Here is a 55,832-nt window from a genome sequence, read left to right as displayed (position 1 = left end):
CCAACGTGCCCACAGCCTATCGACAGACCGGCACCGCTCGCCGCGCCCCGCGAACCCGAACCCGCCCGTGTGGCGGGGCGTGCGGAGCCTGGAGCGCTCTAGGCATCCCGAGATCGCGGACCCATCAGTGTCGACGCGAACCTTTCAGTACGGCGCGGGCCGGGTGGAGTGCGGGGCGGCTCTGCGCACCGCTAGAGCAGGACCCGTCAGTGTGGCGCGGGTGGTGTGTGGGGCGGCGCTACGCATCGCGAGGGCGCCGCCCGTCAGTGCGGCGCGGGCCGGGGGAGCCTGGAGCGGCCCTGCGCACCGCTAGAGCGCGGCCCGTCAGTGTGGCGCGGGTCGGGGAAAGTCTGGAGCGCTCTACCATGGGCGGGTGCCTGTGGGAGAGTCCGGTATGAACCTGTCCCGGCGTGCCCTTCTGGGTGCCGGGGCCGGCCTGGTGCTGGTGGGTTGCGCGAAGGGTCAGGAGGCCGCGTCACCGGCGGCTTCGCCCTCCCCCGATCCACATGCGGCGCTGCTGGCCGGGCTCATCGGCGGCAAGGAGAAGCTGGTCGCGCTCTACCAGCAGGCCGCCCTGTCCGACGCGAAGCTGGCGCCCGTGCTGCAGCCGTTCCAGCAGCGCCATCTGGCCCACCTGGCGGCCCTTCGCAGGCATCTGACCGAACCCGGTTCCCCCGCCGCGACCCCGACCCCCGTGGTCAACCCGGAGGTGACCGTGGAAGCGCTGAAAGAGGCCGAGCGTGCCGCAGCGGCCGCGCGGCCCGAGCAGGCGGCCGCAGCCAAGCCCGTCGTGGCCCAGCTGGTGGCCAGCATGGGGGCCTGTGAGGCCGTCCACGCGCAGGCTCTCGGGCGGCTGAAGTGAGCGCCTCCGTCGCGCTCTCGAAGGCGCTGGCCGCCGAGCACGCCGCCGTATACGCCTACGGCGTCATCGGCGCCAAGACGACCGGCGCGCTCAGGGTCCGCGCCACGACCGGGTTCGACGCCCACCGGGCCCGCCGCGACCAGCTGCGCACCCTGATGCGGCGCCGGGGCGAGACCCCGGCCGAGCCGGGCACCTACCAGCTGCCCTTCGAGGTGGCCACGGCCGCCCAGGCCGCCCGGCTGGCGGCCTATATCGAGGAACGGGTCTGCGCGGCCTACGTGGAGCTGTCGGCCGACACCGATCCGGGGCTGCGGCGGCTGGCGGTGCTGGCGACGCAGGAGGCCGCGGTACGCGGCTTCGGCTGGCAGCCGCAGATCTCCGCCTTCCCGGGCATGCCGGGCCTGGACCACGCCGTCTCCACCCCCGCCGTGACCCAGCCGACGCCCATGCGGCCGAACTCGGGTGAGCCCGTCGTGCCGCAGCAGCCCCAGGAGCCGGCCACGCTCCCGGCCCCCGAAGCGGGCCCGACGCCCTAGGCCTGCGCCGGGCCACAGCCCCTACCACAGCGGCGAAACGGGCACCGCCGGAGCACCCAGATTCGGGACGGTTCCCGTTTATTCCCGATTTCTCGGGTAGTTCAGGACGTCATGAGTTGGGGCTTCCGAAAAACGATCAAGATCGGTCCGTTCAGGATCAACTTCTCGCGCGGCGGAGTCGGCCACAGCGTCGGCAAGGGTGGCGTGCGTTACACGAAGCGCGCCGACGGTGGAAAGCAGGTCAGCGTCGACCTGCCCGGTGGATTCTCCTGGCGGCGGTCGCTGAGACGCCGCTAGATCGGATAGCTCCCCCTCCGCTCAGGCGGAGGGGGCGTGAGCGGGCGGTTCGTCACACTCCCCCCATAGTGACGAGCCGCCCCTCGCTGTGTCTGACGGCCGCGCCTCCGGCGCGGCGGGCGTGGCCGCCCTCAGTCCGCGCCTTCCCTCGTCACTCCGGCTCGCTCCGCTCACCTGCGCTCCTCAGTCCAGGCACGGACGCGGCCACGCCGATCAACGGCCGCGCCGCTAGGCGCAGGCTTCGAGGACCTTCTGGACGGCCTCGGCGAGGGGGATCTCGGATCGGTCGCCCGAGGCGCGGTCGCGGAGTTCGACGACGCCGTTCGCGATGCCCCGGCCGACGATCAGGACGGTCGGGAGGCCGAGCAGTTCGCTGTCCTTGAACTTGACGCCCGGGGAGACCTGGGCGCGGTCGTCGAGGAGGACGCGCAGGCCCTTGGCCTCGAGTTCTTCGGCGATCTGGGTGGCGATCTCGATCTGGTTCTCCTTGCCGGTGCCGACGATGTGGACGTCGGCGGGCGCGACCTCGCGGGGCCAGGCCAGGCCGAGGGCGTCGTGGCGCTGTTCGGCCATCACGGCCACGGCGCGGGAGACGCCGACGCCGTAGGAGCCCATGGTGATCCGGATCGGCTTGCCGTCGGGGCCGAGGGCGTCGAGACCGGCGGCGTCGGCGTACTTGCGGCCGAGCTGGAAGATGTGGCCGATCTCGATGCCGCGGTCGATCGACAGGTCGCTGCCGCAGACCGGGCAGGCGTCGCCGGCGCGGATCTCGGCCGCCTCGATGGTGCCGTCGGCGACGAAGTCGCGGCCCGCGACCACGTGGGCGGCGTGCTTGCCGGGCTCGTTGGCGCCGGTCACCCACTCGCTGCCGTCGACCACGCGGGGGTCGACGAGGTAGCGGATGCCGAGCTCCTTGAGGACCTGCGGGCCGATGTAGCCGCGCACCAGGCCGGGGTGCCTGGCGAAGTCGCCCGCCTCGAAGATGGCCGGCTCGCCGGGGGCCAGCGCGGCCTCCAGGCGCTTGAAGTCGACCTCGCGGTCGCCGGGCACGCCGATGACCAGGGTCTCGGGCTCCTTCACGCCGGGCGTGACGACCTTGACGACCACGTTCTTGAGGGTGTCGGCCCCGGTGATGTTCAGGCCGTGGTGCTCGTTCATGTAGGCGACGAGCGTGTCGATCGTGGGGGTGTCGGGGGTGTCGAGAACCTTCAGGGCCTCGCGTTCACCGGTGAACGCCGCGGGGGCCGGGGTCGTCACGGCCTCGGCGTTGGCGGCATAGCCGCAGGTGCGGCAGGCCACGAAGGTGTCTTCGCCGGTGGGGGCGGGGGCGAGGAACTCCTCGGAGGCCGAGCCGCCCATGGCGCCGGAGGTCGCGAAGCAGATCTTCACGTCGATGCCGAGGCGCTCGAAGATCCGGATGTACGCCGCCCGGTGGTTCTCGTAGCTGCGCTTGAGGCCCTCGTCGTCGAGGTCGAAGGAGTAGGAGTCCTTCATCACGAACTCGCGGCCGCGCAGGATGCCGGCGCGGGGACGGGCCTCGTCGCGGTATTTGGTCTGGATCTGGTAGAGCGTGACCGGATAGTCCTTGTAGGAGGAGTATTCGCCCTTCACCATGTCGGTGAACATCTCCTCGTGGGTGGGCCCGAGGAGGTAGTCGTTGCCCTTGCGGTCCTTCAGCCGGAACAGCGTGTCGCCGTATTCGGTCCAGCGGCCGGTGGCCTCGTAGAAGTCGCGGGGCAGCAGGGCGGGGAAGAGCACCTCCTGGCCGCCCATGGCGTTCATCTCCTCGCGCACGACCTTGGCGACGTTCTCCAGGACGATCTTGCCCAGGGGCAGCCAGGAGTAGATGCCGGGGGCGACGCGGCGGACGTAACCGGCCCTGACCAGGAGCTTGTGGCTCGGGACTTCGGCGTCCGCCGGATCCTCACGCAGGGTGCGCAGGAACAGGGTCGACATCCGCAGAAGCACGGCTACTCCTCGATAGGGCTGCTGTAGTCGTCAAAGGCTACCGAGAATCACAGCGATTGAAGCACCAACCCGTACCCGACGGTGTAAGCGAGTCCGAGCACGGCGCCCAGGAGGCGGTCGGCGAGGCGGCGGCGGAACAGCAGCAGGAAGCCCATTCCGAGGATGGCCGACGCGGCCAGGGCGTAGGGCCACTCCTCCGTCAGGGCCAGCATCTCCTCGGCGGCCACCGACAGCAGCAGGCCCGAGGCGAGGCCGTAGCAGACGCCGCCGACCCGGTCGCACCGGGTCGCGCCGTAGCTCAGCGGGCCCAGCATGGTGATGATGGTCAGGCCCGCGACCAGGCCGCCGGGCGCGGAGCCGAGGCCGGCGAAGGGGGCGTCGTGGAGGATCGCCGAGCCGGCCGTGATCTGGCCGACCAGCGCCCCGAACGCGGCCATCGAGCTGTTGAGCAGCGCCCAGCCGAACCCGGCCGCGCCGGCTCCGACGATCACGGCCAGTGCCATGATCACGTACGGGTCGTAGACGGCCATGAACCAGTAGGGGGCGCGGCCCGAGAGCCCGGCCCCGACGAAACCCACCACCGCCCCGCCGAGCAGCGCCGCCAGCAGATACCACTGGCTGCGCCGATCCCGCCGGTCAAGTGCGATGAATTCCAATTCAGGGCCCAGCGGGCCGTGTCTGCTCCTACTGAAAGCCCAGACCATCGATTCCCCCGAGCGATGTCCGCGTACAGCACTTTCAGTCTATAAGCGGACAAAAAGGATCACCCGCCCAGGAGTTCCTCCCACGGCTGGCGCGATCCCGTGCGCCGGGCCGGGTCGAGGGCCTCCGACAGGCGCCACACGCCGGGGCGGGCCCGCATCCGGTCGAGGCCGAGCGGGTCGATGGCCCGCAGGTCGAAGCTGACGCCCATCACGTCGAGGCGGGCGCACAGCGGGGTCACGGGGGCGAGCGGGCCGACCAGCGGGCCGGGGAAGCCGGGCTCGCGGACCCGCTCGATGAGCAGGTCGGCGACCTCGGTGGCGAAGGGGCCCTCGCGCCACTCGATCTCCCAGCCGTCGGTCCCGGGCCACCAGCCCAGGTCGCGGCAGGTCTCCATCATCTCGGGCTCGGTGGCGAAGGCCGCCATCACGCGGCCGAACGCCTCGTAGCGCCGCGCGCCGATCTCGTCGCGGTGGAATCTCATGTCGGGGAGCGTTTCATCTCCCGTGCCATCCGCACCCGGATTTACGCCGGTGCGCCGTCGCCGTTTCCCCGCTCCGCCCACGAGGTCCAACTGTGATCGCGGAACAGATGTGGCGCAACCCCCAATATCGCACTGGCTAGCGGGCCCCGGATGGGTAAAGAATCCGGAGAGCGGCTTCTTTGCAAGGAGGCATCCCCGTGGCGCTGCGTGTCGCTGTGGTGGGCTCCGGCCCGGCCGGGATCTACACCGCCGAAGCTCTGACCAAGCAGTCCCCCGGCCCCGTCGAGGTCGACGTCCTGGAGCGCCTGCCCACGCCCTACGGGCTGGTCCGATACGGGGTGGCGCCCGACCACACCTCGATCAAGTCGATCGCGACCTACCTGCGCCGGGTCCTGGAGGCCCCGGGGGTGCGGTTCCTCGGCGGCGTCGAACTCGGCCTCGACCTCTCCGTCGACGACCTGCTGACCTGCTACGACGCGGTGGTCTACTGCACCGGGGCGATGGTCGACCGCAGGATGGGCGTACCAGGGGAGGATCTGCCCGGGAGCGTGGCGGCCACCGACTTCGTGAACTGGTACTGCGGCCACCCCGACGCCCCCGACTTCACCCTCGACGCCGAAGACGTGGTGGTGATCGGGGTCGGCAACGTCGCGGTCGACGTGGTCCGGATCCTGGCCAAGACCGCCGACGAGCTGCGCTCCACCGACGTGCCCCACAACGTGCTGACCGCGCTGGCCGAGTCGAAGGTCAAGCGGGTCCACATGGTGGGCCGGCGGGGCGCCCAGCACGCCAAGTTCACCCTCAAGGAGCTGCGCGAGCTCGGCGACCTGCTGAACGCCGACATCCTGACCTTCCCCGACGAGGTGGCCTGCGCCGACCTGACCGAGCTGACCCGCCAGATCAGGGGCAACGTCGACGTGCTCCAGTCGTGGTCGTCGCGGGTGCCGGAGAACCGGCCGCGCCGCCTGGAGGTCCGCTTCTGGCTGCGGCCCGTCGAGATCCTCGGCGTCTCCCACGTCGAGGGGGTACGCCTGGAGCGCACCCGCCTCGACGGCAGGCGCGTCGTGGGGACGGGCGAGTTCGAGACGATCCCCGCCGACATGGTGCTGCGCTCGGTCGGCTATCAGAGCGTGGCCCTGCCGAGCGTGCCGTTCTCCGAGGAGACCATGACGGTGCCCAACGTGGCCGGGAAGGTCCGCGACCGCGAGTTCGTGGCGGGCTGGCTGAAGCGGGGGCCGACCGGGGTGATCGGCACCAACAAGTCCGACGCGGCCGAGACCGTCCGCACCCTGCTGGCCGCGGTGACCGAGAGCCCCCGGGAGGTCCGGGTCGACGACCTGCTGCGGGAGCGCGGCGTACGGCCGGTCACCTATCCCGACTGGCTGGCGATCGAGCAGGCCGAAGAGAAGCTGGCCCGCACCCTCGACCGGGGCGAACGGGTCAAGCTCGTGGGGCGGGCGGCCATGCTGGAGGCGATCGGCCGGGGTTAGGGTCGGTTCGTGGAGATCAACGTCGCGGGCTTCGACAACGTCCACCGGACCCAGCAGGCGCGTTTCCCCGTGCGGGAGATCGCCTGGCAGCCGGTCCACACCGTCTACGTACCGGCCAATCTGCTGACCGCCTCGACGGTCTCCGACTGGGGCGCCGAGGCGGCCGGCCTGCTCGGGCTGACCACCCCCGCCGAGTTCGCCGGCCTGTTCGGCGGCGACGTCCACGACCGGGTGGCGCGGACGCTGGCCCGTGAGCCGATCCAGGACCTGCGGATCGACTTCGAAGACGGCTACACCGGCGCCGACGAGGACGCCGACATGATCCGGGCCGCCGAGGCGGTGGCCGCCATGCCGGTTCTCCCCCGGCGGTGGGGCCTGCGGGTGAAGTCGTTCGCCGACGGCGACCCCGGGCGGTCGCTGCGCACCCTGCGCGGGTTCCTGGAGCGGGTCGTCGAGCTCAAGGGCGGTCTCCCGGACGGCTTCGTGATCACCTTCCCCAAGGTGCTGATGGAGTCCTACCTCGGGATGTTCGCCCGCTCGCTGGCCGAGCTCGAACACGACCTGAACCTGCCGACGCTCGGCTTCGAGATGCAGGTCGAGGCGCCGCAGACGATCCTGTTCCTCCAGCGCTCCCCCGACCTGGTGGCCAATCTGCGCGGGCGGCTGAAGGCGGCCCACTTCGGCGTCTTCGACTACACCGCCGCCTGCGGCCTGCCGCCCCACGAGCAGCGACTCGACCACCCGGCCTGCGACCACGCCCGCCACGTCATGCAGACGGTGCTCCACCCCGAGGGCGTCGAGCTCTCCGACGGCTCGCTGGCCGCCGCGCCCGCCTCCGCGTCGAAGGCCGACGTGCTGGCCCTGTGGCGGCGGCACGCCGAGACGGTCCGCCACTCGCTGGCCCACGGCTACTACCAGGGCTGGGACATGCACCCGTCGCACCTGGTCAGCCGCTTCGCCGTGGTCTACGCCCACCACCTGGCGACCTACGACGCCTACCGGGCCAGGGTCGAGGCCTGGCAGGCCAGCCGCCAGGAGGGCGGGGTGCTCGACGAGCCCGCCACGATCAAGACCCTCGTCGCCGCCCTGCGCCGGGCCGATCTCGCATTGGGACTTGACAGCCGGTCGACAGGAAACCTATAACTCTAGTTGTAGGTTCTCTCTCTGACAGGAGACAGGTTGACGGGGGCCAGTGTGGTCTCCCGGATCTTCGGAGGTGATGCGCGATGTTGCTGACGTCGATCGACCCGTTCGTGCAGGAGTTCGAGCGGCAGTTCAATCAGCTGACCCGGCAGTTCACGAAGGACGAGACCAGCGCCGTCATGCCGATGGACGGCATCCGCCGCGCCGACGACGTGGTCCTCCGCTTCGACCTTCCCGGCATCGACCCGGGCTCGGTCGAGGTCACCGTCGACCGGGGCGTGCTGACCGTCTCGGCCCGCCGCTCGGAGGAGTACGCCGAGGGTGAGCGCGTGTTCGTGCGGGAACGGGTCATGGGAACCTTCACCCGGCGGGTCTACCTGTCGGAACACCTCGACGCGGAGGCCATCGAGGCCGCCTACGACAACGGCGTCCTCGCCGTCCGCATCCCGGTCCTGGAGAAGGCCAAGCCGCGCAGGATCGTCATCCAGACCGGCGGCGACGGCCACCGGGCCATCGACGGCTGAACAGGAAAGGGGGCGGATGAGCGCCGAACTGCCGGGGGCCTACCCGGTCGGCCTTTCGGCCATGGACGACGAGTTCGCCCCCATGTTCAGCGTGGGCCAGGTCGCCTCGATGCTGGAGGTGCAGCAGGCGTTCCTGCGCCGCATCGACCAGCAGCAGGTGGTCTCGCCCCAGCGCTCGGCCGGCGGCCAGCGCCGCTACAGCCGTCACGACATCGGTCAGATCCGGCAGGTGGTCGTCCTGATGGGCGAGGGCATGACCCTGGCGGCCATCCGCCGGATCATCGAACTCGAATTCGAGGTCATCCGGCTCCGTCGCGAGCGCGACGAGCTCCGGGCCCGCCTGCGCCGGTTAGGCGTCGAGTAGCGCGCGCCAGCGGGCCACCCGCCGGGGGTCGACCGACGACAGCCACGACTCGCGGGCCGCGCTGCCGATGTGGAAGGCCTTGATCCCGTAGTCGAGCAGCACCGGCACGTGGTCGAACGACAGCCCTCCCCCGGCCATGATCAGCGCCGCGTCGCCGGCCTCGGCCCGCGTGCGCAGCACCGGCAGCCCCTCGCCCACCCCGCGCGGGGAGCCGGACGTCAGGATCGTGGCCAGGTTGGGCAACAGCCGCACGGCCCGCCAGCTCGCCTGGACGTCGGCCGCGTGGTCGACCGCACGGTGGAAGGTCCACGGCAGCGGCGCGGCCGCGTGGATCAGCGCCTCGGTGGCCGCCAGGTCGACGGCCCCCTCGGCGGTGAGAAAGCCGAAGACGAAACCGGCGGCGCCGGCCTCGGCCATCTCACGCACCTGGGTGCGCAGCCGGGCCAGTTCCTCGTCGCCCGCCGTGAAACCGGCGTCGAGCCGTACCATCACCATCTGCGGCAACGTGCACTTCTCGGCGATCGCGGCGACCGTCTCCGCCGGCGGGGTGAGCCCGCCGGCGGACATGTCGGCCACGACCTCCAGGCGATCCGCGCCGCCCTCTTCTGCGGCCACGGCGTCGCGCACGTCGAGCGCGATGACTTCAAGCAACGGTCCGGTCATGGGGGAACAGTAGCGGGTCCCATCGCGCCTCTTCAGTGGGTCAGCAGGACCTTTCCGGCCGCGGTGAGGTCGCGCACCTTGACCTCGGTCCGGCCCCCGCGCAGTCCCGCCGGCCGCTCGAACAACGCCCCCGACGCGCGGTGCGGGAGGTCGACCGTGCGGACGTGCCGGAAGCGCTGCCCCAGGTAGTAGCCCTGCAGGCGGTCGTTCTCCTTGGAGCAGTCGAGCCGTACGTGCCGCCGCCCCGCCGCCAGGGCCCGCAGTCCGGCCCAGTCGAGCAGCACCTCTCCGAGACCCCGGCCCGAGTGGGCCCGGTGCACCGCGAGCTTGTGGACGTAGAACGCCGTTTCCGGACGGTCGGCCGGTGTCCAGAACTCGGCGTCGGCGTGGTCGTCCAGGGCCATCACGGCGGCCGTTTCGTCACCGACGGTCAGGACGTAGAGAACTCCCTCCTCGACGAGCGGGGCGATGCGCGCGGCCGGGAATCCGCCGCTCGGCCACTGGCGGACGCCCAGCCCGTTGAGCCACCGCGCCGCGTCCGCGAGAAGAGTGAGCACGTCGGGGAGGTCGGTGGCGTCCGCCCGGCGGAGCACAAGTTCTGCGGAGAGGTTGAGGGTGTCGATGCGCATGGGGGATCCCTTCGTTGCTACGGGTTTACGTGTGATTACTGAGAGTGACCAATTAGGTGCGCACGGCGTCCGTCGCCCCTAAAGCACGACCTGATTGGACGAAATGGGGAGCTGACAGCCCGCGCGTCTATCAGGCAGATTCACGACGCGGGCCACGGCCGGCCTCCGGCCGTCCGCGTCTCGCTAACGGCCTCGCGCGAGAAGGCAGGCCTGATACCTGCGGTGGCGGCGTTTGACGCACAGGCTGGCGCCACCCCGAGCGCGGCCCGGGGGGCGCTCGCGGCGCGACCACAGGTGAGGCGGTCCTAGAGGGACGGCCTGAGTTCGGTCAATGACGTTCCAGCTCGTACCTGATCAGATGCTTGTCGGCGGGGAGCACCGACACGGCGACCCGGACCGGTGCTTCGTCAGGGTCGTACCCAACACGGACATAGACGACAACTGGTGTACCGGGTTCTAGCTGTAGACGTGTCGATTCATCCGGAGTTGGCATACGTGCCGAAATATCGTCGACAAAGCGCACCTGAGGGTGCCCCAGCTCCTCGAGAACCCGGTTGGCCCCGCGGGTGATGTTGCCGGGGCGCACGATCTCGGAGTCGGCGACCAGCTTGAGCGGGTAGTAGGAGTCGTTCGTGTTGTACGGCTGGCCGTCCACGTAGCGCAGCCGCCGGCGCACCACCGTGAGGGCGTCGTCCTCGACGAGTTCGAGGCGGGTGGCGACGTCGTGGGGCGGCTGCACGATCTGCACTTCTATGTTCTGCTCGGCCACCCGCCCCTCGGAGGTGACGGCGTGCACGAAGGCGTCGAAGCGCGGCAGGTCACCGCCGAGGGGTAACAGCTCGTCCTGCGGGCGCATCAGCAGAGGCCGGCGTTCCCGGACGAAGGTGCCGCGCCGGCGCATGCGGAGGATGAGGCCCTCGTTCTCCAGCTCACCCAGGGCCAGGCGGACCGTGTTGCGGCTGACCTGATGGCCGTCCATGAGCTCGGTCTCGGTGGGGATCTGATCACCCGGGCGGAACTCACCCGAGTAGATGGCCTTCCGGAGTTCGGCGGCCACCTGCTGGTAGAGCGACGATCGTGCCATCTTTCCTCAATCCACCCTTTTGTGCCAACAAATCTAGACGATCTCGGTCTAACTTGGAACAACCACTTGACCCCACGGCGTGAGCGCCGCATTATCCAAACGTTGGTACAAATCCATCCAATGGGGGTGGGCCGGTGTTGGCGGTCCGTTCGGGTAGGCCTTACCTGCCCTGGCGCGATCCCTGTGAGGCGACGCGACTCCTGAGGTACGCGCTGCATCGTCAGGGCTTCACCCACACCTACCAGAGCAACGGAAATGGGATGTCCGTTCTGTCGGTATCGGCCGATCTAACCGTTTGGTGCAAGCACGGGTCGTTCGTCTGGAATGAGGATGGTCGCGAGATGACGCATCCGTCCGACGACCCGGTGGGCGCGGCCCGGTTGATCCAGCGCCACTACCGCGCACCGCTCGAAGAAGACGACGGTGCCCCAGTGACTCCGCGCGATTAGCGGCGCCTACGACCCCATCCCTCGCCGGGGTCGTCGGCATCCTCGCCGCGCCGCGCGGAGCGGTGCGTGTCCTGGCGGGTCCCCCACGCCCGCCAGGACACGCCACCGTTAATCCCCCGTTGACCGCCCCGACCGGCGAAGGTCCCTCCTGACCTGCCGGGACCGTTCCAAGACGGTATTTCGGCCGACGCGACATTGTCATTCGGCTGTGTCAGAAGTTCACATACTTAACTTCTCTACAGAAGTTCTCGCTAGCTATAGTTCACGCTGCGATAACGCCACCCTTCCGCGCATGTCATGAAACTTCATGACGCTTGGCACGTACCAATCCGCGATCACCAGGCACAAGCCGTGGGGGACGAGTGGCGATTGTTCCGGATTATCACTTACGTGTGGTGCGATTTCTCCTGGTGGGTGGTTTCTGCTTCGGAGTCCAGTACCTCGCGATGACCGCAATGGCATCGGCCGGCGTCCCGTGGACCCCCGCCGATGCCATCGGTTTTCTGCTGTCAGCCCAGCTCAACTTCGTGTTGAGCTCGAAGTTCACCTGGGGGGACCGCCGTTTCCCGCTGACCGTCAAGAGGTGGTCGAGCTACAACGGCACCGCACTCCTGTCGCTCGCCGTCAACACGGGCGTTTTCGCCCTCATACACCCATATCTGCCGACTCTCATTTCAGCTGCGATCGGTGTCCTCATCGGCACGATTGTCACCTATCTCATATGTGACAAGTTCGTATTCGCCACCCGTGAGAAGGCCCGAGAGAAGGCCGAGGCCCTCGCGTGACCCTCGAGATACCCAGCGCGCCGCCCCGAGCCGCGCGTTTATACACCGAAGGCGTGACCGTCGTCATGCCGGCGTTCAACGAAGAGGAGAACCTGGCGGCAACGGTTGAGGACTTCCTCACCACGCTGGCCGGCATGGAGCACCGGATCGTCGTCGTCAACGACGGCTCCCCCGACGGGACCGGGCGGGTGCTCGACGATCTCGCCGAGCGTCACCCCGGCCGGGTCATCGCGGTGCACCACCAGGTCAACCAGGGGTACGGCGGTGCGGTCCGCACCGGCATCGCGGCCGCCCTCGACCAGACCGACATGCGGCGCATCCTCCTCACCGACTCCGACGGCCAGTTCAGGGCCGAAGACCTGCTGACCTTCCTCCAGGTGCAGCGCGACGAGCGCGCCGACGGAGTGATCGGCTACCGCAAGCACCGCGCCGACCCGTTCATGCGCAAGGTCAACGCGTGGATCTGGACCCAGCTGAACCGGGTGCTGCTGCGCACCCGCAGCCGTGACGTCGACTGCGCCTACAAGCTGCTCGACCGCAAGCTCCTGGACGACCTGACGCTGACCGGCGAAGCCGCCGCGATCTCGCCGGAGCTGCTCGCCAAGATCGGCGCGGGCTACACGCGCATCGTCGAACACCCGGTCAGCCACTACCCGCGCCAGCACGGCCACCAGACCGGCGCGTCGATCAGGGTCATCCTGCGTTCGCTCACCAGCCTCGCCGGCGTCTACCGCGACCTGGTCAGGGACGGCCTCAAGTGGCGCCGCACCCGCCGGGCCCTCACCCCCGACGACCCACTGCTCGCGGTGGTGACCGGCCTGGCCGCCGTCCTCTCCGTCGTGGCGGCGATCTATTACTTCAACCAGGGCGTCGTCCTCAGCTATAAGGACGCGGTCTCGCACGTCCTGATCGCGGCGCGCGTGGTCGACAGCCCGACCGCCGGCGTCGCCCAGCTCGGCGGGGTGTGGCTGCCGTTGCCGCACGTCCTGGCGGTGCCGTTCGTGTGGATCGAGTGGTTCTACACGACCGGCATGGCCTCCAGCATCGTCTCGATGGTCTCGTTCGTCATCACCGTGCGGTACCTGTACAAGATCGCCGACGGCATGGCGGGCACCCGCTGGGCCGGCGTCGCGGCGGCCGCGGTGTTCGCGCTGAACACCAACGCGCTCTACCTGCAGGCCACTCCGATGACCGAGTCGCTGCTGTTCGCCTGCATCGCGGGCGCGGTCTACCACCTGCAGGAGTGGTGCCGGACCGGTCGCTACGGCCAGATCGCCCTCTCCTCGATGTGGACCGTTCTCGCGACGCTGACCAGGTACGAGGGCTGGGTCCTCTGCCTCGCGGTCACCTGCGTCGTGGGCTACACCGCGCTGCGCCGGTGGCGCGGCTACACCCACATCGAGGCGAACCTGATCTTCTTCTCGGTGATCGCCTACAGCGGCATCGCGGCCTGGTGCGGCTGGAACTGGATCATCTTCGGCAACCCGCTCTACTGGCAGGTCGGCGAGTACGCCAAGCCGTCTCTGTGGGTCACCGACGGCGACCAGACCGTCGGCGACATCGTCGTCTCGGCCCAGACCTACCTGATCGCGATGGCCGACGACATCGGCTACGTGACGCTGGGCCTCGCGGCGCTGGGCGTGATCCTCTACTTCGCCCGTCACCGCATCCACGCGGCCACGCTGGCGCCGTACGCCCTGCTCGGGTTCCTGCCGTTCTACATCTTCACCCTGTACGCCGGGCAGCGCCCGCTGCACGTCACCGAGATCCACGGCGACCTCTACAACGTGCGGTTCGGCATGGTGATGGCGCTGGGCGCGGCGGTGTTCGCCGGGTTCCTGGTGGCGTACGTCAAGCAGGCGCGGCCGTTCGTGGCGGTCGCGGTGGCCGCCACGGTGCTGGCGGTGCCGGGCACCAAGACCCTGGAAGAGCCGGTGGCCTACCTCGACTCCCCCGGCGGCCGGATCGACGTCGGCTCGGCCACCTGGCTGAAGGAGAACTACGACGGCGGCCGGGTGCTCATGCAGAACTTCGGCAACGAGCTCGTCACCTTCCAGTCGCAGCTGCCCCTCGGGGAGATCATCTACGAGGGCTCGTTCCGGATGTGGGAACCGGCGCTCGAAGACCCCCTCAAGAGCAAGGTCCGCTGGATCTACATGCGCTCGTCGCAGGGCGCGGAGGACGGCGTCTACAAGTCGCTGCACAACACCCCGGTCCTCAACGAGAACTACCAGCTCCTCTACCAGGACGCCGACCGACTGATCTACCGCGCCATCCGAACGGAGACCGTGCGATGAGTACCACCGCCGTCATTCCCGACGAACTGAGCGCGCGCCGGCTGCTCAGCCGGGGCCAGGCGGTCACCGGCACGCTGGTGCTCGCCCTGCTGGTCGGGGCGCTGACGCTGCACGTCTTCACCGGCTGGGGCCCCGGTCCCATCTGGTACGGCCAGGCCGCCGTCGCGATCGTCACCGCGATCTACGTCGCCGTCATCGCCTTCAAGCTGGCCATGGTGTTCGGCGCGTGGGGCTCGCCGGTGCTCCGCTTCGAGCCCTCCGACATCGACACCATCCCCCGCGAGATGCTGCCCCTCTACACCGTCCTGGTGCCGCTGCACCGGGAGGCGGAGGTGCTGCCGTTCCTGCTCAAGCGGCTGTCCCAGATGGACTACCCGCCGGAGAAGCTGCAGATCCTGCTGCTGATCGAGGAGGACGACGACGCCACCCGGGGCGCCCTGGCCACCATCGACCTGCTGCCGCAGTTCGAGGTCGTGATCATCCCCCACTCCAACCCGAAGACGAAGCCGAAGGCGTGCAACGTCGGGCTGGAGAAGGCGCGCGGCGAGTTCTGCGTCATCTACGACGCCGAAGACCGGCCCGACCCCGACCAGCTCCGCAAGTCGGTGCTGGCGTTCCGGCTGCTGGCCGACCGCGTGGTGTGCGTCCAGGCCGAACTGCAGTACTGGAACCCGTGGACGAACTGGCTCACCCAGTGCTTCGCGGCCGAGTACGCCACCAACTTCTCGCTGTCGCTGCGCGGCCTCGACCGGCACCGCCTGGCCATCCCCCTGGGCGGCACCTCCAACCACTTCCGCACCGACGCGCTGCGCGCGCTGGGCGGCTGGGACGCCTACAACGTCACCGAGGACGCCGACCTCGGCATCCGCATCGCCCGGCGCGGCTGGGACGTGCGCATGATGGTGTCGGTCACCGAGGAGGAGGCCAACAGCCACCTGGGCAACTGGGTGCGGCAGCGGTCGCGGTGGATCAAGGGCTACATCCAGACGTGGCTGGTGCACACCCGCCACCCGGTCAAGCTCTGGCGTGAGCTCGGCACCCGCCGCTTCATCGCCTTCCACCTGACGCTCGGGTTCTCCACGTTCACCACCCTGGTCAACCCGTTCTTCTGGGTGATGACGCTCATCTACGTCTTCACCGGCACGCAGTACATCGAGGCGCTGTTCCCGGCCGTGGTGCTCTACCTCGGCGTCCTGACGATGATCCTCGGCAACTTCCTGATGATGTACTGCCTGATGACCGGCTGCATGGAGCGGGGGCTCCACCGCGCCGTCCGGGCGATGCTCACCGTGCCTCTCTACTGGGGCCTGATGAGCGTCGCGGCCTACAAGGCCTTCTTCCAGCTCCTGCGCCCCTCTCGGCGGCACTACTGGGAGCTCACCGAGCACGGTCTGGTCGACCACGCCTCGGCCCACGAGGAAGAGACCGCCGAGCGGCCCGCCACGGCGCCCTTACCTGCCCTCACCGACTAGGTACCACATGCGCACCCTCACCGCCTTACTCGTCCTGGCCGCCGTCATCCTGTTCCCCGCCCCGGCCGCGTACGCCGCCCCGCCGGTGGAGTTCGACAAGACCCTCATCGCCGAGGGCCTCGACATGCCGACCGCCTTCCGGTTCACGCCGGACGGCCGGATCGTCATCGGCGAGAAGAACGGCGCCATCCGCCTCATCAAGAACGGCGCGCTGCAGACCGCGCCGATGATCACCCTGCCGACGGCCAACGCCGACGAGCGCGGCCTGCTCGGGCTCGAACTCGACCCCGACTTCGCCACGAACGGCTACCTCTACGTGGCCTACACCCGCAGCGACAACTTCAACCGGATGAGCCGGTTCACCGTGGTCGGAGACACCATCTCCCCGGCCTCCGAGCTGGTGCTCGTCCAGTCGAACCAGCAGTCGAACGTGTTCCACCACGGCGGCGAGCTGCGGTTCGGCGCAGACGGCAAGCTCTACTGGTCGCTGGGGATGAACACCTACAACCCCAACTCGCAGAACCTCGGCACCCCGCACGGCAAGATCCTGCGCGTCAACAAGGACGGCTCGATCCCGCCGGACAACCCGTTCGCCACCACACCGGGCGCCGAGCGGGCCATCTGGGCGTACGGCCTGCGCAACCCCTTCCGGTGGGACTTCGTGCCCGGCGGCCCCAACGCCGGGAAGATCCTCACCGGCGACGTGGGCGGCTCGGAGTGGGAGGAGATCAACCTCGTCGAGAAGGGCGCCAACTACGGCTGGCCCCTCGCGGAGGGCTTCTGCGCCGGATGCGGCTACGCCAACCCGGTCTACACCTACCCGCACACCGCTCCCCCGGCCGCGGCCGGGTCGGTGACCTCGCTGGAGATCTACACCGGCGGCACGTTCCCGGACGAGTACGACAACGCGGTCTTCTTCGGCGACTACACGCTCGGGTTCATCAAGTACCTGAAGATGGACGAGGAGTTCAAGAGCGTCATCTCGGTCAACGACTTCGACCTGAACGCCGGCACGCCGGTGCAGATCTCGACCGGTCCCGACGGGAACCTCTACCAGCTCAACATCTACCCGGGCGCGTTCTACAAGATCGCCCCCTCGGGCGGCAACCGCGCGCCGGTGGCCGAGGCGGCGGCCACGCCCTCCGACGGCCTCGGGCCGCTGGAGGTGCACTTCTCGTCTCTCGGGTCGGGCGACCCCGACGAGGGCGACGACGTGACGTACCTGTGGGACTTCAAGGACGGCACGACCTCGACCGAGGCGAGCCCGACGCACACGTACACGACCAACGGCACCTACGACGTCACGCTGACCGTGAGCGACGGCGCGAAGTCCACGCAGGCGGCGGTGCAGGTCACCGTCGGCAACCGCAGGCCGACGGGCACGATCACGGCGCCGATCTCCCTGGCGACGTACGACGCCGGCGACACCATCACCTATTCGGCCACCGGCACCGACCCCGAGGACGGCGCCCTGCCGGCCTCGGCGTTCTCGTGGTCGGTGATCTTCCACCACGCCGACCACGTGCACCCGTTCCTCGGGCCGGTCAACGGCGTGCGCGGCGGCACGTTCACGATCCCGCGCGTCGCCGACAACGTGGCCACGACGTGGTATCGCGTGCAGCTCACGGTGACCGACGCGGGCGGGCTGCGGCACACGTCGTTCGTCGACGTGAAACCCAACCTGGTCGAGCTGACCTTCACCTCCGATCCCCTCGGGCCGACGTACACGGTCGACGGCGTGCCGTTCACCGGGACCAAGGTGGAGCAGGCGGTCGTGGGGGTCGAGCGGGTGCTGAGCGCCCCGGCGACCCAATTCTGGAACGGCAAGCAGTACGCCTGGCAGGGCTGGTCGGACGAGGGCGAGCTCACCCACACGATCGTCACCCCCGGCGAGGACGCCACCTACGCGGCCGACTTCCTGGAGCTGACCCAGCCCCCGGCCCCGTGGGCCAGCGCCGACATCGGCCCGCGCACCGTCGCCGGGACGACCTACTACGACGCCGGATCGTTCACGATCAAGGGCGGCGGCAACGACGTCTGGGACCAGACCGACGAGTTCCGGTACGTCTTCCAGCCGCTCCAGGGCGACGGCACCGTCATCGCCAAGCTCACCGAGCAGACCAGCACCCACCCGTGGGCCAAGGCCGGCGTCATGATCAAGGAGTCGGCCACCCCGATGGCGAAGTACGCCGCCGTGGCGCTGACCCCCGAGAACGGGATGCACTTCCAGTACGACTTCCAGGGCGACGGCGGCGGCTATCCGTCGCTGGGCGGCTGGATGAAGCTGACCCGGACCGGCGACGTCTTCACCGCCTACCGCTCCGCGGACGGCGTCGTGTGGACGGCCATCGGCACCACCACGCTCCCCATGGCCGCCCAGGCGACCATCGGCCTGTGGGTCAGCTCCCACGACATGACCGCCCTGAGCGAGGCGGTCTTCGAGAACGTCCAGGTCACGCAGGGCTCCACGGTGGGCCCGGTGCCCGCGCCGTGGAACCGGGCCGACGTCGACGGGGCGACCCCGGCGGGCTCGGCCACCTACGACACGGCGACCGGGACGTACACGGTCAACGGCGGCGGCACCGACGTGTGGGCCGACACCGAGGAGCACTCGTTCCTTAACCGCCCGCTGACCGGCGACGGCTCGATCACCGCGCGCGTCACCTCGCAGTCGGAGACCGCGCCGTGGGCCAAGGCGGGCCTCATGATCAAGGGCCCGGCGTCGTACGCGGACCTGTTCGTCACCCCCGAGAACGGCATGCACTTCCAGACCTCCGACCCGTCGTCGGTGGTCGGCGGCCCGTTCACCTTCCCCGACGCGTGGGCCCGCCTCACCCGCGAGGGCGACGTGATCAAGGCCTTCCGCTCGCCCGACGGGGAGAACTGGACCCTGGTCGGCCAGCACACCCTGCCCGGCCTGCCGGAAACGGTGTCGGCGGGCATGTTCGTCACCGCCCACCGCGACGGCACCGTCCTCGGCACGGCGACGTTCGACCACGTGACGTTCGAGTCGGCCGACGACAACGGCCTCCCGGCGCTGTGGACGGGCGGCGACGTGGGCGACCCGGTGCTGCCGGGGTCGTCGGGCGAACTCGGCGGCCTGTTCAGCATCACGGCCGGCGGGGACGACGTGTGGGGCACGACCGACCAGATGCACTTCGTCCGCCGCTCGCTCACCGGCGACGGCACCATCGTCGCCCGGCTGAACTCCCTGACCCGGGCCGAGGCGTGGACGAAGGCCGGCGTCATGTTCAAGGAGACCTCCGTCTCCGGCTCCCCGTACGCCGCCCTGCTGCTGAGCGCCGACCACGGCGTCCACCTGCAGACGACCGGGGAACACGACGTGACCGGGTCGGACCTGGAGACGCCCGACGTGTGGCTGAAGCTGGTCCGCGCCGGCAACACCTTCACCGCCTTCGACTCCGACGACGGCGTGACGTGGACCCGCATCGGCGCCCGCACGGTGACGATGGCGGCCGCGGCCCAGGTCGGCCTGTTCGCCGTCTCCCACGACGGCAGCCAGACGACCACGGCGACGTTCTCGGACGTGACCGTCACCCCGGCCAACACGACGGGCCTGCCGAGCGGCTGGAACTCGGTCGACGTCGGCGCCCCCGCCCTGGCCGGCACCGCCAGCGTCAACGGCCGGACCTTCACGATCTCCGGCGCGGGCGGCGACGTGTGGGGCACGGCCGACCAGATGCACTACGTCTACCGCGACCTCCCGGCGAACGGCACGATCGTGGCCCGCGTGATCAGCCAGGAGAACACCGACGAATGGGCGAAGTCGGGCCTGATGATCAAATCCGCGGCGACGGCGCTGTCGCCGTACTCGGGGGTGTTCCTGACCCCGGCGAACGGCATCCACCAACAGGCGAACTTCAACTCCGACGTGGACGGAGGAGCCGCCACGGCACCCGTGTGGCTGCGGGTGTCCCGGGTGGGGTCGACGGTGACCACCTACCGGTCGGCGAACGGCGAAGACTGGACGGCGATCGGCACGGCGACCATCGCCGGGGCGGCGACGATCGGGCTCTTCGTCTGCTCCCATGAGGCGGGACAGCTCAACACGACGGTCTTCGACCAGGTACTGGTGAGCTGAACCGCTTGTCATATAACCGGGCGTCTCCCCTCGCGGGGAGGCGCCCGGTTCCTTTCCACGCCGGGTCGGCGGCGCGGGAACACGGCGCTGACCTGCGGGAGGCGGGGGTGCCGCGGCTGGTGCAGGCCGGGTCGGTGGGCGTGTACGGCGAGGGCCGCTACTCCTGCCCGTCCCACGGCGTGGTCCACCCCGGGCCCCGCGACGTCGCCGACCTGGCGGCGGGCCGGTTCGAGCCGCGCTGTCCGTGGTGCGGGGACGAGGTGCGGGCCGGACTGACCGGGAGGACTCCCCCACCCGGCCGCTGGGCGTGTACGCCGCCACGAAGCTGACCCGGGAGCACCTGGCCACCTCGTGGGCCCGCGCCACCGGCGGAACCGCGATCACGCTGCGCTACCACGACGTTTACGGGCCGGGCATGCGGCCCGACCGCCTTTCCCGGGTGCCGGAGGACGGCCGTCAGCGGCGCGACTTCGTGCACGTGCGGGATGTGGCGGCGGCCAACCTGCGGGCGCTGGACGCCATCGCGGGCCGGCCCGGGAGGGGCCATTCGACGTACAACACCGGAAGCGGTGAACCCCGGACGGTGGGCGAGATGGCGACCGCGCCGGCGAACGCGTCCGGCGGGCCGACGCCGGTCGTGACCGGCGAATACCGGCTGGGTGACGTGCGGCACCTCACGGCCGACTCGGCCCGGTTGCGGCGGGAGCTCGGCTGGGCGCGCTGTGCACCCGCGTTCCTCCTGGATCATCCGGCCTTCGGCTTCGTGCGGGTGTGACAGAACTCTTACGGCCCGGCGCGGGAACCTTCGCGGGCGCACGATCTTCCGTAGCGTCCCTGACATGCGAGTTCTCGTCACAGGAGGAGCCGGGTTCATCGGCTCGCACATCGTCGCCGCACTCACCGCCGCCGGTCACGAGCCGGTCGTATACGACGCCCTGCTGCCCGCCGCCCATCCCCGTGAGCCCGAACTCCCGGACGCCGAGTTCGTCCGGGGCGACGTCCGCGATGCCGAAGCGCTCGAAAGCGCCCTGCGCGGGGCCGGGGCCGTCTGCCACCAGGCGGCGATGGTCGGCCTCGGGTCGGACTTCGGCGACGCGCCCGACTACGTGTCGTGCAACGACCACGGCACCGCGGTGCTTCTGTCGGCCATGGCCCGGCGGGGTGTGTCGTTCCTGGTCCAGGCCGGGTCGATGGTCGTGTACGGCGAGGGCCGCTACATCTGCCCGGGCCACGGCGTCGTGCGGCCCGGCCCCCGGGACGTCGCCGACCTCGACGCGGGCCGCTTCGAGCCGCGCTGCCGGCTCTGCGGCGCCGAGATGGCCCCGGGCCTGGTCACCGAGGACGCCCCCGTCGACCCGCGCAACGTCTACGCCACCACCAAACTCGCGCAGGAGCACCTCGCCGCCTCATGGGCCCGGGCGACCGGCGGGCGCGCGATCTCGCTGCGCTACCACAACGTCTACGGGCCCGGCATGCCGCGCGACACCCCTTACGCGGGGGTGGCGTCCTTCTTCCGGTCGGCGCTGGAGCGCGGGGAGGCGCCCCGGGTGTTCGAAGACGGCCGGCAGCGCCGTGACTTCGTGCACGTCAGAGATGTCGCCATGGCCAACCTGGCCGCTCTGGGCGCCGTCGGTGAGCAGCCCGGGGGGCGGCACACCGCCTACAACGCCGGGAGCGGCCACCCCCACACCGTCGGTGAGATGGCGACCGCGCTGGCGACCGCGTTCGGCGGGCCGATGCCGGTGGTGACGGGCGAATACCGCCTGGGTGACGTCCGGCACATCACGGCCGACTCCTCCCGGCTGCGCCGTGACCTGGGCTGGAAGCCCGTGGTCGAGTTCGCCGACGGGGTGGTGGAGTTCGCCGGCGCGCCCCTCAGGTCACCAGCGGCAACGTGACCTCGAACCGGCAGCCGCCGGGGACGTTGCGGACATGGGCCCGGCCCGCGTGGGCCTCGACGATGCCGCGGACGATCGCCAGCCCGAGTCCCGCCCCCGCGGGCGGGGTGCGGGCGGCGGTGCCGCGCCAGCCGGTGTCGAACACCCTCGGCAGGTCGTCGGAGGGGATGCCGCCACAACCGTCGGTGACGGCCAGGATCGCGCTGTCGCCGTCGCGGGCCGCGCTGACCGCGACCGTGCCGTCGGCGGGGGTGTGCCTGATCGCGTTGACCAGCAAGTTGGCCAGCACCCGGGTCATCTCCTTGCCGTCGACCTCGACCGGAACATGCTGGAGGTCCTCTCCTACCAGGCGGACACCGCGTTCCTCGGCCAGCGGGGCGGCGCCGAGCAGCGCGTCGGCGGCCAGGTCGCGCAGCGACATCCGGGCCGGCACGGGGAGGAACGCCCCGGCCTGGATGCGCGACAGCTCGAACAGGTCGCCGACCATCGTCGTCAGGCGGTCGACCTCTGCGCGGATCTGCCGGTGGTAGCGGGCGGGGTCGTCGACGACGCCGTCCTCCAGCGCCTCGGCCATAGCGCGCAGCCCGGTGAGCGGAGTACGCAGGTCGTGGGAGATCCAGGCGACCAGCTCGCGGCGGGAGGTCTCCAGGGCCCGTTCGCGCGCCCGTGAGGCGGCCAGCTTCGCACTGGTGGCGGCCAGTTCCCTGGCCAGGCCGGAGAGTTCGGCGGTCGCCGGGGCGGCCGGGACGGCGAAGTCGCCGTCATCGCCGAAGTCGCGGGCGGCGCGGGCCAGATCGTGGCTGCGGGCGACCACCCAGCGGCCCAGCAGCAGCGCGGTGACCAGCGACACCACGGCCGCCATGACGATGACCAGCGTCACCACGGTCAGGTCGTGGGGCGACAGGAACATCGCCCAGGCCACGGCGAGGGTCCCGGCCAGCATCGCGCTGACCGCGACGACCGCGACCACGGCCAGCGAGACCGTCATCGACCGGTGCCGCAGCGGGATCAGCACGGCCGCGCCGACGAGCCCGGCGGCGACCGCGCCCCCGAACGCGAACAGCGCGATGAGCAGCAGGTCTTTCATTCGTCCTCTCCCGGATCGAAGCGGTAGCCCACGCCCCAGACGGTGTGGATGAGCCGCGGCCGCGCCGGATCGTCCTCGACCTTCCCGCGCAGCCTCCGGACGTGCACGGTCACCGTCGACAGGTCGCCGAAGTCCCAGCCCCACACCTCGCGCATCAGGCTCTCGCGGGTGTGCGCCCGGTAGGGGTGGGCCAGGAAGTGGGCCAGCAGGTCGAACTCCCGCAACGTCAGGGTCAGCTCGACGCCGTCCTTGTGGGCCCGGTGGGTCGCCGGGTCGACGGTCAGCCCGGCCGCGCGCAACGGGCCGGGCGGCCCCGGAGAGGCGGCGCGACTGCGGCGCAGCACCGACTCGACGCGCAGCACCAGCTCGCGCGGGCTGAACGGCTTCGTCACGTAGTCGTCGGCGCCCCGCTCCAGGCCGGTGATGCGGTCGTCCTCCTCGCCCCGGGCGGTCAGCATGATGACCGGGACGGCGCTGACCGCGCGCAGCCGGCGGCACACCTCCAGCCCGTCGAGGCCCGGCAGCATGAGATCGAGCACGACCAGATCGGGTCCGCCGCGGATCGCCAGGTCGAGCCCGGTGGGGCCGTCGGCGGCCCGGTCGACGGTGTGCCCGGCGATCCGCAGGTAGTCGGCCACGACCCCGGCGACGGTCGGGTCGTCGTCCACGACCAGGATCCTCATGAGCCAAGCCTGGCACCAAAGAGCATGCATAACGGACAGCGTCCGCGTTTCGTAAGGACTCAATGGCCGTCTTCCGGCCCGGTCCTTCCTACGGTGGCAGGGTGATCGAAAAATCCGTGGACGTCGTGCTGCCCTGCCTGAACGAGGCTGAAGCCCTGCCGTGGGTGCTGGAGCGCGTCCCGCCGGGCTGGCGGGCGCTGGTCGTGGACAACGGGTCGACCGACGGGTCGGCGGAGATCGCCCGCTCGCTCGGCGCGACCGTGGTGCACGAGTCCCGGCGCGGGTTCGGGGCGGCCTGTCACGCCGGGCTCCTCGCGGCCGAGGCCGACGTCGTCTGTTTCTGCGACTGTGACGCGTCGCTCGATCCGGGGCTGCTGACGGAGTTCGTCCAGCTGCTCTCCGACGGAGACGACCTGGTGCTGGGGCGGCGGCGGCCGGAGTCGCGCGGGGTGTGGCCCGCGCACGCGCGGGCCGGGAACTGGGCGCTGTCGAAGATGGTGCGCCGGCGGACCGGCCTGCGCCTGCACGACCTCGGGCCGCTGCGGGCCGCGCGGCGGGAGGCGCTGCTCAAGCTCGACCTGACCGACCGGCGCAGCGGCTATCCGCTCCAGATGGTGGTCAGAGCCGCCGATGCGGGCTGGCGGGTGCGGGAGGTCGATGTGCCCTACCTGCCGCGCAGCGGGAAGTCGAAGGTCACCGGCACCTGGAAGGGAACGTTCCAGGCCGTCATGGACATGCGCAAGGTGCTGCGCGAAGGGGCCGCCCGATGACGACCCTCCTCGTGATCGCCAAGCAGCCGGTGCCCGGCCGGGTCAAGACCCGGCTGACCCCGCCGTTCACACCCGGGGAGGCCGCCGCGCTGGCCGAGGCGGCGCTCGCCGACACCCTGGCGGCGGTGCTGGCCACCCCGGCCGACCGGCACGTGCTGGTCCTCGACGGCTCTCCCGGCCCGTGGACGCCGCCCGGCTTCGAGATCCGCCCCCAGTGCGGGGGCGGACTGGACGAACGCCTGGCCGCCGCGTTCGCCGCCTGCGCGGGCCCGGCGCTGCTGATCGGCATGGACACCCCGCAGGTCACCCCCGACCTGCTCGAACCCGCACTGGATTTCGGGGGGTGCGAGGCCTGGTTCGGCCCCGCCGACGACGGCGGCTTCTGGGCGCTGGGCCTGGCCGACCCCGACCCGGCGCTGCTGCTCGGCGTGCCCATGTCGGTCCCGGAGACCGGCGCCGCCCAGCTGGCCCGGCTGCACGGCAAGGGCCTGGCGGTCGGCGAGTTGCCGGCCCTGCGCGACGTCGACACGGCCGCCGACGCCCGGGTGGTGGCCGCCCAGGCCCCGTGGAGTGCCTTCGCCGACCTGCACGCGCGGCTGGCTCTGCGGACGGCCGCCCGATGACGGCGTGGCTCGACGACCCGTACACCCTGGCGCTGGGAAGCGGGCGCGGCCCGCTGTTCCTGCGCCGCGCCGACGGTCGGCTGCTGCCGCTTGAGGTGGAACGCTGGTGCGCGGAGGTGGACGCCGCCGACCGGTCGGTGCTGGCCCGCTGCCGCGGCGCGGTCATCGACGTCGGCTGCGGCCCCGGCCGCCTGGTCGCGGCCCTGGCCGAACAGGGCCGCCGTACGCTCGGCGTGGACGTCAGCCCCGCCGCCGTCCGCAGCACCCGGGGCCGGGGCGGCATGGCGCTGTGCCGTTCGGTGTTCGACCCGCTTCCGGCCGAGGGCCGCTGGACGACCGCCCTGCTCCTCGACGGCAACGTCGGCATCGGCGGCGATCCGGCGGCCCTGCTGACCCGGATGGCCGAAGTCACCGCACCCGACGGCCTGCTGATCGCCGAAGCCGATCCTGCGGAGGTCGACGAATGCCACGAGGTGGTCATCGACGACGGCCGGAGCACGACCGGCCCCGCGTTCCCCTGGGCGCGCGCGGGCCGGATCGCGCTCGGCCGCCACGCCGAGAAGGCGGGCTGGGTCCGGATCGCGGAATGGACGGTGACCGGCCGCCACTTCGTGGAACTGGCTCAGCGGCGGCGGCGCAGCAACACCAGCACGACCGCGACGACGGCCACCGCCGCCAGGCAGATCAGCAGGTTGCGGCCGTAGTCCTGGACCAGCACGGTCGGGTTCGGCGACGGCCCCGGCCGCAGCAGCGCCGGAATCGTGATCAGCACCAGCCCGCCCATCGTGATGAGCGCGCCCCGCACGACGGCCCGGTCGGGCAGCCGGGCCACCAGCAGGCCCACGAGCAGCACGAGCGGGCCGATCAGCGCGTCGTGCAGCGCGATGGCTCCGGCGAACCAGAAGACGACTCCGAGCAGGCCCGGCAGCGGCAGCAGGAAGAACAGGCCCGTGCCGATGAGGGCGATCCCGGCGGCGCCGAGCGACACCCGCAGCGTTCTCACAGTGCCTCCACCCGGGACACCCATTTGGTCTGCAGCACGCCGGGCCGGTTCGGGGCGATGATCCGCGCGGGATAGCCGTGGTCGAGCGACAGCACCTCGTCGTTGAGCCGCAGCGCGAGCAGGGTCGACGGATCGTCGGCGTACTGGGCGGGCATCTCCATGACCCGGTAGTAGCCCCAGACCTCCAGCGACTCCACCCGCACGGCCGTGCCGGGGGGCGCGCCCGCGCGGGCCAGCAGGTCACGGATCGGCACCCCGCTCCACCACGCGTCGGCGCTCCAGCCCTCGACGCAGGCGATCGGGAGCCGCACCCGCCGTTGCGGCAGGGCTTCGAGCTCGGCCAGGGTGATGCGGTAGGGCCTGGGCCCGGCGACCTCCAGCGCCCAGCCGTCGGACGAGGCGTAGGTGACCTGCGCGGCGGCGGCGGTCCGGTTGATCGGCATGCCCTGGGTCGCGACGTCCGGGTTGCGCGGCGCCAGCAGGTCGAAGCCCCGCAGCGCCGAGAGCGACTGCCCGACCGTCGTGAGCGTGACGGCGCCCACGGCCGCGCCGACCCCGGCGAGCAGCGCCCTGCGGTCGGCCGCGTCGACGTCCGCCTTCCGCTTGCGCCAGTTCTCCCTGATCAGCGGCGCCTTCACGGCGAGGTGCAGCAGGAGCGAGCCGGCGACGATCCAGGCGACGGCGTAGTGGGTCTGCGTGAACGAGAACGGCCACGGATACCACTGGAGGATGTTGATCAGCCCGGTGAACAGCTGGAACACGGTGGCCGCCACGAGCAGGGCGACGCTCAGCCGCTCGACGAGATGGGGCAGCGACCGGAACGGCGGCCAGGCGAACAACCTCGGGTAGACCGTCCACAGTTTCGCCATGACCAGCACGATCGCCGCCAGCCCCGACGCGACGTGCAGCCCCTGGGTGAACCGGTAGCCCCACACTGGCCGTACCGGCAGCAGGCCGGTCATCCAGCTGGGCGGATGCTGGAGCACGTGACTGATCAATCCGGTCAGGAAGCAGATCACGACGGCCGATCCGAGCCACCGCCCGATCGCGACGGCCGTCCGCGGATCGTGCAACCGGCCCCTGAACTGCGGAAGCGTGGGTTTCATGCGTCCCATGCAATCGCGCCGGAGGCCGATCAGAGTGGCTACGACACCTTACGAATCTCGGACGTCCGGCCCGGCGACCGGTTTTCGTGGCCGGATCGCTGAGAACCTGACCTGGTGAAACTCACCGTCACCCTGCTGACCGCCCTGGTCGCCGCGCTGGCCGTGGCCGTCACCCGCGGCGGCCAGCTCGCCGACCCCGCCGGGCTGATCGCCTGGTACGCGGTGTGCTGGGCGCTGTTCGCGGCGGCGGCGTGGTCGCTCCGGCGGGTGCCCGCCGGGAAGGCGGCCGTGCTGGTCGTGGCGGGCGGGCTCGCGGTGGGCTGCACGGGCCTGCTGGACATGCCGAGAACCAGCACCGACTCCTATCGGTATGCGTGGGACGGGCGGGTCCAGGCGGCCGGGATCTCGCCGTACGACCACGAGCCGGCCTCTCCCGAACTGGCCGGGCTGCGCGACGGCTGGCTGTTCCTCGACGGCCCCGTCTGCGAGACGGCCTACATGTCGTGGTTGTGGGGCGGCGGCTGCACCCGCATCAACCGGCCGAGGGTGCCGACCATCTATCCCCCGGTGTCGGAGGCCTACTTCCTGGCCGTCCACACCCTGTCGCCACCCGGTTCCCGGCACAAACCGCTCCAGGTCGGCGGCCTGTTGCTGGCGATGGCGACGACGCTGCTGCTCGTGCGGTCGGCGGGGGCACGGGGCGCGTGCCTGTGGGCGTGGTGTCCGGCGGTGCCGATCGAGGCGGTCAACAACGCCCACGCCGACGTGCTGTCGGTGCTCCTGGCGGTGGGGGGGCTCGCGCTGCTGACGCGGCGGCCTCTGATGGGGGGTGCGTTGCTCGGCGGGGCGGTCGGCGCGAAGTTCCTTCCCGCCCTCCTGCTTCCCGGGGCGCTTTCGGGTGTACGCCGCCCGCGCGACGCGATGACCGTCCTGGTGCCCGCCTTCCTGGTGCCGGTCTTCGCCTACCTTCCCTACGTGCTGGCGTCGGAGGCGTCCGTGCTGGGCTACCTGGGGGGTTACGCGACCGAGGAGGGTTACTCGACCGGGTCGGCCGGGCGCTACGGCCTGGTGCGGCTGCTGGTGCCCGACGGCTGGGCGTTGCCGGTGGTCGTGCTGGTGCTGGGGGCCGTGGCGGCGTACACGATCTGGAAGGGGGACCCCGCGCGGCCCTGGCAGGGCGGGCTGATCGTGACCGGGACCGCGTTCCTGCTGCTCACGCCCGGCTACTCCTGGTATGCCCTGCTGCTGATCGCCCTGGTCGCCCTCGACGGGCGCTGGGAGTGGCTCGGCGTGGCCGCCGCCGGCGCGGTCGCCTACGTGACCGGGCTCGGCACGGTCGCCTACGCACTGGCCGCGCTGGCCGTGCTCATCGGCTGGGCGGTGCGGACCTCGGCCCGCACCGCCCCTGCCATGGCCTACTGAGCGAGGGCCTCCCGCAGCGAGACGGGCCGACGGCCGAGGAGCTTCGCCAGGTCGTCGCCGGAGGACGCCAGGTTGCCCGCGGCGATCCCGAGGTCGATGCCGACCACGATGTCGGCGACCTCGCCGGGCAGTCCCGCGCCCGTGAGCACCTCCCGGTACTGGTCACCGGTCAGGGGCACGTGCGCGACCGGCTTCCCGGAGACCTCGGTGAGCTGCGCGGCCAGGTCCGCCAGCGTGAAGACCTCGGCCGCGAGTTCGTACACCCCCTGCCCAGGCTCCTGAGTGAGCACCACCGCGGCCGCGTCGGCGAGGTCGGCGCGGGCCGCCGCGCTGATCGGCCCGTCCCCGGCCGCCCCCGCGACCCCGTGTTCGAGGTAGGTGGCCAGCTGGGCGGTGTAGACCTCGTAGTACCACCCGTTCCGCAGGAAGACCGTGCGCAGCCCGGACTCGGTCAGCAGCTTCTCGGTGGCCCGATGGTCGTCGGCCAGGTCCATCGTGGAGGTGTCGGCGTTCAGAATGCTCGTGTACGCCACCAGCTCCACCCCGGCGTCGACGGCGGCGGCCACCACGTTGGCATGCTGCGCCGCCCGCCGCCCCAGCTCCGACCCCGACACGAACAGCAGCTTCGACGCGCCGTGGAAGGCGTCGCGGAGCGCGTCCCCGTCCTCGTAGTCGGCCTTGCGGATCTCCACGCCCAGGTCGGCGGCCTTCTCGATCTGGCGGCCGATCCCGCGGATCTCCCCGGCGGGCACCCCTCGGCGCAGCAGGCTCTCGATGGCGAGCCGCCCGAAGGGGCCGGTGGCGCCGGTGACGACGTAGGTCATCTTGTTCCTCTCGTTACGGTGTAACGGAGGCAACCGGCCAGGTCAGATCATGCTTCCCAGTCGATAGAGGGCACCTTGAAGTGCAGTAGTCACCTGGAGGATAGTGACCAGGTCTACGGCTCGAAGCCGTCGACGGCGAAGAACTCGTCGTGATCGCCACACCCCTTGGCGATCTCGGTCCCCGCGATCCACGATCCGCCCTGCCTGAAGGCGTCGCCGTCGAGGATCTCGCCCTTGCCCGGGACGGACACCCCGCGCCGTCCGTCGGCCGCGCGGACGGGGGTGGTGCCGGTGGGCCAGATCGGGACCAGCGTCGCGTCGCGGGTGACGGCGACCAGACACTTCTCCTTCTCCACCCACGACAGCCGCGCGTTCAGCGACCCCAGATTCGACGATTCCAGGTCGTGGACGATAATGGCCGGATCGTCGCCGACATAACAAAAGAAGGACGAACATGAAAGCGTCGAATTCGGGCGCTCTCTGGGCATCTCAACGGAAGAATCTGCAGCACTACATGCCGAAACGCCCATCATGCCGGCGAATATCGCCATTAGTGTCGGCCTCATTGGTAGCGCCTCCCGCCGCTCGATTAGCGCCACCTTAACGGGCAGACCGTCGAATGCGGCCGAATTCGAAAGGCCTCGCCGCGCGGGTCGGGGAGCACACCACCCGCCTCCGCGCCAAAGGTCTCAATTCCATCATTCAGCGTCAAAACGGCGCGGGCCCTGCTTACGCTCGGTCCGCTACTGATGGAGTGCACGGACCGGCGAGGGGCGGCGGAGTCCATGAGTCCTTCGGGCGGCGCAGAGCCTGCCGGGGCTCCGGCGGAGAACCCGGCGGAGAACAGGGAAGGCGCGCGTGACGCCCGGATCGCCGCCGTGATCGCCCTGCTCGGCATCCTCCCGGAGATCGGGCTGGCGGTGACCGGCAACGAGCTCGCAGCCCGCTGGGTCATCCGGATCGCCATCGGCGTCATCCTGTTCGCCGCGATCTACCGTCCGGTGCGGGACAGGTGGCGGCGCAGGACCGCCGGGCGCGACCGCCGGCTCCCGCGCCGGCTCACCTCGGCACGGCGGCTGATCTCCGCGATGTGGCCCTGGCTGCGGATGGGCGCGGCGGGCGTCGTGGCCGGGGGGATGGTGCTCGCGCTGGTGCAGATCGCGCCGGCCGGCTGGCAGCGCCTACAGGGGTATGTCGGGCAGTGCCCGATGCCGCGGGAGATCGTGCTCAGCGTGCCGTCGTACGACGTCGAGGCGTTCCGCCTGATGGCCGGGGAGTTCACCCTGGACCGGTGCGCGCAGACCCGGCTGAAGGTCGTCGCCTCGCCGCCCGTCGCGGGACTTCTCGCCGCCCTGCGCAGCGGCTGGCGCTCAGCCGACGAGAGCAGGCTGATCGGCCCCCGTCCCGACCTGCTCGTCGTCGAGAGCCGCGACATCGCGAACCTGCTCGGCGGCGATCGGGGGCTCGTCGAGGACGTCGGCCCGATCGGCCACATGGAGATCGCGGTCGGCATTCCGGAGACGCTGCGCAACCAGGTCGAGCGCGAGACCGGAGGGGTCACGCTCGACTCGGTGCTCCGGTTCTACGCCGAACCGGGCCGCAACTTCGCCCGCCCCGACCCTTTGATCACCGGAATGGGGTTGATGGCGACCTCCGGGCTGAACGCGCGCGGCGTCTTCCGCGATCCCGAGGCGGCCGAGGACAAGCTGCGCGAGCTGCCCGAGGAGATGGGCGACGCCTTCTGGAAGGACCAGGCCGATCCCGTCTCCCTGCTGTGCAATCTGCAGCGCGACTACGAATCCCGGCGCAACAGCCTGCTGCGCCGCTCGGCCTTCCTGCTGCCGCGCCACGTGATGGACGACTACAACAAACGCACCGCCCGATTCTGCCCGGGCGGGAACCAGGATCGCGGCCGGCTGTGGATCCCCGACATCCCGTCGCTGGCCACGCTCGACTACCGGGCGGTCCGGCCCATCTGGCCCGACCGTGAGAGCGCCGGGCGGAGCGCGGCCGTCCGCGAACTGGCCGGGTGGCTGCGGTCGCGGGCGGTCACGCCCACTCCGGAGGCGCAGCCGGCCCCGGGTGGCGACGTCCTCGCCGCGACGATGGAGGCGATCAGGAAACGCGAGCAGCGGCTCGACCTGGCTCTGGTCCTCGACGGGTCGGGATCGATGCGGCGGCACCGGCCGGTGACGGTGCGGTCGGTCGGGGAGATCGTCGAGGCCCTCCGGCCCACCGACCGGGTCTCGCTCGACATCGCGCGCCGTCCGTCCCGGGACGGACGGCCGCAGATCTACCCCGCCTATCCCCCCGACCTCGCCGGCTCCCAGGGCGGCCAGGTGGTCGGCTACCTGGGCCAGTGGACACCCCGCGACTGGGACCTCGACGCGGCCTCGACCATCACGGCCATGGGAAACCGCCCCATGGACGTCATGGTGATCGTGACGGACACGAGCCCGGGGAAGCAGGCCGACCTGCGCCGGATCACCGCCGACGTGATCGAGCAGGCGGCCGGCAAGCCGAGCGACGCCCCGGTCTACATCGTCAACGTCGGCGACACCGAGTGCCCGGCCGCCCTGCGGTCCGACGACCGGCGCGGCGTCTTCTGCGTCGAGGCCGCCGACTTCGACGCCGCCACCGCCTTCGACCGGCTCAGGGAGCCCCGATGACCCGCCGCAGGCATCCCGTCTGGCCGTTCGTCGTCGGCTTCGCGCTGACCGTCGCCCTCAGCGCGGCGCCGTCGCTGCTGAACCGGGCCCCCGCGACCGGCTGCCCGGGCGACCCCGACGAGATCACCGTGGGCGCTGGCTACGACGACAGCATGGACCGCACCCAGCGCGCCGTGATCAACGCCTGGCAGGAGCGCGGCCGCACGGCGAGGTACGTCGAGATCTCCCGGATACCCGACGACGCCCGCGCCGAGATGGCCGCCACCGACCAGGAGGGCAGGTGCCCCTACGACGTCCTGGTCCTCGACGTCGCCCACCTCGCCGAGTTCGTGGCCAACGGCTACGCCTCCCCCGTCGAGCTGCCCCACCCTGCGTCGGGCTTCATGGCCACGTCGGTCGCCGCCGGGCAGATCGGCGGCACGCAGTACGGCGTCCCGTTCGCCGCCGACGTGCCGCTCGCCTACTCGATCGGCGCGACCGATGCGCTGGTGTCGAGGATCTGGGGCGGCGAGGAGCCCGGCGCGAGACCGCCGGGCCAGGCGCTGGTCCAGCTCGACGACTACGAGGGCGCGACGGTCAACCTCGTCGAGGCGATCGGACCCGAGGTCGTGCCGCTTCTCTCCGACCCCGGCGCCATGCCCGGCGGCGCCGAGCTGCGCGCCGTCGTGGAACCCCGCCTGGAAGCGTGGCGGACCGCGCTGAAGACCGGCCTGATCGACGGCGACTCACTGGAGCACTCCGAGAGCGACACCCTGCGGGCCTTCCGCAGCGCCCCTCTGTCGGCCCCGATGGTCATGCGGCACTGGCCCTCGGTGTTCCGCACCCTCTGGCTCGACGACCGGTTCCGCGACGCCGACGACAGGCTCGCCTTCTCCTACCGGCCGCTGCCCCGAGGCGGCGTCCTCGGCGGCTCGGTGCTGGTCATCTCCCCGAAGGCCCGCGACCGCGCCGCCGCCGAGAGCCTGGTCGAACACCTGACGACCCCGGAGGTCCAGGCGAAACTGTTCGCCTGCGGCAGCTACGCGCCGGTGCTCGCCGCCGCCTACGAGGTGGGCGAGTACGAGACCCGCCGGTTCACCGAGGCGCTCACCTGCCTGCGCGGCGACGCGGAGAATCCGGAGAGCCTCGTCGCGGAGTTCGCCGACTTCGCCCAGACGGTCCGCCGCGCGATGGACGGCGCGCTGCTGCGCCCGCAGCTCCCCTACTACAGCCGGGTGAGCGAGACCTTCCGCGCGTGCGCGCTGGCCGTCCTGCGCTCGGCCGGACCCCGCGACCTGGCCTTCTACGACACCTTCGCCGACCGCCTCCAGGCCGCGGCGGCGGGCCGGCTGCCCGAGGAGAGCTCGGCCTGCGGCTGAATACGCGATCATGACCGGAATGGACCCGCGTTTCCTCGCCATCTCCGAACTGACCGACACCCCGCGCGTGGCGGTCGTGGTCGACGTCATGCGCGCCTTCACCCTGGCCGCCTGGGCTTTCGCCCGAGGCGCGGAGAAGATCGCGCTGGCCGGGTCGCTCGACGAGGCCCTGGCGCTCAAGGACGGCCCGTTGGTGTTGTGCGCCGGCTTCGTCGTGGCGGAGGCGTGCACGGAGGACGCGCTCACGGTCCTGCGCCGTCAGTGATGGAACCCCATCGCCTTCATGTCCCGGTGCATCGGATGGGGCTGCGCCTCCAGGTCCGGCAGCACCCGTTCCAGGTCGGCCAGCAGCAGATCGGCCAGGTCGTGGGTGAACCCGTTGCGCACCACGATCCGCAGCACCGCCAGATCCTCCCGGTTCTTCGGGAACGTGTACGCCGGCACCAGCCACCCCCGCTCCCGCAGCCGCCGCGACACGTCGAAGACGTCGAAGGCCGTGACAGAGTCGGCCGTCGTGAACGCGAACACCGGTAGCTCGTCGCCCCGGGAGATGAGCCGGAACACCCCCATCTCGCCGATCTTCCGCGCCAGGTGGGTGGCCACCGCCCGCGAGGTCCCCTGGACCTCCTGGTAGCCCTGCCGGCCCAGCCGCAGGAAGTTGTAGTACTGCGCCACGACCTCGGCCCCCGGCCGCGAGAAGTTCAGCGCGAAGGTCGGCATGTCGCCGCCGAGGTAGTTGACCCGGAAGATCAGCTCCTCCGGCAGGCAGGAGGTGTGCCGCCACAGCACCCATCCGACCCCGGGATAGACCAGCCCGTACTTGTGCCCCGAGGTGTTGATGGACGCCACCCGCGGCAGCCGGAAGTCCCACAGCAGCCCGGGGTCGAGGAACGGCGCGATCATCGCGCCCGAGGCGCCGTCGACGTGGACGGGGATGTCCCACCCCCGCGCGTCCTGCAGCGCGTCGAGCGCCCCGCAGATGTCCGCCACCGGCTCGTACGACCCGTCGAAGGTCGAGCCGAGCACCGCCACCACGCCGATGGTGTTCTCGTCGCAGTACTTGACCGCCTCCTCGGCGGTCAGGTGGAAGCGCTCCCCCGACATGGGCACCAGCCGGGGCTCGACCTCCCAGTAGCGGCAGAACTTCTCCCAGCACACCTGGACGTTGGCCCCCATGACCAGGTTGGGTTTCCCAGGCCCCGACCAGCGGCGTTTCAGCGCCATCCCGGCCAGCATGCACGCCTCGCTCGAACCCGTCGTCGAGGTGCCGATCACGTCGGAGGGCGAAGGGGCGTTCCACAGATCGGCCAGGATGCAGACGCAGCGCCGCTCGAACTCGGCGGTCTGCGGGTATTCGTCCTTGTCGATCATGTTCTTGTCGGCGCACTCGGCCATCAGCCGGGCGGCCTGCGGCTCCATCCACGTCGTCACGAACGTGGCCAGGTTGAGCCGGGCGTTCCCGTCGAGCATCAGTTCGTCGTGGACGAACTGCCACGCCGCCTCGGCGGGCACCGGCGCGTCGAAGAGCCGGTGGGTGGGCGCGGTCAGGTCGAGACCCAGCGCCGTGACCGGGTTGACCGATCGCGACGCCGGGTGCTTGTGGTGCGCGTGTCCGGAGTGCAACGCCATGCTCGATGTCTATCAGTCATCGAGCGCTCACCTCGGGTAAGGCGCGCTCAGGCGCGCTCGGCCGCCCCCAGCCGTACGCAGACGGCCAGGCCGCTGATCGCCGCCTCCAGTTCCGCCGTGTCGGGGAACGTGGGGGCGATGCGGATGACCGAGTCGGACGGGTCCTTGCCGTAGGGGTGGGTGGCCCCGGCCGGGGTCAGCGCGATGCCGGCCTCGGCGGCCCGGCGCACGACCTCCTTCGCCGTGCCCTCGGGCACCGAGAGCGAGATGAAGTAGCCGCCGAGCGGCGACGACCAGGTCGCCAGGCCCGACAGCTCCTTCGACAGGATCCGGTCGACGGTCTCGAACTTGGGCCGGATCAGGTCGGCGTGGGCGCGCATGTGGGCCCGTACGCCGTCTTCGTCGCGCAGGAACTCGACGTGGCGTAGCTGGTTGACCTTGTCGGCGCCGATCGTGCCCTTGCCCATGTAGCCGAGGAACCAGGCGATCGTCTCGGGCGAGCCGCCGAAGAACGAGACGCCCGAACCGGCCAGGGTCACCTTGGACGTCGACCCGAACACGAACACCCGGTTCGCGTTGCCCGCCTCGGTGGCAAGCGCCAGCAGGTCGGCGAGCTCGGCCTCCTCGTCGAAGAGGTGGTGGATGGCGTAGGCGTTGTCCCAGAAGATCCGGAAGTCGGGCGCCGCGGTGGTCATGGTGGCCAGCCGCGCGACGGTCTCGGCCGAGTAGGTCGTGCCGTCGGGGTTGGAGTACTTCGGCACGCACCAGATGCCCTTGATCGCCGGGTCGGCGGCGACGAGGCGCTCGACCTCGTCCATGTCGGGACCGGCGGGGGTCATCGCGACCGGGATGAGCTCGATGCCGAAGCGCTCGCACAGCGCGAAGTGCCGGTCGTAGCCCGGTACGGGCGCCAGGAAGGCCACCCGCTCCGCGTCGGCCCACCGGCGGGCGGCGCCGAGCGGCACGCCCAGCAGGCAGTGGACGATCGCGTCGTGCATGAGGGCGAGGCTGGAGTTGCCGCCCACGATGAGCTGCGAGGCCGGGACCTGGAGGAAGCCGCTGAACAGCGCCCGGAGCTCGGCCAGGCCGTTGAGCCCGCCGTAGTTGCGGGTGTCGGTGCCGTCGGCGGAGCGGTAGGACGTCCCAGGCAGCGAGAGCATCGGGGTGGACAGATCGAGCTGGGCCGAGGCGGGCTTGCCCCGGGTCAGGTCGAGCTTCAGTCCCCTGGCCTTCAGCTCCTCGTACTCGGCACGCACGTCGCTCATCGCGGGTTCCCTCGGTAGTAATGGGCGGTCATCGAAAGCTTAGTCACCACAGCTCGGTCCCCCGCCGCGAGGTGATCTCCCCGATCTTCGCCAGCGCCTCCCCCACCGGCAGGGCGGCGAGCTTCCGCCCGTCCCGGAGCCGGATCGACACCTCGCCGGCGGCGACCTCCCGCGACCCGACGATCAGCTGGTACGGCGCCAGCCGCGCCTCCCGGATCCGCGCCCCCAGGCTCCCCTTCTCGGGCCCCGACAGCGACGCGCGCAGCCCGAGGTCGGCGCACCGCCGGACCACCCCGTCGGCGAACGCGACCTCGTCCTCCCCCAGCGGCAGCACCGCGACCTGCACCGGCGCGAGCCAGGCCGGGAACGCGCCGCCGTGCACCTCGATCAGGTGGGCGACGGCCCGCTCGACGCTCCCGACGATGCTCCGGTGGACCATGACCGGCCGGTGCCTGGCCCCGTCGGGGCCGGTGTACTCCAGGTCGAACCGGGCGGGCTGGTAGAGGTCGATCTGGACGGTCGACAGGGTCGACTCCCGCCCGAGGTTGTCGGCGATCTGGATGTCGATCTTCGGCCCGTAGAACGCGGCCTCGCCCTCGACGGCCTCGTACTCGACGTCGTGGAGCACCTCGCGGAGCATCTCCCCCGCGCGCTCCCACAGGCCCGGGACCGCGACGTACTTCCCGGAGGACCCCGGCAGCGACAGGCGGTGGCGGACGGGCTTGATCCCCATCGCAGCGTGGGCGGCGGCGATCAGTTCGAGGGCCGCGCGGGCCTCCTCGACGGCCTGGTCGGCGGTGCAGAAGATGTGCGCGTCGTTGAGCTGGATGGCCCGGACGCGGGTCAGCCCGCCCAGCACCCCCGACAGCTCCGACCGGTACATGCCGCCGAGTTCGGCCAGCCGGAGCGGCAGGTCGCGGTAGCTGCGCCCGCGCGACCGGTAGATCAGCGCGTGGTGCGGGCACAGGCTGGGCCGCAGGACCACCTGCTCCTCGCCGATGGAGATCGGGGGGTACATGTCGTCGCGGTAGTGGTCCCAGTGGCCGGAGATCTCGTAGAGCTCGCGCTTGCCCATGATCGGCGAGTAGACGTGCCGGTAGCCGTTGCGTCTCTCGACGTCGCGGACGTAGTCCTCCAGCGCCATCCGGACCGCGGCGCCGTCGGGCAGCCAGAAGGGCAGTCCCGCGCCCATCAGCGGATCGCCGTCGAACAGGTCGAGTTCACGGCCGAGCTTGCGGTGGTCGTACACGATGCGTCTCCTGTGGTGAAGGGGACGCACACAACACCGAAGCCCGGGGCGTGCGCCCCGGGCTTCGAAGTAAGGCAGTGATCAGCGCGCCGGGACGGAGTCCGGCGTCGTCGTCATGAAGGCGCGCTGCATGACTCGAACGCTAGCACGCGCACCACCGCGAGGTCCTCCCGATTCCTAACAGACCGACCGGTCGGTACCCTCGGCTCATGACTCTCTTCTCCGTCGAAGGCAAGACCGTCGTGGTGACCGGCGGGTCGCGCGGGATCGGCCGGATGATCGCCCAGGGGTTCACCGAGGCGGGCGCGACCGTCTACATCACCGCCCGCAAGAAGGACCAGCTGGAGGAGGCCGCCGGGGCGCTGGGCTGCGAGTCGGTCCAGGCCGACCTGTCCACCCGCGAGGGCGTCGAGGCCGTGCACGACCTGGTCGCCGCCCGCCACGACCGGCTCGACGTCCTGGTCAACAACGCCGGCGCGGCCTGGGGCGCGCCCCTCGACGACTATCCCGATTCGGCCTTCGACAAGCTCTGGAACATCAACGTGAAGGGCGTCTTCGCCCTGACGCAGCGCTTCCTCCCCCTGCTCAGGAAGGCCGCGACCCCGGAGGACCCGGCCAGGGTCATCAACATCGGCTCGGTCGACGGCATCAGGACCCCGGCGATGGAGAGCTACGCCTATTCGGCCACGAAGTCGGCGGTCCACATGCTGACCCGGCACCTGGCCGACCGCCTGGCCAAGGAGTCGATCACCGTCAACGCCATCGCCCCCGGCCCGTTCGACTCCAAGATGATGTCGTTCGTGCTCGACGACCCGCAGGCCCGCCAGATGGTCGCCGACGCCGTGCCGCTGGGCCGGATCGGCCGTCCCGACGACATGGCCGGGACGGCGATCTTCCTGGCCTCACGGGCCGGTTCCTACCTCACCGGGACCGTCATCCCGGTCGACGGCGGGATCACCGCCCACGGCTAGGCCAGCATCTCCTTCAGCGCGCGGGCGAAGAAGCTGGGCGCCTCCAGCTCGGTGTCGAGGTAGAGGAACGGCTCGGTGAGCTCCAGTTCGATCAGCACCGGCTCGCCGCCGGGCATCCGCACGAGGTCGATCCGGGCGTAGAGGAGCGGCTCGGCCACCTTGCCCAGGATCTCCTCGGCCAGGTCGAACTGGTCGTCGTCGGGGTCGCGCAGGGTGGCCTTGGCGCCGGCGTCGTTGAGGTCGCCGATGTCGGGGATGAGCAGCGGGGTGCGCCGGACCGCGTGGCTGAACTGGCCGTTGAAGTAGTGGAGCGACAGCTCGCCCTCGTGCTCGACGCTCTCGACGTAGGGCTGCACCATGATCGGCCGGCCCTGCGCCTCAAGGGAGGCGGCGAAGGCCGCGGCCTCCTGCGCCGAGGCGGTGCGGATGGTGTCGCGGGCGCCCGCCGAGATGGTCGGCTTGACGACGTATTCGGCCCAGTCGGGCAGGGCGAGCGAGCTCCAGTGGGTCGGCACGGTCGGCACGCCCAGGTGCTTCAGGTAGGTCTTGTCGGTGTTCCACGCCAGCACCGACGCCGGGTTGAGCAGCCGCGTGTGCTGTTCGGCCCGCCAGGCCCAGTCGATGAACTCGTCACGCCGGCCGACGTAGTCCCACGGTGAGCGGACCACGGCCGCGTCGAACTCCGACCAGTCGGCCTCCGGGTCGTCCCAGCGGACGGGTGCGCCCTCGATCCCCTCGGCGAGCCACGCCGAGAGCACCGTCTCGCGTTCCGGATCGGGGCCGTCCCAGGTGACGTAAGCGGCCTTCATCGAGATTTCCCCTTGCATGTGCGGCATGACGTACAAGACCCCATCATCGCCGCAACGCACGACGGCGCGCGCCGGGCCCGGAAGGAGAGCCCGGCGCGCGCCGGAGTCGACGACTAGTCGTCGAAGCGGTAGGCGAGGCCGGCGACGCTGTTGCGCGCGGTCACCGAGACACCGTTGATGGTGTTCGAGTTGGTCGACGAACCGCCGCCGATGTTGGTCGCGGCCACGTTGCCGAACACGTTGCCCGACTGGGCGGAGCCGCGGTTCACGCTGCCGTTGCTGATCCAGGTGTCGGCGTGGGCGGGCGCGGCGATCAGGCTCGCGCCACAGGCGGCGGCGAGGACGGCACCGGTCAGGGCAAGCTTCTTGATCATGTTCTCTCCTTCGGGTGGGGTGAGTGCTGGGGACGCGGCCGCGGTTTACTTGAAGATGTAGACCACGGTCACGCTGCCGCCCGTTGCGGTAGCGGAGATGCCGTTGATGGTGTTGACGTTCGTCGAACGGCCGGAGCCGGCGTTGCGCGCCGCGACCCAGCCGAAGTTGTTGCCCGACTGAGCCGAACCGATGTTCGCGCTCCAGTTGTCGGACCACGTGTCGGCGTGGGCCGGGGTGGCGACGAGGCTCGCACCCGCGGCGGCCGCGAGCATCGCACTGGTCACGCAGATCTTCTTGATCACTACGGCTCCTTCTCGCGCTTTCCTTGACGGTCTGTTTGACTGGCCGGTCAAAGCACTGCCGAGCATATAGCTCTGCGTAGTCGATTGATAGCACTCTGTGATCAGAATTTTGGTCTGGAAAGAGAAACGGCCCCGCGGCTGCGCCCGCGAGGCCGTTGATTATGGGGATTTCACGGCAAACGACCGGTCAAGGTCTCCGCCGCCGCCTGACCGCAGACCCGCGACGCGCCGTGGGTCGCGATGTGCACCGCGCCCAGGTCGGTGCGTCCCGGCAGGCCCATCTCGACCACCACGCCGTCGGGGCGGGCGGCCAGCATGTGACCGAGGGCGTCCATCTGCCAGGCGTGGCGGTGGGCGTCGCGCACGACCACGACGAGCGGGCGGTCGGCGGCCCGGTCGAGCAGGTCGGCGGGGATGCCGTCGGCCAGTTCGGCCTCGCCCAGCCGGGTGACCGTGGTGCCGGGGAGGAGCGCTCCCAACGGGTCGGCGACGCCCCAGGGCTGGCCCTTGTCGATGGCCAGGTTGGTGTCCGGCGCCAGCTCGACGACGTGGGGTGCCGCGCTGAGCGGCAGGCGGGCGCCGTCGTGGTGGCTGACCCTGATCGCGCGGCGGGCGGCGGCCAGGCCGACCGGGCCGCCGTTGAGAACCCGGTCCTGGGCGGGCAGCCGCCAGGCGGCCAGCTTGGCCACCCGGGCGCACGCCTCGTACAGCCTGGCCTCCGGCAGCAGGCCGCTCACGACCGCGTCGGCGATCGACTCGCGGATGTGGTCGAAGGTCGCCTCGTCGGCGTGCTCGCCGCCGACGCAGACCGAGTCGGCCCCGGCGGCCACCGCGCGGGCGCTCGCGCCGCCGATGCCGTAGGGCGCCGAGACGGCGGCCATCTCGACGGCGTCGGTGATCACCACGCCGTCGAAGCCGAGTTCGCCCCGGAGCAGGTCGGTGAGGATGCGCGGGCTCAGGGTGGCCGGCATCACCTCGTCGTACGCCGGCACGACCAGGTGCCCCGTCATGATCGCCCGCACGCCCTCCTGGATGGCGGCGCGGAACGGCCAGAGCTCGACCTCGTGCAGTTCCTCGCGGCTGACCGCGACCACCGGGAGGCTGTGGTGGGAGTCGAGCGAGGTGTCCCCGTGGCCGGGGAAGTGCTTGGCGCAGGCCGCCACGCCGGCCGACTGCAACCCCCTGATCCAGGCCGCCGTGTGGCGGGCGACCAGGCCCGGGTCGGCGCCGAAGGAGCGCAGCCCGATCACCGGGTTGTCGGGGTTGGAGTTCACGTCGGCGGCGGGCGCGAAGTTGATCGTCACCCCGGCGGCGGCCAGGTCGTGTCCGACGTCTCTGGCCACCTCCTCGGTGAGATGCACGTCGTCGACCACGCCGAGGGCGTAGTTCCCGGGGCGGGAGCTGCCCGTACGGGCCTCCAGCCGGGTGACGTCGCCCGCCTCCTCGTCGATGCCGACCAGGAGCGCGGGGTTCTCCGCGCGCAGCGCGGCCGTCAGGGCCGCCAGCTGGTCCGGCGTGTCGACGTTCCGGGAGAACAAGACCACCCCGGCGAGGCCGTCGGCGAGACGCCTGCGCAGCCAGTCGGGGGGCGAGGTCCCGATGAAGCCGGGGAGGATGACCGAATCAGCCAGACGCAGCAGCTCCGTGCTTCGCGTCATGCGGCACCGCACTTGGGCATGCCCGAAATCTAATAGGAAAGTTTCCTATTCGCTAGAGGTCTTACCTGCAATTTCACAAGTCGATTCGTTCGAGCTTGTTACCGACGGCGCGGAAGGAGGCTGCCGTGGACACGGGGGCGCCGGGGCGGTCGACGTACGGGACGGCGCGGTAGTCGACCGTGAACTCCTCCATCGACGCGTGGGCGACCAGGTAGCCGCGCCGGCCGTCGAAGAACGCGAGGTGCGGGTTGCGCTCCAGGGCGTCGTCGCGGACGGCGGGCGGAGCGCTGCTGATCGACGTCACGACGAATTCCACGCCCCTGTCAAGGCGGGCCGCCCAGGCGTTGTGGACGTCGCCGCTCAGCACCACGAAGTTCTCCGGCGCGGCGTCGAGGACCTTCCGCCGGCTCTGCGGGTAGGCGTCCCAGGCGTCGGCGCTCGGCGGATTCCGCGGGGCGAAGAACAGGGCCTGGGCGAGGACCGTCCAGCGGGCGGTGGAGGTCTTGAGCCGGTCGAGCAGCCACGTCGTCTGAGCGGGGCCGAGGATGTCGCCCGCCACGCGGTACTGCCGCGCGTCGGCCACCAGCAGGTCGAGCACCGCGCCGAACGTGCGCCGGCGGTAGTACTGCATAGCGTCGCCGGCCGGCTTGACGCGGTAGGGCAGGTGTTCGGCGTTGGCCTGGTAGGCGGCCTTCCTGCGCTTGGGGTCGCCGGTACGGCCCCCGTAGTTGTTCACCACCTCGTGATCGTCGGGGATGGTGATCCAGGGGGCGGCGGCGTGGGCGGCCTGGAGGTCGGGGTCGAGGCGGTAGAGGGCGTACCGCTCGCGGTAGGCGTTGAGGGTGGTGCAGGCGGCGGTCGAGTCCTTCAGGGGGCGTACGTAGCGGCCCGGCTCGGCGACCGCGGGCTTGCCGTACTCGTAGATGTAGTCGCCCAGGTGCAGGACGACGTCGGGATCGTCGGCGACCAGGTGCTTGTAGGCGGTGAAGTGGCCGTGCTCGTAGCGCTGGCAGCTCGCCACCGCGATCTTCAGCGGCGCCGTCGAGGCCGGCGCGGGCGCGGTCTTGGTACGGCCCACGCGCGAGGTGTGGCCGTCGGCGCGGAAGCGGTAGAAGTACACCGACGCCGGGCGTAAGCCGGTGACCTTGACGTGCACGGAGTGCGCGCCCGAAGGCTGGGCCCTGGTCGTGCCCGAGGCCGTGAGCTTCGCGAACCTGTCGTCCTCGGCCACCTCCCACCGCACGTCGAACGCGCTCGCGGGCATGCCGCCGCCGTTCAGGGGGTCGGGGGCGAGCCGGGTCCAGATGATGACGCCGTCGGGCGCGGGCTCCCCCGAGGCGACGCCCAGTGTGAACGGGAATTTGATTTTCGCCATCCTCGATCATCGCCGATTCCGCGCTCTGAATGGTCCGTCGGCCCCAACGGCTCATAATGGGTGGGTGAACCAGCGCAAGAGCACCGCGACGGCGCGCAGAACCCACGGGGTGACCGCCTCGGAGCGCCGCGACCACCTGGTCAAACTGGCGGCTGAACTGTTCGCGCGCAAGGGCTTCCAGGCCACCACCGTCCGGAACATCGCCGACGAGGCCGGGATCCTGTCCGGCAGCCTCTACCACCACTTCGACTCCAAGGAGTCGATCGTCGACGAGGTCCTGCGCACGTTCCTCGACGACCTGACCGCGCGCTACCGGGTGATCCTCGACTCGGGCAAGGGCCCGGCCGAGGTGCTGGCCCAGATGGTCCGCACCGGCTTCGCCACGCTCGAACCCCACCGGGCCGCGATCACCGTCATGCAGAACGACTGGAACTACCTGCGCTCGCTGGAGCACCACCGCTTCGACTACCTCGTGAAGGCCGAAGACGAGATCGAGCGCATGTGGATGGAGCAGATCAAGAAGGGCCAGGCCACCGGCGAGCTGCGGGCCGACGTCGACCCGAAGCTGACCTACCGCATGCTGCGCGACTCGATCTGGGTGGCGGTGCGCTGGTTCCGTCCGGGCGGGCGGCTCAACACCACCGCGCTCGCCGACCACTACATCACGGTCCTGTTCGACGGCCTGGCGACCGGAGAGCGGACCGACCAGCCGGGATGAGCCTCGTCGACGCGGTCCGGGCCGCTCTCGGCGACCTCGCCGACCCGGAGAAGGCGCCGGTGATGCGGGCGTACATGAAGTCCGAGATGCCCTTCCTGGGCGTGCAGAGCGGGCCGCGGCGGCTGGCGCTGAAGAAGGTCTTCGCCGCCCACCGGCTCGACTCCGCGCCGGTGTGGCGCCGGGCCGTCCTCGAACTGTGGCGCGAGGCGAAGTACCGCGAGGAGCGCTACGCGGCGATCGACCTGACGGGCTTCCGCTTCTACCGCCCGTGGCAGACCCTCTACACCCTGCCCATGTACGAGGAGATGATCGTCACCGGGGCCTGGTGGGACCTGGTCGACGAACTGGCCGTCCACCGGGTGGGCACCCTGTTACGGCAGTTCCCCGAGACGATGCGCCCGACGATGCTCGACTGGGCCCACGGCCCAGACCTGTGGAAACGCCGCACGGCGATCCTGTCGCAGAACACCTTCAAGGAACACACCGACAGCGCGCTCCTCTACGCCTGCATCGAGCCGAGCCTGTCCGACACCGACTTCTTCGCCCGCAAGGCCATCGGCTGGGCGCTGCGCGAATACGCCAAGACCGACCCGCGCGAGGTGGTGCGCTACGTCGAGCACCAGGGTCTCAGCGGCCTGTCGCGGCGCGAGGCCCTCAAGAACGTGCCGGGCGACGGCCGGTGAACCCGATTCCCGCCATCGGGTGAAAGCAGGGTGATCGGCCCCGAGGAACGGAGCGCCCGCTTGATCACCCATGGCCCCGACGACGCGGAGGTGATCGACCGTGCCCGGCGGGATCCCGCCGCCTTCTCCGTCCTGTTCGACCGGCACGCGCCCGCGCTGCACCGCTACGTGCTCCGCCGTCTCGGCGACTCGCTGGCCGACGACGTGGTGGCCGAGACGTTCCTGACGGCCCTGCGCCGGCTCGGGCGTTACGACACCGCCCACCGCGACGCCCGCCCGTGGCTCTACGGCATCGCCGCCAACCTCATCGGCAGGCACCGCCGCGCCGAGGTCAGGGCCTACCGGGCGCTGGCCAGGACTGGCGTCGACGAGGTCGCCGAGAGCTACGCCGACCGGGTGGAGGCGCGGGTGTCGGCTTCGGCGCTGCACCGGGAGCTGGCCGAGGCGCTCGCCGTGTTGTCGCCGGCCGACCGCGAGGTCCTGCTGATGGTCGCCTGGGCCGACTTCAGCTACGAGGAGGTGGCGCGGGCCCTCGGCATCCCCGTCGGCACGGTGCGGTCGCGCCTCCACCGGGCCCGGCGCAAGACCCGCGCGGCCCTGGGCGGGAGCGACCCGTCCGCCGTCCAAGAGGAGGCCAGCCGTGGATGACCTGAAGCTGCTGGGCGGGCTGCGCGCCGACGCCCCGGAGCCCTCCGCCGACCGGCTCGACGCCCTGCGCACCCGCGCCATGCGCCGCCGCCGCGTCCGGCTCGCCCCTCCCCTGCTCCTGGTGGCCGCCGCGACAGGTGTCGCCGTCGTGGTGGTGGGCGGCATCGGCATGCCGGTCCCGGACCTGCCGACGACGGCCCGGCCGGTCGTCACCGGCGGGATCCGGCCGATGAACGCGGAGGTGGTGCTGCGGCGGGCCGCCCGGGTGGCCGAGCGTGGCGCGCCCGTCCCGGCGCCCCGAGACGACCAGTGGGTGTACTGGAAGCTCCTCGTCCAGAACGGCGACGACCCCGCGCCGATCGCCGAGGAGTACTGGACCCGCTTCGACGGCACCGCGCAGTCCTTCCGCCGCGCGCAGGGCGGGATGGAGCACCTGGCCATCGAGCCTGAACCCGGCGACGACCAGCTCACCCCGCGCGAGTTCGCGGCCGAGTTCGCCGAGCTGCCCACCGACCCGGCGCGGCTGCTGGACCACGTGAAGAACGATCCGGTCTGGAAAGCGGACGGCGAGCACGAGGACGCGCGGGCCTTCCGGGTGTTCTCGGTCTTCCTCTACCAGGAGGTTCCGCTGCCGCCCAAGCTGAGGGGGGCGATCTTCCGGGCGCTGGCCGAGATCCCGGGCGTGCGCGTCGACGCCGGGGTCCGCGACGCGGCCGGCCGGACCGGCATCGGCGTGGCCTTCGAGGGGGACGTGCCCGGCTCCGGCGTCCGGCGCGACCTCTACCGCCAGGTCACCTCGCGGTCGTATCTCATCTTCGACGAGACGACCTCCGCGTTCCTCGGCAGGCGGGTCGACCAGCTGCGGGACGAGCGCATCCACACGATCGACGTCCCGGCGGGCACCAGGTTCGTCAGCGCCGTGATCGCGGACGGCGTCGTCGACGAGCCGGGGCGGATCCCCGGGTAGGCCGAACGGCTCGCGCGCCCCGAATGCGCGCGAGCCGTCGTCAGCCGGGGAGGGTCAGCTCGCCGGGACGGTGTCGACCCAGCTCGTGCCCGCGGTGCGGTAGTTGTTCACGCGCTGGATGACGGTGGCGGGCGCGACCACCTCGTTCTTGGCGTGGTAGAACCAGTCGACCTGCTGGATCCACTGACGCTGGGTGCTGCTGCCGACGAGACCGCCGCTGATGAACCACAGGTTGAAGTTCACCGACTGCACGGTCTCCGGGTAGTAGTCGCCGCCGTGGGTGGCGAACAGCTGCCCGTCGATGTAGTACTTGATCTCGCCGCCGGAGACCTGGAGAACCAGGTCGTGCCAGCCCGCGTAGCTGATGCGGTTGGCGGTGTGGGTGTTGACCGCGAGCCAAGGCTCGTTGCGGTAGGTCTCCCACGAGGTGGCGTACATGATGTTCGCGGGCTCGCCCCAGCCGCCGTTGGGGAGGTACTCGAAGTCCTGCTCGCTGTAGTTGGGGTCGAGGTCCTGGTTGAGCGGGGTGATCGTGAAGAAGGTCTGCACGATGTGGTCGCCGTCGGGGCCGGTCGTCGGGGTGTCGGTGAAGAAGACCCGGGCGGCGTAGGTGCCCTCCAGGAACTTGCGCTGGTGCAGCACCTCCGACTGCTGGGTGCCCGACGAGGTGCCGTCGGTGACCGACTTGAGCTGCAGGGCCTTGTTGCTGCCGCTCACGGTCGGGAAGGTGACGTTGGACGCCGGCCAGGTCGCGCCGGGGATGCCGGGGCCGCCCTGGTTGGTGCGGATCGTCCAGTTGTGCGCGTTGATGTTCGGGTCGGTGTGCGAGGTGTAGCTGAAGTCGTCGAACACGACGCCGTTGTTGCCACCGGGCGGCGGCGACGTGCTCGGAGAGGCCGACGGCGACGGCGACGGGCTGGGGTTGCCGCCCGCCGGGGCGTTGCCCCACAGCAGCGCGCCAGACTGGTAGACGGTGATCTTGTTCCAGTCGGCGTACGAGGCCTGCGCGCCGAACGAGTAGTCGTCGCTCTGCGTGATGCGCTGCCAGTCGGCCCGGTAGAACCGCAGCTGCATGTCGCTGGTGGAGGCGCCCGGGGCGAGCGAGCCGCTCGTGAAGCCGATCTCCAGGTAGCGGTCGGCGGTGGCCGTGCCGGGCGAGATCGTGCCGAAGGTGCCGGTGATCGTGGCGCAGCCGACGACCGCCCACGAGCAGGCGAAGCGGTACTGCTGCGAGGCCGACTCGGCCTTGAAGTAGTAGCGGACCTTGACGGTGTTCAGCGCCACCGCGGTGGTGCCGGTGTTGACCAGGTTCAGCCAGGGCTCGACCTGGTCGGCCTGGGCGCCGGAGGCGCTGGTCTTGTACTGGACCTTGACGGCGGTGGCGGCCTCGGCCGGCAGCGCCACCAGGCCGATGACGGCGAGGGCGGACATCAGTCCGCCGGCTAACCACTTCTTGCTGGACACATCGTTCCTTTCTTTATGGGATGAGCGGACCCACCGAGACGCCCTGTGCGGCCAGGCGGGTCAGATGGGGGTCGAGACGGCGCAGGAAGTCGGAGTAGTCGCCCGCCGATCCCCAGGCGACCTCGGCGAAGGCCAGCAGCCGGGGGAAGGCCTGGCGTTCGACGTCGGCCGGGGTCGGCATGTACTCGGTCCAGAGCTGGGCCTGGACGCCGATGATCCCCGGCGCCGACGGGGGCGCGAAGTGGTAGGTGTTCGACAGCGACAGGACCCGGTCGGGGAAGAACGGACCGGCCTCCTGCTCGGGCGGGTAGTCGAGGTAGGTCCGCAGGTGCGGGGCCAATACGACGTCGCGGCCCTCGAGGGCGGCCAGCTCGCCGCTCTCCTCGTCGAGCCAGGTCATGGTGGTGGCGCCGGGCGGGCCGTCGGGCTTCTCGTACCAATAGACGAGTTTTCTGTCCTTCTTCGCCAGGTGCTCGGCCATCCGCGCGGTGATCCAGGCCCGGCAGGCGTGCGCGCCGGGCAGGCCGAGCTCGCGGATGCGCTCCTGGGCGCGCGGCGTGCGTTCCCACTCGTCGTTACGGCACTCGTCGCCGCCGACGTGGACGTACTCGCCGGGGAACAGGTCGCAGACCTCGTCGAGGACGTGCTGGAAGAAGGCGATGGTCTCCTCTTCCAGGTTGAGGGTGTGCTCGCTTATCCCCCACTTCGTCCAGACCTCGTAGGTCTCCGAGGGGTCGTTGCCGAGTTCCGGGTACGCCGCCAGCGCCGCCTGCACGTGGCCCGGCAGGCCGATCTCCGGGACGATCCGGACGAACCGGTCGGCCGCGTAGGCGACGATCTCCCGGATGTCCTCGTGGGTGTAGTGGTCGCCCGAAACCTCGGTGAGACGCGGGTAACGCCGGATCTCCAGCCGCCAGCCCTGGTCGTCGGTGAGGTGCAGGTGCAGCACGTTCAGCTTCAGCTCGGCGATCAGGTCGATCAGCCGCAGGATGAACGCCTTCGGCATGAAGTGCCGCGCCACGTCGAGCATCACCCCGCGCCACCCGAACCGGGGCGCGTCCTCGATCACCCCCTCCGGGAGCCGTTCGCCGAGCTGGCGGAGCGTCTGCCGCCCGTAGTAGGCCCCGGCGGGCCCGCCGGACGCCAGCTCGATGCCGCCCTCGTTGAGAGTCAGGCGATAGCCCTCCTCCGGCAGGCCCGGATCGGGTCGGTGCCGGACGAGATCCTCGGAGAACGCGACGGAGCCCCCGAGGACGGCCAGGTCACGTGGCCGCGGAATGATCACGTTGGGTTTCCTTTCTCAGCCCTTGACCGCGCCGGCGATGATCCCTGAGGTCACCCGGCGCTGGAGGATCAGGAAGATCAGCAGAACCGGCAGCATGAAGAGCGTGGCGGCGGCCATGGTGGCGCCCCAGTCGGTGCCGAAGACGTTGGAGAAGGACGAGAGCCAGACGGGCAGCGTGCGGTCGTCCTGGTTCTTGATGATCAGCGCGTTGGCGAACGCGAACTCGTTCCACGCGGTGATGAACCCGAACAGGGACGTGGACATCAGCCCCGGCGCGAGCAGCGGCAGGACGACCTTCCGGAACGCGGCGGTCCGGCTGGCGCCGTCCATCTGGGCGGCCTCCTCCAGCTCCTCCGGGATCGCCGCGAGGAACCCGCGCAGGGTGACGATCGTGAAGGGCAGCGTGCTCATGAAGTAGATGAGCGTCAGCATGGAGAGCTTGTCGAGCATGCCGGTGTCGCGGGCGATGATGAACATCGGGATCAGCAGCGCCTCCCACGGGGCCATCTGCGCGATGAACACCATGAGGATGAACGCCTTGCGCCCCCGCCAGCGCATCCGGGCGACCGCGAACGCGGCCAGCAGCGCCACGACCAGGCTGAGCACGACCGCGCCGAGCGAGACCAGCAGCGAGTTGCGCCAGAACAGCGCGAAACCCTCGGAGCCGATCGCGGTCTCGAAGTGTTCGAGCGTGGGGTGGAGCGGGAGGAACTGGGGGGTGTCGGCCTGGATGTCCCGAGTGGGCTTGAACGCCGTGACGACCATCCAGTAGACGGGGAAGACCGAGACGACCAGCACCGACAGGGCGGCGAGCGTGATGGGGAGACGCTTGATCACTTGTCCGCTCCCTCGTGCTTGTACATGCGGCGCAGGTGCGGGACCAGCACGACCAGGAGGATGAGCACGGTCAGGGTCGAGATGGCCGAGCCGAGGTCGTATTTGTGCAGCGACTGGGCGACCTGGTAGGCGTACACCGGCAGGGTCGTGGTCGCGCCGTCCGGGCCGCCCTGGCTGATCGCCCAGATCTGGGCGAAGCACTTGAAGACCCAGATGATCTCCAGCGACGTGATCAGCCCGAACAGCGGCCGGAGCATGGGGAAGGTGACGTCGCGGAAGACCTGCCAGCCGGTCGCGCCGTCGATCCGGGCGGCTTCGAACAGCTCCTGCGGGATGGTGGTCAGGCCGGCGTACAGGGTCAGGGCCGCGAACGGGACCGACTGCCAGACGACGAGCAGCACCATGATGGCGAACGTGGCGGTCCCGTCGGCGAACCACGTGTACCCGTCGAACCGGGTGAAGCCGACACTGGTCAGCAGCCAGTTGACCACTCCCAGCTTCGACTGGAACAGCCACTGGAAGATCGTGGTCGCGGCCAGGACGGGCGTCGCCCAGGTCAGCACCAGCCCCGCCAGGACCGCGAGCCGCAGCCTCTTCCCGAGGCGCGCGACCATGAGCGCGACCAGGGTGGAGATGACCATGATCAGGACGACGTTGACGCCCGTCCAGACCAGGGTCCTTCTGACGACCGCCCAGAACTCCGCCGAGCCCAGCGCCTCGTGGTAGTTCTCCAGCCCCACGAACGCGGCCCCGCCCCTGATGAGCTCACCGGTCCTGAAGTGCTGGAACGAGATGATCACGCTGCGGATCAGCGGATAGAACAGCAGGTAGGCGGTGCCCGCGACGGTCGGGATCACCAGCAGGTACGGCCACAGGGCCGGGAGGCCGCGCCGCCGCCTCGGTGGAGGCGGGGCCGCCGCGGCGACGGGCCGCTCGGGAGCCTGCGTGACCACAGAAGTCCTTCCTTCTCTGTACGAGCGGGCCCGTCCGCCCGGACGGGCCCGAGACCGGGTCAGGACTTGGTGTTGAGGATGTCGGCGATGACCTGGGACGCCTTGGCGGCTTCCGCCGCGCCGTTCGTGCCGGTCAGGTAGGTCGTCATGTATTCCTTGATGACGTTCTTGGCCTCGACCGCCGCCCAGTTCGCCGAGTTCGGCGTGGCATGGCCGTTGGCGGCGCCCTTGGCCATCGCGGCCGCGCCCTCGCTGGTCAGCACGCCGCCCAGCGAGACCCGGTTGGGCACGTAGGACATCTCCGTGGCCATCGCCGTCTGGAACTTCTCTCCGGCGAGGGCCTTGATGACCTCGTACGCGAGATCGGGGTTCTTGGACGCCTCGGGGATGATCAGGTCGCTGCCGCCGGTGAAGACGGCGCCGGGTTTGTCGGCGGTCTTGCCGGGGATCGGGAAGAAGCCGAGCTTGCCGGCCAGGTCGGGGTTGGCCTTCTCGATGGCCACCGCGCCGCCCGGCGAGGAGATGAGCTGCGCCACGTCGCCCTTGGCGAACACGTCGGCCTGCGGCGGGTTGGCCTCGTCGGAGTCCTTCGGCCCCTCGCCCAGCGCCTGGAGCTTCTTGTAGAAGTCGATCCCGGCCAGCGCCTGCGGGCTGTCGAGGCCGCCCTTCCAGGTGCCGCCCTCGTTGACGGCCAGGTCGCCGCCCTCGTCCCAGATGAACCCGGCCAGGGTGTACCAGTTCTGGCCCGGCAGGTAGATGCCCTGGTTGCCGTCGGCGTTGAGCTTGGTGGTCACGTCGATCCACTCGTCCCGCGTCGCGGGCGGGGCGGTCACGCCGGCCTTCTCGAACAGGTCCTTGTTGTAGATGACGACGCGGTTGGCGGCGTACCAGGGGATCCCGAACTGCTTCCCGTCGATCTTGCCGGGATCGGCGAGACCGGGCAGCCAGTCGGCGCCCTGGAGTTCGGTCACCTTGTCGGTGAGGTCCTTCACGCCGCCGCTGGCGGCGTACTCGGCGACCTGGGTGTTGCCCACCTCGATCACGTCGGGGGCGTCGTTGCTGGCCAGGGCGCTGGTCACCTTCTGGCCGATGCCGTCCCACTCCTGGATCTGGACGTCGAGGGTGACCCCTTGGTGCGCGGCCTCGAAGTCGCGCTCGAAGGTGCCGAGCAGGGCGTCGGACATGCTGTCGCGCATGATCCAGACGGTGAGCGCGGTCGCGGCGGGCGCGGTGCTGTCAGTGGGCGATTCGGTGGACGAAGAGCCGCATGCGGTGAGCCCGGCGGCGAGCGCCAGAACCGCCGCCGCGGCGAGGAACCGGGGGGCCATTGGTTCTCCCAGTGGTCAGATATTGGTAAGCAATCTGCCTGCTGGCGCTAGAGTGGTCTTAACCAGTAGACCCGTCAAGACCCGTTATTCAGTGTTTACATTCGACAACTGGTAAGACGCTGGTAAGGTCGGGAGCGTGACTGTCAACATGCGGGCGGGGCTGAAGCGCGACCGGGTACGCGACTTCCTGCTCGACTACGTGGCCGACAAGAAACCCGGCGAGGCCATCCCGTCGGAGCGCGACCTGTGCAAGGAACTGGGCGTCTCCCGCCCGACCCTGCGGGCGGCCATAGACGACCTGGTGCGCTCGGGCGTCCTGGTCCGCGAACACGGCCGCGGCACCTTCACCGGCCCCCAGCGCGTCACCCAGGCGCTGTCGGCGACCCAGACTGGATCGTTCTACGCGCCGCCGGCCGAGGGGAAATGGCTGAGCGCGATCCTGGAGTTCGCCTCCTCGCCGGCCGGCCCCCAGCTGACCAGCCGCCTCCAACTGGCCCCCGCCACCCCCGTTCTCCGGGTGGTCAGGCTCCGCGTCGTCGACGATGCGCCGATGGCGATCGAACGCCTCCACCTGCCGCACGAGCTGGTGGCCGGGCTGCAACCCGCCGACATGGAGACGGGGTCGTTCTACAAGGTGCTGCGTGAGCGGTTCGGCGTCGACGTGCGCAGCGCGGTGCAGACCATTGAGGCGACGGTCACCGACGAGACGGAGGCGGAACTGCTGGGGGTGCCGGAACACTTCCCGGCCCTGCTGGTGGAGCGCACGACGCGGGACGTGAACGGGCGAATTGTGGAGTTCACGCGGTCGATCTACCGGGGGGACCGCTATCGGGTGACGTCAGAGCTCTATTTCGACGCCGAGTCCGGGTGACCGGAGAAAACCGTTCGATGGAATCGAATTCCACATTCACCGATCACGCCAATAAACCAATGCGTCACAACAAGAGCAGATAAGCACTAACGGACGGCCTCACACCAGCGGCATTGCCCACCCCGGCAACCCCGAACAAACGATTTCCTGCACAGGAAGAATCAAACGAAGACCTCGATCTCGGCCACGCCATCCAAGCATAACCGAGGCTCGCATTTCGGCCACATTACCGTAACCCATTATCCAGGGGCCGACACGATCAGTCGGAACGGAATGTCACTGACCCAATACATTCGCGGCGATCGCGGTCTCCGAGTGCCATCCGGTACACATCACTCAAGCAAGGGAACGTGAATTCGGCCTACGTTGACTTCAATTGGTCATCGTGATCAGATTGGGCCCGTCATTAGCTGCGGACGCCAGTCCCGCGAAGAATCAGCGTCCGCAGCGCATCAACGATGCAAGAGGAGGCTACACCTCAGTGAGACCCAAGTTGGGCTTAAGACGTGCCGGAATCAGTCTGGCCGCCGTGGCGCTCGCAGCCGGTGCCGTCGTCGGCGTGACGACCACGGCCAACGCCGCCGGCACTTCCCCCTCGACCTGGGGGTGTTATGCGCAGTGGTGGGACACCGCCTTCGCCGGTAAGTGCAGCAAGGCGACCCAGGCCATCTGGCCCGTTTACCTGTACGGCGACTGCGCTTTCGAACTGGATCTGGAGCTCGGCTCCTACTCCCTCCCCAAGGGCTATTCCGGCACCTTCGCCAGCAGCGAGTGCACGATCTCGGTCAACCAGGCGTATCTGCTGTTCAGCTGAGACACGAACCAACCGGTAATCCACGGGTGCTCACCATGGGTGGGCACCCGTCTCGGTGAATGGAGTGACACCTGATGGAGCCGGTCGCGAAACTTCGCGGCATCAGGCAGGGGTATCGCAGGCGGGACGTCATCGTCGATCTGGATCTCGACATCCGGCACGGCGTACTCGGGTTGCTCGGGCCCAACGGCGCCGGCAAGACGACCTTGTTGCGAACCCTGGCGACCGTCGTACCGCCGAAGCGCGGTGCCATCACGATCTCCGGGGTTCCGGTCGACTCACGTCGCGCGACCATGGAGGCACGGCGTCGCATCGGGTATCTCCCGCAGCACTTCGGTTACTACCCGGGTTTCACGGTCTACGACTTCGTCCGCTACAGCGCCTGGTTGCGCGGTGTCCCGGCCCGGGAGGCGGACGCCGCGACCCGGGAGGCGATCGGTTTCGTCGATCTCACCGACAGATCGCGCGCCAAGCTGAAGTCGTTGTCGGGGGGCATGATCCGGCGATGTGGCATCGCGTCCGCGATCGTGGGCCGCCCGCAGCTGGTACTGCTCGACGAGCCGACGGTTGGGCTCGATCCGGCGCAGCGGCTGGAGTTCCGTTCACTGGTGCGCAAGCTCAAGGACGACCGTGTCGCGGTCGTGCTCAGCACTCATCTGGTGGAGGACGTGGCCGCCGTCTGCGACGACGTGGTGGTCATGGCGGAGGGACGGCTGGTGTGGCGGGGGGATCCCGAGGCGCTTCGTGAGGTGGCGGCCCCGGACGCTGAGGGCGACAGCCCTCTTGAGCGCGGATACATGAGCGTGCTGGCCGCTCAGGGGGCGGTCGCGTGAGGTTCGGCGTCTTCTGGACGGAGGTTCGCCGCTCCCCGTTGCGCTGGTGGCTGCCCGTGCTCATGGCGCTCGACGTGGCCATGTTGGTCGGCCGGGACACCGCGTGGATAGGGGTGTGGCCTCAGGCCAGCGCGGCGGCGCAGTTGCCGGCGTACTTCTTCGGGCTCGTTCTCGGGGGCGGCGCGGCGTGGGTCGCGGGGCGGGTGCATCGGGCCGGGCTGACCGAGCAGCTGGCCGCCTCGACCCGGGCCCGGTGGCGGGTCGAACTGCCACTGCTGGCGAGCACGGTCTTCTACGGACTGGCCGCCTTCGTCCCGGGGGCCGTGCTGGCCGCCGTGGTCAGCACGCCGGAGGCGGGACCTGGGTTTCTATGGCCGTCCTACCTCGCGCTCGGGGTCTGTTTGGTGGTGCTCAGCGCGGCGACCGGGCACCTGGCGGGCAAGTTGTGGGAGTCGCGGTTCGTGCCGCCGATCGCGGTCGCGGTCTGCCTATTCGGCCAGACCATGCTGCGTCCTTTCCGGTTCTACGTGTTGTCCGGGCATCCCCAGGTCGAGGTCTCCCCTGCCGCGCTGGCGGTACGAGTTGCGTTCGTCCTGCTCATCGCCGGTTTCGCGCTGGCGATCCCGCCGCGCGCGGCCGGCGGCGGCCAGTGGGCGCGGAGGGGCGCCGGAGTGGCCGGCGCGGCCGGGCTCGTGGCGGTGGCCATGGCCGGGCCTGTGCAGGTGGAGCGTCCGGCGCCCGCGTCGGCGTTATGTTCAGACGGGACACCGCAGGTGTGCGTGTGGCCGGAGAACCGCAAGTACCTGCCCGTCGTCAGCGCCATGGCGACCAGGTTTTCGTCCCTGCCCAACGGGGTGCTCACAGTGCCCCCCGCCTTCTACGAGAAGGGGCTGCGTTCGGCCGCTCACCCGGAGGCCGGCGGCGACTTCCAGTTCCTGGCCGGCGAGTTGTCGGTACCCATGTTCATGGCCTCGACGGTGCTCTCGCGTACATTGCCGGACTGCGAGGTGCCGGGAGGCGCCGAGGAGCGCTACTCCCAGCAGGTTTTCACTCTCGACGCCTACCTACAGGTTCGCGGTCTCGGTGACGCCCGTGCCCTCGGCGCCGGTGGCGGGCCCCCCGGCGTGGACCTTCGGGAGATCGCGCGCGTCCTGGGGCTGCCCGACAACGCCCAGGCCGAATGGGTCGCCGAGCGTCTCGCGGCGATCAGAGGCATCAGTGGTGACTGCCGTGACTGACTGCTGGGCGGGGCTCCGGCGCTACGCCCAAGCCCACCATCTGGCGCAGGTGTCGGCCGGGTACGCCGCCGCCACGGTCGTGGCGGTCATCGCGGGTGGCCACGACTTCGTGCTGCCCGCCGCCAACAGCCGAGGGTGGACGGAGATGGCCAGCACCGTGGCGACGCCGCTCCCTTTCGCGATGCTGGCCGCCGGGAGCCTGCACAGCTCCATGGCCTCACTCGAACAGGCCGCGTCCGGACGGCTGGCCCGGGCCGAGGTGGCCC

56 protein-coding genes (1 of these 56 only partly in view) are annotated in these 55,832 nt (G+C 70.6%); 31 read left to right on the top strand and 25 right to left on the bottom strand.

From position 1 onward, the window contains the following. The first annotated feature begins 394 nt into the window (after positions 1–394). From FDA94_RS27890 to FDA94_RS27880, 3 genes are all read left to right on the top strand, one after another. The gene (locus FDA94_RS27890; RefSeq protein ID WP_137250040.1) at positions 395–862 is read left to right on the top strand and encodes a hypothetical protein; all 468 of its coding nucleotides are present in this window, start codon (positions 395–397) and stop codon (positions 860–862) included. After that, complete coding sequence (locus FDA94_RS27885; RefSeq protein WP_137250039.1) at positions 859–1,398, top strand: ferritin-like domain-containing protein; 540 nt, start codon at positions 859–861, stop codon at positions 1,396–1,398. The genes FDA94_RS27890 and FDA94_RS27885 overlap by 4 nt, the downstream gene beginning before the upstream one ends. A gap of 111 nt (positions 1,399–1,509) precedes the next feature. Beyond that, positions 1,510–1,695 carry a DUF4236 domain-containing protein gene (locus FDA94_RS27880; RefSeq protein WP_030450894.1) on the top strand — a complete coding sequence of 62 codons (186 nt, stop codon included), beginning with the start codon at positions 1,510–1,512 and terminating at the stop codon, positions 1,693–1,695. 228 nt (positions 1,696–1,923) lie between these two features. Here FDA94_RS27880 and FDA94_RS27875 read toward each other — a convergent pair whose 3' ends face one another. The 3 genes from FDA94_RS27875 to FDA94_RS27865 form a co-directional block, all read right to left on the bottom strand. Then, positions 1,924–3,663 (bottom strand): proline--tRNA ligase, encoded by a 1,740-nt coding sequence (locus FDA94_RS27875; protein ID WP_170991153.1) that lies wholly within the window; start codon positions 3,661–3,663, stop codon positions 1,924–1,926. A gap of 47 nt (positions 3,664–3,710) precedes the next feature. After that, the gene (locus FDA94_RS27870) at positions 3,711–4,319 is read right to left on the bottom strand and encodes a hypothetical protein (protein WP_137250038.1); all 609 of its coding nucleotides are present in this window, start codon (positions 4,317–4,319) and stop codon (positions 3,711–3,713) included. Between the two features lie 107 nt (positions 4,320–4,426). Beyond that, entirely contained in the window at positions 4,427–4,849 is a 423-nt protein-coding gene (locus FDA94_RS27865) for a hypothetical protein (protein ID WP_232327323.1), read from the bottom strand. A gap of 197 nt (positions 4,850–5,046) precedes the next feature. Here FDA94_RS27865 and FDA94_RS27860 point away from each other — a divergent pair, with 197 nt between their 5' ends. The 4 genes from FDA94_RS27860 (at position 5,047) to FDA94_RS27845 (ending at position 8,370) form a co-directional block, all read left to right on the top strand. Continuing rightward, positions 5,047–6,339 (top strand): FAD-dependent oxidoreductase, encoded by a 1,293-nt coding sequence (locus tag FDA94_RS27860; RefSeq protein WP_137250037.1) that lies wholly within the window; start codon positions 5,047–5,049, stop codon positions 6,337–6,339. A 9-nt stretch (positions 6,340–6,348) separates the two neighbouring features. Then, positions 6,349–7,482, top strand: a complete 1,134-nt coding sequence (locus FDA94_RS27855) for a DUF6986 family protein (RefSeq protein ID WP_137250036.1) — start codon at positions 6,349–6,351, stop codon at positions 7,480–7,482. An 83-nt stretch (positions 7,483–7,565) separates the two neighbouring features. Then, positions 7,566–8,006, top strand: coding sequence for an Hsp20/alpha crystallin family protein (locus tag FDA94_RS27850; protein ID WP_137250035.1), 441 nt, complete (start codon positions 7,566–7,568; stop codon positions 8,004–8,006). A 16-nt stretch (positions 8,007–8,022) separates the two neighbouring features. Further along, entirely contained in the window at positions 8,023–8,370 is a 348-nt protein-coding gene (locus FDA94_RS27845) for a MerR family transcriptional regulator (protein WP_246060197.1), read from the top strand. Here the strand turns inward: FDA94_RS27845 and FDA94_RS27840 are convergent. The 3 genes from FDA94_RS27840 to FDA94_RS27830 form a co-directional block, all read right to left on the bottom strand. Further along, positions 8,356–9,033: a copper homeostasis protein CutC gene (locus FDA94_RS27840; RefSeq protein ID WP_137250034.1), complete on the bottom strand. Its 678-nt coding sequence runs from the start codon at positions 9,031–9,033 to the stop codon at positions 8,356–8,358. The two genes, FDA94_RS27845 and FDA94_RS27840, sit on opposite strands and share 15 nt — an antisense overlap. A 32-nt stretch (positions 9,034–9,065) precedes the next feature. Continuing rightward, positions 9,066–9,662: a GNAT family N-acetyltransferase gene (locus FDA94_RS27835; RefSeq protein WP_137250033.1), complete on the bottom strand. Its 597-nt coding sequence runs from the start codon at positions 9,660–9,662 to the stop codon at positions 9,066–9,068. Positions 9,663–9,990: 328 nt separating this feature from the next. After that, positions 9,991–10,746 (bottom strand): GntR family transcriptional regulator, encoded by a 756-nt coding sequence (locus FDA94_RS27830; protein ID WP_137250032.1) that lies wholly within the window; start codon positions 10,744–10,746, stop codon positions 9,991–9,993. A gap of 811 nt (positions 10,747–11,557) precedes the next feature. Here FDA94_RS27830 and FDA94_RS27825 point away from each other — a divergent pair. The 7 genes from FDA94_RS27825 to FDA94_RS27800 all read left to right on the top strand — a co-directional run bounded on the left by FDA94_RS27825 (position 11,558) and on the right by FDA94_RS27800 (position 21,749). Next, entirely contained in the window at positions 11,558–11,980 is a 423-nt protein-coding gene (locus FDA94_RS27825) for a GtrA family protein (protein ID WP_170991152.1), read from the top strand. A gap of 53 nt (positions 11,981–12,033) precedes the next feature. Next, on the top strand, positions 12,034–14,277 hold the full coding sequence (locus FDA94_RS27820; RefSeq protein WP_212735542.1) for a glycosyltransferase family 2 protein: 2,244 nt from the start codon (positions 12,034–12,036) through the stop codon (positions 14,275–14,277). After that, positions 14,274–15,749, top strand: a complete 1,476-nt coding sequence (locus FDA94_RS27815; protein WP_137250030.1) for a glycosyltransferase — start codon at positions 14,274–14,276, stop codon at positions 15,747–15,749. Before FDA94_RS27820 ends, FDA94_RS27815 begins: the two co-directional genes overlap by 4 nt. A 7-nt stretch (positions 15,750–15,756) precedes the next feature. Then, positions 15,757–19,851 carry a PQQ-dependent sugar dehydrogenase gene (locus tag FDA94_RS41190; RefSeq protein ID WP_137250029.1) on the top strand — a complete coding sequence of 1,365 codons (4,095 nt, stop codon included), beginning with the start codon at positions 15,757–15,759 and terminating at the stop codon, positions 19,849–19,851. 107 nt (positions 19,852–19,958) lie between these two features. Beyond that, complete coding sequence (locus FDA94_RS40685; RefSeq protein WP_246060196.1) at positions 19,959–20,180, top strand: hypothetical protein; 222 nt, start codon at positions 19,959–19,961, stop codon at positions 20,178–20,180. Then, positions 20,159–20,626: an NAD-dependent epimerase/dehydratase family protein gene (locus FDA94_RS40680; protein WP_246060195.1), complete on the top strand. Its 468-nt coding sequence runs from the start codon at positions 20,159–20,161 to the stop codon at positions 20,624–20,626. The genes FDA94_RS40685 and FDA94_RS40680 overlap by 22 nt, the downstream gene beginning before the upstream one ends. A gap of 64 nt (positions 20,627–20,690) precedes the next feature. Further along, positions 20,691–21,749 (top strand): NAD-dependent epimerase/dehydratase family protein, encoded by a 1,059-nt coding sequence (locus FDA94_RS27800; RefSeq protein WP_137250028.1) that lies wholly within the window; start codon positions 20,691–20,693, stop codon positions 21,747–21,749. Here the strand turns inward: FDA94_RS27800 and FDA94_RS27795 are convergent. Next, the gene (locus FDA94_RS27795) at positions 21,727–22,836 is read right to left on the bottom strand and encodes a sensor histidine kinase (RefSeq protein ID WP_137250027.1); all 1,110 of its coding nucleotides are present in this window, start codon (positions 22,834–22,836) and stop codon (positions 21,727–21,729) included. The genes FDA94_RS27800 and FDA94_RS27795 overlap by 23 nt on opposite strands. Further along, on the bottom strand, positions 22,833–23,519 hold the full coding sequence (locus FDA94_RS27790) for a response regulator transcription factor (protein WP_212735541.1): 687 nt from the start codon (positions 23,517–23,519) through the stop codon (positions 22,833–22,835). The genes FDA94_RS27795 and FDA94_RS27790 overlap by 4 nt, the downstream gene beginning before the upstream one ends. A 101-nt stretch (positions 23,520–23,620) precedes the next feature. Between FDA94_RS27790 and FDA94_RS27785 the strand changes: the two genes are divergently transcribed. From FDA94_RS27785 to FDA94_RS40055, 3 genes are read left to right on the top strand one after another with little or no spacing between them, the layout of a single operon-like run. Beyond that, positions 23,621–24,289: a glycosyltransferase family 2 protein gene (locus FDA94_RS27785; protein ID WP_246060194.1), complete on the top strand. Its 669-nt coding sequence runs from the start codon at positions 23,621–23,623 to the stop codon at positions 24,287–24,289. Further along, the gene (locus tag FDA94_RS40060) at positions 24,286–24,912 is read left to right on the top strand and encodes a TIGR04282 family arsenosugar biosynthesis glycosyltransferase (protein WP_137250024.1); all 627 of its coding nucleotides are present in this window, start codon (positions 24,286–24,288) and stop codon (positions 24,910–24,912) included. The genes FDA94_RS27785 and FDA94_RS40060 overlap by 4 nt, the downstream gene beginning before the upstream one ends. Continuing rightward, positions 24,909–25,616, top strand: coding sequence for a class I SAM-dependent methyltransferase (locus tag FDA94_RS40055; RefSeq protein ID WP_137250023.1), 708 nt, complete (start codon positions 24,909–24,911; stop codon positions 25,614–25,616). The genes FDA94_RS40060 and FDA94_RS40055 overlap by 4 nt, the downstream gene beginning before the upstream one ends. Here the strand turns inward: FDA94_RS40055 and FDA94_RS27770 are convergent. Further along, positions 25,535–25,915, bottom strand: coding sequence for a hypothetical protein (locus FDA94_RS27770; RefSeq protein ID WP_137250022.1), 381 nt, complete (start codon positions 25,913–25,915; stop codon positions 25,535–25,537). The two genes, FDA94_RS40055 and FDA94_RS27770, sit on opposite strands and share 82 nt — an antisense overlap. Further along, positions 25,912–27,021, bottom strand: a complete 1,110-nt coding sequence (locus FDA94_RS27765; protein WP_212735540.1) for a molybdopterin-dependent oxidoreductase — start codon at positions 27,019–27,021, stop codon at positions 25,912–25,914. The genes FDA94_RS27770 and FDA94_RS27765 overlap by 4 nt, the downstream gene beginning before the upstream one ends. Positions 27,022–27,135: 114 nt before the next feature. Here FDA94_RS27765 and FDA94_RS27760 point away from each other — a divergent pair, with 114 nt between their 5' ends. Next, entirely contained in the window at positions 27,136–28,443 is a 1,308-nt protein-coding gene (locus FDA94_RS27760) for a glycosyltransferase 87 family protein (RefSeq protein WP_212735539.1), read from the top strand. Here the strand turns inward: FDA94_RS27760 and FDA94_RS27755 are convergent. Beyond that, complete coding sequence (locus tag FDA94_RS27755; protein ID WP_137250019.1) at positions 28,437–29,267, bottom strand: NAD(P)H-binding protein; 831 nt, start codon at positions 29,265–29,267, stop codon at positions 28,437–28,439. The two genes, FDA94_RS27760 and FDA94_RS27755, sit on opposite strands and share 7 nt — an antisense overlap. 113 nt (positions 29,268–29,380) lie before the next feature. Next, on the bottom strand, positions 29,381–29,623 hold the full coding sequence (locus FDA94_RS27750; RefSeq protein WP_137250018.1) for a hypothetical protein: 243 nt from the start codon (positions 29,621–29,623) through the stop codon (positions 29,381–29,383). Between the two features lie 429 nt (positions 29,624–30,052). Here FDA94_RS27750 and FDA94_RS27745 point away from each other — a divergent pair, with 429 nt between their 5' ends. Genes FDA94_RS27745 through FDA94_RS27735 form a run of 3 tightly spaced genes read left to right on the top strand, consistent with a single transcriptional unit; the run spans position 30,053 to position 33,559 of the window. Beyond that, positions 30,053–31,936 (top strand): vWA domain-containing protein, encoded by a 1,884-nt coding sequence (locus FDA94_RS27745; protein ID WP_137250017.1) that lies wholly within the window; start codon positions 30,053–30,055, stop codon positions 31,934–31,936. Then, positions 31,933–33,294 carry an extracellular solute-binding protein gene (locus tag FDA94_RS27740; protein WP_137250016.1) on the top strand — a complete coding sequence of 454 codons (1,362 nt, stop codon included), beginning with the start codon at positions 31,933–31,935 and terminating at the stop codon, positions 33,292–33,294. The genes FDA94_RS27745 and FDA94_RS27740 overlap by 4 nt, the downstream gene beginning before the upstream one ends. A 19-nt stretch (positions 33,295–33,313) precedes the next feature. Beyond that, entirely contained in the window at positions 33,314–33,559 is a 246-nt protein-coding gene (locus FDA94_RS27735; protein ID WP_212735538.1) for a 2-phosphosulfolactate phosphatase, read from the top strand. On the opposite strand, the gene gad is transcribed toward FDA94_RS27735, so the two are convergent. Genes gad through thrS form a run of 3 tightly spaced genes read right to left on the bottom strand, consistent with a single transcriptional unit; the run spans position 33,553 to position 37,437 of the window. Further along, the gene (gene gad / locus FDA94_RS27730) at positions 33,553–34,923 is read right to left on the bottom strand and encodes a glutamate decarboxylase (RefSeq protein ID WP_137250015.1); all 1,371 of its coding nucleotides are present in this window, start codon (positions 34,921–34,923) and stop codon (positions 33,553–33,555) included. The two genes, FDA94_RS27735 and gad, sit on opposite strands and share 7 nt — an antisense overlap. A 47-nt stretch (positions 34,924–34,970) precedes the next feature. Next, positions 34,971–36,188, bottom strand: coding sequence for an aspartate aminotransferase type Ic (locus FDA94_RS27725; RefSeq protein ID WP_137250014.1), 1,218 nt, complete (start codon positions 36,186–36,188; stop codon positions 34,971–34,973). 43 nt (positions 36,189–36,231) lie between these two features. Then, positions 36,232–37,437: a threonine--tRNA ligase gene (thrS, locus tag FDA94_RS27720; protein ID WP_137250013.1), complete on the bottom strand. Its 1,206-nt coding sequence runs from the start codon at positions 37,435–37,437 to the stop codon at positions 36,232–36,234. A 209-nt stretch (positions 37,438–37,646) separates the two neighbouring features. On the opposite strand from thrS, the gene FDA94_RS27715 reads away from it, so the two are divergent. Next, a complete protein-coding gene (locus FDA94_RS27715) occupies positions 37,647–38,408 on the top strand; it encodes an SDR family oxidoreductase (RefSeq protein WP_137250012.1) in 762 nt (253 codons plus the stop codon). Here FDA94_RS27715 and FDA94_RS27710 read toward each other — a convergent pair. From FDA94_RS27710 to FDA94_RS27690, 5 genes are all read right to left on the bottom strand, one after another. Then, the gene (locus tag FDA94_RS27710; protein WP_246060193.1) at positions 38,405–39,217 is read right to left on the bottom strand and encodes an ATP-grasp domain-containing protein; all 813 of its coding nucleotides are present in this window, start codon (positions 39,215–39,217) and stop codon (positions 38,405–38,407) included. The genes FDA94_RS27715 and FDA94_RS27710 overlap by 4 nt on opposite strands. Positions 39,218–39,330: 113 nt before the next feature. Further along, positions 39,331–39,591: a hypothetical protein gene (locus tag FDA94_RS27705; protein ID WP_137250010.1), complete on the bottom strand. Its 261-nt coding sequence runs from the start codon at positions 39,589–39,591 to the stop codon at positions 39,331–39,333. Positions 39,592–39,636: 45 nt separating this feature from the next. Further along, positions 39,637–39,894, bottom strand: coding sequence for a hypothetical protein (locus FDA94_RS27700; RefSeq protein WP_137250009.1), 258 nt, complete (start codon positions 39,892–39,894; stop codon positions 39,637–39,639). Positions 39,895–40,064: 170 nt separating this feature from the next. Next, complete coding sequence (locus tag FDA94_RS27695) at positions 40,065–41,552, bottom strand: glycoside hydrolase family 3 protein (protein ID WP_137250008.1); 1,488 nt, start codon at positions 41,550–41,552, stop codon at positions 40,065–40,067. A gap of 73 nt (positions 41,553–41,625) precedes the next feature. Then, complete coding sequence (locus tag FDA94_RS27690; RefSeq protein WP_137250007.1) at positions 41,626–42,927, bottom strand: alkaline phosphatase D family protein; 1,302 nt, start codon at positions 42,925–42,927, stop codon at positions 41,626–41,628. Between the two features lie 64 nt (positions 42,928–42,991). On the opposite strand from FDA94_RS27690, the gene FDA94_RS27685 reads away from it, so the two are divergent. The 4 genes from FDA94_RS27685 to FDA94_RS27670 are packed head-to-tail and all read left to right on the top strand — an operon-like array spanning position 42,992 to position 45,943. Next, positions 42,992–43,645: a TetR/AcrR family transcriptional regulator gene (locus tag FDA94_RS27685; protein WP_246060192.1), complete on the top strand. Its 654-nt coding sequence runs from the start codon at positions 42,992–42,994 to the stop codon at positions 43,643–43,645. Then, on the top strand, positions 43,642–44,328 hold the full coding sequence (locus FDA94_RS27680) for a DNA alkylation repair protein (protein WP_137250006.1): 687 nt from the start codon (positions 43,642–43,644) through the stop codon (positions 44,326–44,328). Before FDA94_RS27685 ends, FDA94_RS27680 begins: the two co-directional genes overlap by 4 nt. 60 nt (positions 44,329–44,388) lie before the next feature. After that, positions 44,389–44,976, top strand: a complete 588-nt coding sequence (locus FDA94_RS27675) for an RNA polymerase sigma factor (RefSeq protein ID WP_137250005.1) — start codon at positions 44,389–44,391, stop codon at positions 44,974–44,976. Then, positions 44,969–45,943: a CU044_5270 family protein gene (locus FDA94_RS27670; protein WP_137250004.1), complete on the top strand. Its 975-nt coding sequence runs from the start codon at positions 44,969–44,971 to the stop codon at positions 45,941–45,943. Before FDA94_RS27675 ends, FDA94_RS27670 begins: the two co-directional genes overlap by 8 nt. A 54-nt stretch (positions 45,944–45,997) precedes the next feature. Here the strand turns inward: FDA94_RS27670 and FDA94_RS27665 are convergent, their stop codons facing one another. Genes FDA94_RS27665 through FDA94_RS27645 form a run of 5 tightly spaced genes read right to left on the bottom strand, consistent with a single transcriptional unit; the run spans position 45,998 to position 51,810 of the window. Next, entirely contained in the window at positions 45,998–47,374 is a 1,377-nt protein-coding gene (locus FDA94_RS27665) for a cellulose binding domain-containing protein (RefSeq protein ID WP_137250003.1), read from the bottom strand. 46 nt (positions 47,375–47,420) lie between these two features. Beyond that, on the bottom strand, positions 47,421–48,692 hold the full coding sequence (locus tag FDA94_RS27660) for a beta-N-acetylhexosaminidase (protein ID WP_137250002.1): 1,272 nt from the start codon (positions 48,690–48,692) through the stop codon (positions 47,421–47,423). A 15-nt stretch (positions 48,693–48,707) separates the two neighbouring features. Beyond that, positions 48,708–49,529 carry a carbohydrate ABC transporter permease gene (locus FDA94_RS27655; RefSeq protein WP_137250001.1) on the bottom strand — a complete coding sequence of 274 codons (822 nt, stop codon included), beginning with the start codon at positions 49,527–49,529 and terminating at the stop codon, positions 48,708–48,710. Further along, a complete protein-coding gene (locus FDA94_RS27650; RefSeq protein ID WP_212735537.1) occupies positions 49,526–50,482 on the bottom strand; it encodes a carbohydrate ABC transporter permease in 957 nt (318 codons plus the stop codon). Before FDA94_RS27650 ends, FDA94_RS27655 begins: the two co-directional genes overlap by 4 nt. 59 nt (positions 50,483–50,541) lie before the next feature. Then, positions 50,542–51,810 (bottom strand): extracellular solute-binding protein, encoded by a 1,269-nt coding sequence (locus FDA94_RS27645; protein ID WP_137250000.1) that lies wholly within the window; start codon positions 51,808–51,810, stop codon positions 50,542–50,544. A 136-nt stretch (positions 51,811–51,946) separates the two neighbouring features. Between FDA94_RS27645 and FDA94_RS27640 the strand changes: the two genes are divergently transcribed. The 5 genes from FDA94_RS27640 to FDA94_RS27620 all read left to right on the top strand — a co-directional run. After that, positions 51,947–52,681, top strand: coding sequence for a GntR family transcriptional regulator (locus FDA94_RS27640; protein ID WP_246060191.1), 735 nt, complete (start codon positions 51,947–51,949; stop codon positions 52,679–52,681). 529 nt (positions 52,682–53,210) lie between these two features. Beyond that, positions 53,211–53,495: a hypothetical protein gene (locus tag FDA94_RS27635; RefSeq protein ID WP_137249999.1), complete on the top strand. Its 285-nt coding sequence runs from the start codon at positions 53,211–53,213 to the stop codon at positions 53,493–53,495. Between the two features lie 74 nt (positions 53,496–53,569). After that, the gene (locus FDA94_RS27630) at positions 53,570–54,328 is read left to right on the top strand and encodes an ATP-binding cassette domain-containing protein (protein WP_137249998.1); all 759 of its coding nucleotides are present in this window, start codon (positions 53,570–53,572) and stop codon (positions 54,326–54,328) included. Further along, on the top strand, positions 54,325–55,566 hold the full coding sequence (locus FDA94_RS27625; RefSeq protein ID WP_137249997.1) for a DUF7224 domain-containing protein: 1,242 nt from the start codon (positions 54,325–54,327) through the stop codon (positions 55,564–55,566). The genes FDA94_RS27630 and FDA94_RS27625 overlap by 4 nt, the downstream gene beginning before the upstream one ends. Then, positions 55,559–55,832 carry the 5' end (the start) of a hypothetical protein gene (locus FDA94_RS27620; protein ID WP_137249996.1) on the top strand. The gene runs 359 nt beyond the window's last position, so the window shows 274 of its 633 coding nt (coding positions 1–274); its start codon is at positions 55,559–55,561; its stop codon lies off the right edge, out of view. The genes FDA94_RS27625 and FDA94_RS27620 overlap by 8 nt, the downstream gene beginning before the upstream one ends.

Source organism: Herbidospora galbida, from assembly GCF_005233835.1.
Classification (GTDB): domain Bacteria; phylum Actinomycetota; class Actinomycetes; order Streptosporangiales; family Streptosporangiaceae; genus Herbidospora; species Herbidospora galbida.
The sequence above is the reverse complement of the archived record's forward strand: the minus strand, read 5'-3'. Positions and strand labels throughout refer to the sequence as shown.

What these genes read in the sequence shown, in the direction of transcription:
- FDA94_RS27850 (WP_137250035.1), top strand. Translation starts at nt 7,566, where the DNA reads ATGTTGCTGACGTCGATCGACCCGTTCGTGCAGGAGTTCGAGCGGCAG.
- FDA94_RS27790 (WP_212735541.1), bottom strand. Translation starts at nt 23,519, where the DNA reads ATGAGGATCCTGGTCGTGGACGACGACCCGACCGTCGCCGGGGTCGTG.
- FDA94_RS27835 (WP_137250033.1), bottom strand. Translation starts at nt 9,662, where the DNA reads ATGCGCATCGACACCCTCAACCTCTCCGCAGAACTTGTGCTCCGCCGG.
- FDA94_RS40060 (WP_137250024.1), top strand. Translation starts at nt 24,286, where the DNA reads ATGACGACCCTCCTCGTGATCGCCAAGCAGCCGGTGCCCGGCCGGGTC.
- FDA94_RS27830 (WP_137250032.1), bottom strand. Translation starts at nt 10,746, where the DNA reads ATGGCACGATCGTCGCTCTACCAGCAGGTGGCCGCCGAACTCCGGAAG.
- gad (WP_137250015.1), bottom strand. Translation starts at nt 34,923, where the DNA reads ATGGCGTTGCACTCCGGACACGCGCACCACAAGCACCCGGCGTCGCGA.
- FDA94_RS41190 (WP_137250029.1), top strand. Translation starts at nt 15,757, where the DNA reads ATGCGCACCCTCACCGCCTTACTCGTCCTGGCCGCCGTCATCCTGTTC.
- FDA94_RS27800 (WP_137250028.1), top strand. Translation starts at nt 20,691, where the DNA reads ATGCGAGTTCTCGTCACAGGAGGAGCCGGGTTCATCGGCTCGCACATC.
- FDA94_RS27680 (WP_137250006.1), top strand. Translation starts at nt 43,642, where the DNA reads ATGAGCCTCGTCGACGCGGTCCGGGCCGCTCTCGGCGACCTCGCCGAC.
- FDA94_RS27715 (WP_137250012.1), top strand. Translation starts at nt 37,647, where the DNA reads ATGACTCTCTTCTCCGTCGAAGGCAAGACCGTCGTGGTGACCGGCGGG.
- FDA94_RS27665 (WP_137250003.1), bottom strand. Translation starts at nt 47,374, where the DNA reads ATGTCCGCCCTCGCCGTCATCGGCCTGGTGGCGCTGCCGGCCGAGGCC.
- FDA94_RS27630 (WP_137249998.1), top strand. Translation starts at nt 53,570, where the DNA reads ATGGAGCCGGTCGCGAAACTTCGCGGCATCAGGCAGGGGTATCGCAGG.
- FDA94_RS27840 (WP_137250034.1), bottom strand. Translation starts at nt 9,033, where the DNA reads ATGACCGGACCGTTGCTTGAAGTCATCGCGCTCGACGTGCGCGACGCC.
- FDA94_RS27725 (WP_137250014.1), bottom strand. Translation starts at nt 36,188, where the DNA reads ATGAGCGACGTGCGTGCCGAGTACGAGGAGCTGAAGGCCAGGGGACTG.
- FDA94_RS27765 (WP_212735540.1), bottom strand. Translation starts at nt 27,021, where the DNA reads ATGAAACCCACGCTTCCGCAGTTCAGGGGCCGGTTGCACGATCCGCGG.
- FDA94_RS27755 (WP_137250019.1), bottom strand. Translation starts at nt 29,267, where the DNA reads ATGACCTACGTCGTCACCGGCGCCACCGGCCCCTTCGGGCGGCTCGCC.
- FDA94_RS27845 (WP_246060197.1), top strand. Translation starts at nt 8,023, where the DNA reads ATGAGCGCCGAACTGCCGGGGGCCTACCCGGTCGGCCTTTCGGCCATG.
- FDA94_RS27695 (WP_137250008.1), bottom strand. Translation starts at nt 41,552, where the DNA reads ATGACGCGAAGCACGGAGCTGCTGCGTCTGGCTGATTCGGTCATCCTC.
- FDA94_RS27865 (WP_232327323.1), bottom strand. Translation starts at nt 4,849, where the DNA reads ATGAGATTCCACCGCGACGAGATCGGCGCGCGGCGCTACGAGGCGTTC.
- FDA94_RS27710 (WP_246060193.1), bottom strand. Translation starts at nt 39,217, where the DNA reads ATGAAGGCCGCTTACGTCACCTGGGACGGCCCCGATCCGGAACGCGAG.
- FDA94_RS27795 (WP_137250027.1), bottom strand. Translation starts at nt 22,836, where the DNA reads ATGAAAGACCTGCTGCTCATCGCGCTGTTCGCGTTCGGGGGCGCGGTC.
- FDA94_RS27815 (WP_137250030.1), top strand. Translation starts at nt 14,274, where the DNA reads ATGAGTACCACCGCCGTCATTCCCGACGAACTGAGCGCGCGCCGGCTG.
- FDA94_RS27880 (WP_030450894.1), top strand. Translation starts at nt 1,510, where the DNA reads ATGAGTTGGGGCTTCCGAAAAACGATCAAGATCGGTCCGTTCAGGATC.
- FDA94_RS27690 (WP_137250007.1), bottom strand. Translation starts at nt 42,927, where the DNA reads ATGGCGAAAATCAAATTCCCGTTCACACTGGGCGTCGCCTCGGGGGAG.
- FDA94_RS40055 (WP_137250023.1), top strand. Translation starts at nt 24,909, where the DNA reads ATGACGGCGTGGCTCGACGACCCGTACACCCTGGCGCTGGGAAGCGGG.
- FDA94_RS27740 (WP_137250016.1), top strand. Translation starts at nt 31,933, where the DNA reads ATGACCCGCCGCAGGCATCCCGTCTGGCCGTTCGTCGTCGGCTTCGCG.
- FDA94_RS27890 (WP_137250040.1), top strand. Translation starts at nt 395, where the DNA reads ATGAACCTGTCCCGGCGTGCCCTTCTGGGTGCCGGGGCCGGCCTGGTG.
- FDA94_RS27745 (WP_137250017.1), top strand. Translation starts at nt 30,053, where the DNA reads ATGAGTCCTTCGGGCGGCGCAGAGCCTGCCGGGGCTCCGGCGGAGAAC.
- FDA94_RS27645 (WP_137250000.1), bottom strand. Translation starts at nt 51,810, where the DNA reads ATGGCCCCCCGGTTCCTCGCCGCGGCGGCGGTTCTGGCGCTCGCCGCC.
- FDA94_RS27735 (WP_212735538.1), top strand. Translation starts at nt 33,314, where the DNA reads ATGGACCCGCGTTTCCTCGCCATCTCCGAACTGACCGACACCCCGCGC.
- FDA94_RS27705 (WP_137250010.1), bottom strand. Translation starts at nt 39,591, where the DNA reads ATGATCAAGAAGCTTGCCCTGACCGGTGCCGTCCTCGCCGCCGCCTGT.